This is a genomic window from Desulfobacula sp., assembly GCF_030145145.1.
GTDB lineage: Bacteria > Desulfobacterota > Desulfobacteria > Desulfobacterales > Desulfobacteraceae > Desulfobacula.
Map to the genome: position 1 here is coordinate 1 of NZ_JAQYWD010000038.1, position 57671 is coordinate 57671.

Annotated in this window: 49 protein-coding genes (1 of these 49 running past the window's edge); 24 read left to right on the forward strand and 25 right to left on the reverse strand. The window is 44.8% G+C overall.

What is annotated here, in order from left to right:
• Nucleotides 1-475: hypothetical protein (locus Q1Q15_RS19495; RefSeq protein ID WP_300463816.1), on the forward strand; the 475-nt coding region annotated here is incomplete at its 5' end.
• 199 nt (nucleotides 476-674) lie between these two features.
• Here Q1Q15_RS19495 and Q1Q15_RS19500 read toward each other — a convergent pair.
• Nucleotides 675-1343 (reverse strand): PEP-CTERM sorting domain-containing protein, encoded by a 669-nt coding sequence (locus Q1Q15_RS19500; protein WP_300463819.1) that lies wholly within the window; start codon nucleotides 1341-1343, stop codon nucleotides 675-677.
• Between the two features lie 571 nt (nucleotides 1344-1914).
• Between Q1Q15_RS19500 and Q1Q15_RS19505 the strand changes: the two genes are divergently transcribed.
• The 5 genes from Q1Q15_RS19505 (at nucleotide 1915) to Q1Q15_RS19525 (ending at nucleotide 6651) form a co-directional block, all read left to right on the forward strand.
• A complete protein-coding gene (locus Q1Q15_RS19505) occupies nucleotides 1915-2520 on the forward strand; it encodes a tyrosine-type recombinase/integrase (protein ID WP_300463820.1) in 606 nt (201 codons plus the stop codon).
• 327 nt (nucleotides 2521-2847) lie between these two features.
• Nucleotides 2848-3399 carry a YfbU family protein gene (locus Q1Q15_RS19510; RefSeq protein WP_300463822.1) on the forward strand — a complete coding sequence of 184 codons (552 nt, stop codon included), beginning with the start codon at nucleotides 2848-2850 and terminating at the stop codon, nucleotides 3397-3399.
• 735 nt (nucleotides 3400-4134) lie between these two features.
• The gene (locus tag Q1Q15_RS19515) at nucleotides 4135-4494 is read left to right on the forward strand and encodes a hypothetical protein (RefSeq protein ID WP_300463825.1); all 360 of its coding nucleotides are present in this window, start codon (nucleotides 4135-4137) and stop codon (nucleotides 4492-4494) included.
• A gap of 33 nt (nucleotides 4495-4527) precedes the next feature.
• Nucleotides 4528-5331, forward strand: coding sequence for a DUF2145 domain-containing protein (locus Q1Q15_RS19520; RefSeq protein WP_300463828.1), 804 nt, complete (start codon nucleotides 4528-4530; stop codon nucleotides 5329-5331).
• A gap of 636 nt (nucleotides 5332-5967) precedes the next feature.
• Nucleotides 5968-6651 carry a GAF domain-containing protein gene (locus Q1Q15_RS19525; RefSeq protein ID WP_300463831.1) on the forward strand — a complete coding sequence of 228 codons (684 nt, stop codon included), beginning with the start codon at nucleotides 5968-5970 and terminating at the stop codon, nucleotides 6649-6651.
• Nucleotides 6652-6826: 175 nt separating this feature from the next.
• Here the strand turns inward: Q1Q15_RS19525 and Q1Q15_RS19530 are convergent, their stop codons facing one another.
• The 5 genes from Q1Q15_RS19530 to Q1Q15_RS19550 all read right to left on the reverse strand — a co-directional run bounded on the left by Q1Q15_RS19530 (nucleotide 6827) and on the right by Q1Q15_RS19550 (nucleotide 11431).
• On the reverse strand, nucleotides 6827-7087 hold the full coding sequence (locus Q1Q15_RS19530; RefSeq protein ID WP_300463834.1) for a hypothetical protein: 261 nt from the start codon (nucleotides 7085-7087) through the stop codon (nucleotides 6827-6829).
• Between the two features lie 583 nt (nucleotides 7088-7670).
• The gene (locus Q1Q15_RS19535) at nucleotides 7671-8924 is read right to left on the reverse strand and encodes an outer membrane protein transport protein (RefSeq protein ID WP_300463836.1); all 1254 of its coding nucleotides are present in this window, start codon (nucleotides 8922-8924) and stop codon (nucleotides 7671-7673) included.
• 19 nt (nucleotides 8925-8943) lie between these two features.
• Nucleotides 8944-10188: an adenylate/guanylate cyclase domain-containing protein gene (locus Q1Q15_RS19540; RefSeq protein WP_300463838.1), complete on the reverse strand. Its 1245-nt coding sequence runs from the start codon at nucleotides 10186-10188 to the stop codon at nucleotides 8944-8946.
• Nucleotides 10185-10784, reverse strand: coding sequence for an adenylate/guanylate cyclase domain-containing protein (locus tag Q1Q15_RS19545; protein WP_300463841.1), 600 nt, complete (start codon nucleotides 10782-10784; stop codon nucleotides 10185-10187). The genes Q1Q15_RS19540 and Q1Q15_RS19545 overlap by 4 nt, the downstream gene beginning before the upstream one ends.
• On the reverse strand, nucleotides 10721-11431 hold the full coding sequence (locus Q1Q15_RS19550; RefSeq protein WP_300463843.1) for a hypothetical protein: 711 nt from the start codon (nucleotides 11429-11431) through the stop codon (nucleotides 10721-10723). Before Q1Q15_RS19550 ends, Q1Q15_RS19545 begins: the two co-directional genes overlap by 64 nt.
• Before the next feature lie 334 nt (nucleotides 11432-11765).
• On the opposite strand from Q1Q15_RS19550, the gene Q1Q15_RS19555 reads away from it, so the two are divergent.
• On the forward strand, nucleotides 11766-12554 hold the full coding sequence (locus Q1Q15_RS19555; protein WP_300463845.1) for an MBL fold metallo-hydrolase: 789 nt from the start codon (nucleotides 11766-11768) through the stop codon (nucleotides 12552-12554).
• A gap of 84 nt (nucleotides 12555-12638) precedes the next feature.
• Here the strand turns inward: Q1Q15_RS19555 and Q1Q15_RS19560 are convergent, their stop codons facing one another.
• Nucleotides 12639-14054, reverse strand: a complete 1416-nt coding sequence (locus Q1Q15_RS19560) for a S8 family serine peptidase (RefSeq protein WP_300463847.1) — start codon at nucleotides 14052-14054, stop codon at nucleotides 12639-12641.
• Nucleotides 14055-14267: 213 nt separating this feature from the next.
• On the opposite strand from Q1Q15_RS19560, the gene Q1Q15_RS19565 reads away from it, so the two are divergent.
• Both Q1Q15_RS19565 and Q1Q15_RS19570 read left to right on the forward strand, forming a co-directional pair.
• Entirely contained in the window at nucleotides 14268-15014 is a 747-nt protein-coding gene (locus Q1Q15_RS19565; RefSeq protein WP_300463849.1) for a Mut7-C RNAse domain-containing protein, read from the forward strand.
• A gap of 53 nt (nucleotides 15015-15067) precedes the next feature.
• Nucleotides 15068-16366 (forward strand): CBS domain-containing protein, encoded by a 1299-nt coding sequence (locus Q1Q15_RS19570; RefSeq protein ID WP_300463851.1) that lies wholly within the window; start codon nucleotides 15068-15070, stop codon nucleotides 16364-16366.
• A 111-nt stretch (nucleotides 16367-16477) separates the two neighbouring features.
• Here the strand turns inward: Q1Q15_RS19570 and Q1Q15_RS19575 are convergent, their stop codons facing one another.
• The 6 genes from Q1Q15_RS19575 to Q1Q15_RS19600 form a co-directional block, all read right to left on the reverse strand.
• Entirely contained in the window at nucleotides 16478-18127 is a 1650-nt protein-coding gene (locus Q1Q15_RS19575) for a fatty acid CoA ligase family protein (RefSeq protein ID WP_300463852.1), read from the reverse strand.
• Nucleotides 18124-18861: a hypothetical protein gene (locus Q1Q15_RS19580; RefSeq protein WP_300463854.1), complete on the reverse strand. Its 738-nt coding sequence runs from the start codon at nucleotides 18859-18861 to the stop codon at nucleotides 18124-18126. Before Q1Q15_RS19580 ends, Q1Q15_RS19575 begins: the two co-directional genes overlap by 4 nt.
• Before the next feature lie 63 nt (nucleotides 18862-18924).
• On the reverse strand, nucleotides 18925-19839 hold the full coding sequence (locus Q1Q15_RS19585; RefSeq protein ID WP_300463855.1) for an alpha/beta fold hydrolase: 915 nt from the start codon (nucleotides 19837-19839) through the stop codon (nucleotides 18925-18927).
• On the reverse strand, nucleotides 19833-20885 hold the full coding sequence (locus Q1Q15_RS19590; protein WP_300463856.1) for a 3-oxoacyl-ACP synthase III: 1053 nt from the start codon (nucleotides 20883-20885) through the stop codon (nucleotides 19833-19835). Before Q1Q15_RS19590 ends, Q1Q15_RS19585 begins: the two co-directional genes overlap by 7 nt.
• Nucleotides 20882-25261, reverse strand: coding sequence for a beta-ketoacyl synthase N-terminal-like domain-containing protein (locus Q1Q15_RS19595; RefSeq protein ID WP_300463857.1), 4380 nt, complete (start codon nucleotides 25259-25261; stop codon nucleotides 20882-20884). The genes Q1Q15_RS19590 and Q1Q15_RS19595 overlap by 4 nt, the downstream gene beginning before the upstream one ends.
• A gap of 84 nt (nucleotides 25262-25345) precedes the next feature.
• Nucleotides 25346-26080, reverse strand: a complete 735-nt coding sequence (locus Q1Q15_RS19600) for a rhomboid family intramembrane serine protease (RefSeq protein ID WP_300463858.1) — start codon at nucleotides 26078-26080, stop codon at nucleotides 25346-25348.
• A 110-nt stretch (nucleotides 26081-26190) separates the two neighbouring features.
• Here Q1Q15_RS19600 and Q1Q15_RS19605 point away from each other — a divergent pair, with 110 nt between their 5' ends.
• The 5 genes from Q1Q15_RS19605 to Q1Q15_RS19625 all read left to right on the forward strand — a co-directional run bounded on the left by Q1Q15_RS19605 (nucleotide 26191) and on the right by Q1Q15_RS19625 (nucleotide 29872).
• Nucleotides 26191-26430 (forward strand): hypothetical protein, encoded by a 240-nt coding sequence (locus Q1Q15_RS19605; protein WP_300463859.1) that lies wholly within the window; start codon nucleotides 26191-26193, stop codon nucleotides 26428-26430.
• Nucleotides 26396-28420 carry a PAS domain S-box protein gene (locus tag Q1Q15_RS19610; protein ID WP_300463861.1) on the forward strand — a complete coding sequence of 675 codons (2025 nt, stop codon included), beginning with the start codon at nucleotides 26396-26398 and terminating at the stop codon, nucleotides 28418-28420. The genes Q1Q15_RS19605 and Q1Q15_RS19610 overlap by 35 nt, the downstream gene beginning before the upstream one ends.
• On the forward strand, nucleotides 28396-29073 hold the full coding sequence (locus Q1Q15_RS19615; protein ID WP_300463863.1) for a response regulator transcription factor: 678 nt from the start codon (nucleotides 28396-28398) through the stop codon (nucleotides 29071-29073). The genes Q1Q15_RS19610 and Q1Q15_RS19615 overlap by 25 nt, the downstream gene beginning before the upstream one ends.
• A gap of 198 nt (nucleotides 29074-29271) precedes the next feature.
• Nucleotides 29272-29508 carry a hypothetical protein gene (locus Q1Q15_RS19620; RefSeq protein ID WP_300463865.1) on the forward strand — a complete coding sequence of 79 codons (237 nt, stop codon included), beginning with the start codon at nucleotides 29272-29274 and terminating at the stop codon, nucleotides 29506-29508.
• A gap of 112 nt (nucleotides 29509-29620) precedes the next feature.
• Nucleotides 29621-29872 (forward strand): hypothetical protein, encoded by a 252-nt coding sequence (locus Q1Q15_RS19625; RefSeq protein ID WP_300463867.1) that lies wholly within the window; start codon nucleotides 29621-29623, stop codon nucleotides 29870-29872.
• A gap of 47 nt (nucleotides 29873-29919) precedes the next feature.
• Here the strand turns inward: Q1Q15_RS19625 and Q1Q15_RS19630 are convergent, their stop codons facing one another.
• Entirely contained in the window at nucleotides 29920-30462 is a 543-nt protein-coding gene (locus tag Q1Q15_RS19630) for a hypothetical protein (RefSeq protein ID WP_300463868.1), read from the reverse strand.
• Between the two features lie 103 nt (nucleotides 30463-30565).
• Here Q1Q15_RS19630 and Q1Q15_RS19635 point away from each other — a divergent pair, with 103 nt between their 5' ends.
• The 9 genes from Q1Q15_RS19635 to aroF all read left to right on the forward strand — a co-directional run bounded on the left by Q1Q15_RS19635 (nucleotide 30566) and on the right by aroF (nucleotide 45418).
• The gene (locus tag Q1Q15_RS19635) at nucleotides 30566-30796 is read left to right on the forward strand and encodes a MoaD/ThiS family protein (protein ID WP_300463870.1); all 231 of its coding nucleotides are present in this window, start codon (nucleotides 30566-30568) and stop codon (nucleotides 30794-30796) included.
• A 3-nt stretch (nucleotides 30797-30799) separates the two neighbouring features.
• The gene (locus tag Q1Q15_RS19640) at nucleotides 30800-31507 is read left to right on the forward strand and encodes a HesA/MoeB/ThiF family protein (RefSeq protein WP_300463871.1); all 708 of its coding nucleotides are present in this window, start codon (nucleotides 30800-30802) and stop codon (nucleotides 31505-31507) included.
• A 44-nt stretch (nucleotides 31508-31551) separates the two neighbouring features.
• Nucleotides 31552-32286, forward strand: a complete 735-nt coding sequence (locus tag Q1Q15_RS19645) for an NAD-dependent deacylase (protein ID WP_300463873.1) — start codon at nucleotides 31552-31554, stop codon at nucleotides 32284-32286.
• Between the two features lie 19 nt (nucleotides 32287-32305).
• The gene (locus tag Q1Q15_RS19650; protein ID WP_300463875.1) at nucleotides 32306-32638 is read left to right on the forward strand and encodes a histidine triad nucleotide-binding protein; all 333 of its coding nucleotides are present in this window, start codon (nucleotides 32306-32308) and stop codon (nucleotides 32636-32638) included.
• 2 nt (nucleotides 32639-32640) lie between these two features.
• Nucleotides 32641-36948 (forward strand): amylo-alpha-1,6-glucosidase, encoded by a 4308-nt coding sequence (locus Q1Q15_RS19655; RefSeq protein ID WP_300463876.1) that lies wholly within the window; start codon nucleotides 32641-32643, stop codon nucleotides 36946-36948.
• 175 nt (nucleotides 36949-37123) lie between these two features.
• On the forward strand, nucleotides 37124-39685 hold the full coding sequence (gene glgP / locus Q1Q15_RS19660) for an alpha-glucan family phosphorylase (RefSeq protein ID WP_300463878.1): 2562 nt from the start codon (nucleotides 37124-37126) through the stop codon (nucleotides 39683-39685).
• Nucleotides 39686-39748: 63 nt separating this feature from the next.
• On the forward strand, nucleotides 39749-41248 hold the full coding sequence (locus Q1Q15_RS19665; protein WP_300463879.1) for a glycogen/starch synthase: 1500 nt from the start codon (nucleotides 39749-39751) through the stop codon (nucleotides 41246-41248).
• Entirely contained in the window at nucleotides 41214-43250 is a 2037-nt protein-coding gene (locus tag Q1Q15_RS19670) for an alpha amylase C-terminal domain-containing protein (protein ID WP_300463882.1), read from the forward strand. Before Q1Q15_RS19665 ends, Q1Q15_RS19670 begins: the two co-directional genes overlap by 35 nt.
• 299 nt (nucleotides 43251-43549) lie before the next feature.
• On the forward strand, nucleotides 43550-45418 hold the full coding sequence (gene aroF / locus Q1Q15_RS19675; RefSeq protein WP_300463884.1) for a 3-deoxy-7-phosphoheptulonate synthase: 1869 nt from the start codon (nucleotides 43550-43552) through the stop codon (nucleotides 45416-45418).
• Here the strand turns inward: aroF and Q1Q15_RS19680 are convergent.
• From Q1Q15_RS19680 to Q1Q15_RS19700, 5 genes are all read right to left on the reverse strand, one after another.
• Nucleotides 45415-46080 carry a GntR family transcriptional regulator gene (locus Q1Q15_RS19680; protein WP_300463886.1) on the reverse strand — a complete coding sequence of 222 codons (666 nt, stop codon included), beginning with the start codon at nucleotides 46078-46080 and terminating at the stop codon, nucleotides 45415-45417. The genes aroF and Q1Q15_RS19680 overlap by 4 nt on opposite strands.
• Nucleotides 46081-46154: 74 nt before the next feature.
• Nucleotides 46155-47012, reverse strand: coding sequence for a DMT family transporter (locus tag Q1Q15_RS19685; RefSeq protein WP_300463888.1), 858 nt, complete (start codon nucleotides 47010-47012; stop codon nucleotides 46155-46157).
• A gap of 10 nt (nucleotides 47013-47022) precedes the next feature.
• Complete coding sequence (ettA, locus tag Q1Q15_RS19690; protein ID WP_300463890.1) at nucleotides 47023-48705, reverse strand: energy-dependent translational throttle protein EttA; 1683 nt, start codon at nucleotides 48703-48705, stop codon at nucleotides 47023-47025.
• A gap of 42 nt (nucleotides 48706-48747) precedes the next feature.
• Nucleotides 48748-50871: a DEAD/DEAH box helicase gene (locus Q1Q15_RS19695; RefSeq protein ID WP_300463892.1), complete on the reverse strand. Its 2124-nt coding sequence runs from the start codon at nucleotides 50869-50871 to the stop codon at nucleotides 48748-48750.
• Nucleotides 50872-50966: 95 nt separating this feature from the next.
• Nucleotides 50967-52670: an acyl-CoA dehydrogenase gene (locus Q1Q15_RS19700; protein ID WP_300463893.1), complete on the reverse strand. Its 1704-nt coding sequence runs from the start codon at nucleotides 52668-52670 to the stop codon at nucleotides 50967-50969.
• A 263-nt stretch (nucleotides 52671-52933) separates the two neighbouring features.
• Here Q1Q15_RS19700 and Q1Q15_RS19705 point away from each other — a divergent pair, with 263 nt between their 5' ends.
• Entirely contained in the window at nucleotides 52934-54163 is a 1230-nt protein-coding gene (locus Q1Q15_RS19705) for a DUF4388 domain-containing protein (RefSeq protein ID WP_300463895.1), read from the forward strand.
• Nucleotides 54164-54179: 16 nt separating this feature from the next.
• Here Q1Q15_RS19705 and Q1Q15_RS19710 read toward each other — a convergent pair whose 3' ends face one another.
• The 6 genes in view from Q1Q15_RS19710 to Q1Q15_RS19735 are tightly spaced (at most 54 nt apart) and all read right to left on the reverse strand, a layout consistent with a single transcriptional unit that may run on beyond the window.
• Entirely contained in the window at nucleotides 54180-54455 is a 276-nt protein-coding gene (locus Q1Q15_RS19710) for a hypothetical protein (RefSeq protein WP_300463896.1), read from the reverse strand.
• Between the two features lie 13 nt (nucleotides 54456-54468).
• Nucleotides 54469-54804, reverse strand: coding sequence for a roadblock/LC7 domain-containing protein (locus Q1Q15_RS19715; RefSeq protein ID WP_300463897.1), 336 nt, complete (start codon nucleotides 54802-54804; stop codon nucleotides 54469-54471).
• Entirely contained in the window at nucleotides 54801-55259 is a 459-nt protein-coding gene (locus Q1Q15_RS19720; protein WP_300463898.1) for a hypothetical protein, read from the reverse strand. Before Q1Q15_RS19720 ends, Q1Q15_RS19715 begins: the two co-directional genes overlap by 4 nt.
• 54 nt (nucleotides 55260-55313) lie before the next feature.
• Nucleotides 55314-56939, reverse strand: a complete 1626-nt coding sequence (locus tag Q1Q15_RS19725; protein ID WP_300463899.1) for a hypothetical protein — start codon at nucleotides 56937-56939, stop codon at nucleotides 55314-55316.
• A 10-nt stretch (nucleotides 56940-56949) separates the two neighbouring features.
• On the reverse strand, nucleotides 56950-57555 hold the full coding sequence (locus Q1Q15_RS19730) for a GTPase domain-containing protein (RefSeq protein WP_300463901.1): 606 nt from the start codon (nucleotides 57553-57555) through the stop codon (nucleotides 56950-56952).
• A 40-nt stretch (nucleotides 57556-57595) separates the two neighbouring features.
• Nucleotides 57596-57671 carry the 3' end of a roadblock/LC7 domain-containing protein gene (locus tag Q1Q15_RS19735; protein WP_300463902.1) on the reverse strand. The gene runs 314 nt beyond the window's last position, so 76 of the gene's 390 nt are visible here — the last part of the coding sequence; the start codon falls outside the window, past its right edge; the stop codon is at nucleotides 57596-57598.

Below are 57671 nucleotides of genomic sequence, written 5' to 3' on the forward strand. Positions count from 1 at the left end.
CAGTAATTATGCCAAGGATGAACTCATAACAGAGAATTATTCAGATGTGGTAAAGCAATGGCGGTATTTGGCCACCCTGGATGGCAGGACATGCCTTGTATGCGGTGCCGATGACCACAGACTTTTTAAACTGAATGAATATAAGCCGGTATTGCCGCAACACTTCAATTGTCGTTGCACATACATTCCAGTTGTTGAAGATTCCATTGCCACAGGGGAAAGGCCAGCAGGAACACATTCTGAAAGGTGGGTAAACCATAGAGACGGCACCAGAAGCCGGAAGTTTACCCCGGATAAAGTCACAACGGGATACACCGGATCATATCAGACATGGTTAAAAGAACAGCTTAAAACAGATCCAGCCTTTGTAAAAAAAGTTCTGGGTAAGAAACGCTTTGAATTATTTAAGGCTGGTAAATTTAATTTGCCTGCCATGGTATCCAATGGACACATAAAAAAACTGTCTGATTTATAAAGTTATCCCATACCTCAAAACCCAATGCCCATGAAGGGAGTTAACAGCTTGTAACTTTTTATATATATAAATTACTGCGGTAGAATGATTTATGATGGAGTTTTTTACTCATATTTTTTAATTAGGGGAGTTGGTATAAAAAAGGCAGGAACTAAATCAATAGACCTGCCTTTCAAGATGATTCTATGACAAACTGATATTATTTCTTTCTTCTGCTAACTCCTGCAAGTCCTAAAAGGCCAATGCCAAAGAGGAACATTGTAGCTGGTTCGGGAACATCAGAACCTGGTCCCGGGCCTGAGCCATCATCATATTCGAAAATCAAATTATCAAAACTTACTCCCCCCGGGGTAGGGCTAGAAGTACCCTTAAAAATTGCATAAGCAATCCCAGGGAAACTGAGGTTAAGAGTTGCCACATCTACATAAGGTGTTACATTTGGGGGAGTGGGATTGCCTCCAAAAGTTCCTGTCTCTGCTTTCCCTAGAAGAGAGTTACTACTATTATAAACCTCAAGGTAAAATGAATCGTCATCTCCGCCATCATCACCCCCAGTAATTTGAACATAATTGACAGGCGCATCAAAATCTACTCTAATCAGTCCTAATCCGTCATTTTGTTGGGTAGTTTGAAAGGTGTGTATTATTGAATAAGGGAAAGAAGCATAGGCGGCACCACGAGCATTTTTATCATTCACTATTATTTCACCAGATGGTGTTGAAAAATACTGTCCAGCAACATATTTTCCATTAATATCCTCCCAAGCCACAAGACCTTGATTCTCAAAGTCAATTAAGGTAGCACTTGCAAATTGAGGAGCAATTACTGTTAAAATGGCTCCTAAAAAAAATGCAATGAGTATTTTCATAATATTGTCCTCCTTTGTTAAATAACAGATTTAACATAAATATAATGCAAAAAGTGTTCCAATTTTTCAAAAAGGCAATAGCCATAATTCAATGTATTTTCAGGATTTTAGGGTAATTAAATTCCTATAAAATAAATGTTATATTATTACAAAAAGTAACTATACTATAGGTAATAAATTTCACAAATATAATGAATTGTATTCATGCTTATACATCACAGAGTTGAATGATTTGGTTGAGGGGATTCAGCTTTTATTGGAGTTATAGTAAATTTTGAAAAATTACGGCAAAGGAATCTTTATATATAATTAAATATCTTTCTACTTTTGTCTTGCCCATGCCCATGGAAAAAGCTCCAATCAAGCTCACTCCAATCTACCCTAAAACATAAACACGACAACTATTGTATAATAGTTAGCGAATTTTATATCCAAGAAAATACATCTAAAGCCTTTATTCACAATGGTTTCCAGCATTACAGAAAAATAAGCTCTTGATTTGCACAAAATATCATGCTAAGTTTTAATTTCATACCATTAAAACTTAGCATGATCCAGGGAGGGAAACCACATGACAAACCGCAACCAAAACCACCCGGTAAAAGGCAGCATTATTGCAGTTGAACCGATACGGAAAATAAAAGATGTGAATTTGATTAAGACCATGCTGAAAGATAAGCCCAGGGATTACGCTTTGTTTATTACCGGGATCAATACCAACTTGAGGGCCAGTGATATCTTGAATATCAAAGTCCATCAGGTGCATGGAGCTAAACCAGGCGATGAACTGACCCTGAATGAGATCAAGACAAAGAAGCCAAGGCGTATCACACTGAACAGGGCCACCATTGCCGCCATACAACCCCTTTTAAAACAGATGCAGGCCAATGGTGCCCTTGAACTGGAAGGGCCGCTATTCAGGGGTCAAAGAGGTAACGGCCTGACAGTGCCGTCATTGTCCAGATTGGTGAAGAAGTGGTGCCAGGATGCCAACCTGAAAGGGAATTATGCCAGTCACACATTACGTAAGACCTGGGGATATCATCAGCGGGTGACGTTTGGCGTGGGCCTGCCTGAATTGATGGTATGCTTTAATCATTCAAGCCAACGCCAGACCCTTGATTATTTATGCATTCAGCCGGAAGAGATTAAAAGCGTTTATGAAAATGAATTATAATTGTTGCCAAAGGTGCGAATATTATTCGCACCTTTCATGGAACCGTATTAAAAGTACAGTCTGCTTGCGATCGTTAAGCGGATAAGACCAACCGGTATTCCCCGGTCCTTTATTTCAACACCTTAGTTAGAATGAACCAAGTCTTTACAGAAGGTCTAAACACTGATACTGAATTCATATTCATACCTTATTGTTTCGGATCTACTATTATTTGATTCCATGGGATATCCAAAATAATAAAAGTACCTGTCCAAATACTTTATACTTTGTTCGCTTAAAAGAAGCTTATGGAGGCATAAAAAAATTAACATTTAATGAGGAGATAAAATGCAATTAAGTAATGGAGAAAAGCTCATTTTGATAATGCTTAGTGAAATTTATGAAAAAATGGGTGTTGAAGGGGAATTAGATCCGGGATTTATTCGATCGGCTATTTTTAGTAAAAACGAGTGGGGTTTAGAATGGAAATATAGCGGCATTCCATTTGAAAAAGAAGAAACACCAGCATTAGTTAAAGAAGTTGTTAATATCTTGGACATGTGGTCATTTATTGAAGACTCATACAAGAAAACGTCGAACGATGAGAAAAAGCAAATTAAAGAAGAGGCAGAACCTTTTGGAGAGCATGTAAAGTTCAGTGGTTTTGATGGAAATAATGAATCTGAGTATCTCAATGTAGCTCATTTTTTCATTAATGACTTAAAAAGTTTTCTTTGTTTTGAAGGGAGGGGCCTTAACTCACATTGCCCATCTATTGAAGTTCACAGAAGAATGTATGATGTATTTGAGCCAATGAGAGCAGAAGCGGGTTCTGGACTGCTAAGCTCAAATCAGATAATAGAGATATTAAAGGCAAAGATTCACCCCGACCGACGATAGATTGAATATTGAAATCCAGGGAGTCTTAAAAGGCTCCCATTATATTGTAAAACAAAAATGTATATTAAAATCTGTAATCCTTCTAATTAATACGAATCTATTACTTTTAGCTTTCATTACTTATCGTAACGCTTGATTTAAAGTGGTACATATCGATTTTTAGTCTGATATATATACAAACCACATCAAAGAGAAGCCTATAGCTCTTAAACGGGCTAAAAATGGCCTTGATTTGGATATGATTTTGAATTGGGTTATATCTTGTGGACAAAAAACTTGACTTCTTGTCCACAACGGTGGTACATAGAATTTTAGACATTAACGGAAACAAGCGTCAAACGGGTGTTTCAGGCTTTTGAAATAAGCGGGTGGGACAAATCCTTCCCCCGCTACCAAAACAATTACAAGGGTCTCGGAAATTTTCCAAGACCCTTTTTTTGTTTCTGGATTTAGACTTCCAACCGTACTTCCAACCTTCAGAGTATTTCCAACCAATATCTATACTGTGTGATATTTTATTTCAATTAAGTTGAATGGGTGTTGAATTTTATTGATTTTGCTTTTTCCCAATTGAATAGCTCTTTACACAAATTTGAAACATTGATACTGATTTACAGATCAAATTTTTTAATTGTTGCATGTCGGATAACATTAAAAATTATATGATATCCAGATCTGCACAATATGAAGAATAGGCTTCTAAAATACAATTTAATTCACCAAAGGAGATTCTTTATGAAAAAAATCAAGATTTTGATCATTTCTGGCGTATTGGTTTTGGCAATAAACGGTATTGCATTTTCAGGGGACACCCACAGTGGAAAAGCCATAGAACAAGCTGGCAAAGCTGGTTCTCATGGCAGTGCAAGCGCAGCACATGCAATTGTGGGTTCCGGCCAAGTCACCTCTGCTGCCTCTGCTGTACCCTTATCGGTTGCAGGTTCTGTTGGTGCTGTGAGTACAGAAGTTGCCAATGAATTGATGGATGCTGCTACTGCTCCCATTGGGACTCCTTTAGAAATTACAGATGAATCTGTTACAGCAGGACCTCCACCCAATGAAGTATTGAAGACAAACAAAAAAACTGATTTATAGGAATTATTACACCCAACCAAAACCGGAGACACCATGAAATATTTGAAAAAAAATACTATTTTTGCAATTTTTATTGCGATCCAGCTATTTTCTGTAGCCCCTCTCCATGCAGGCAGCAGCCAAGCTGGTGGTGAAATACATTTTGAACCAGAAGTTATCATCAAGTTTGCAAAAAAAGTTGAGAAGACTTTGGCCCAAAAAGGCGCAAGGATTGCTATTATTGCGAGAGTTGGTCAGTCCAGAGAAAATCTGCCAGAAGGAATAAACTTTACCCATGCTGCCTTTATAGTATATTCTCAAATAACCACGAATGACGGTAGAAAAATTCCTGGATATGCCATATATAATCTCTATCAAAGAGCTAAAGAACCGAATGTAAGTGACCTGATACAGGATTACCCGGTGGATTTCTTTGCCGGAGTTAAGACACTGGAAGCGGGGCTTATAATTCCGACACCCCTACTGCAAAAAAGATTATTGGAAGTGTTGGCATCGCCAACATACAAAGAGCTGCATAATCCCAATTATTCAGTCCTTGCCAATCCATTCACTCTAGATTTTCAAAACTGTACAGAACACACGCTTGATTTGATAATAGCAGCCATATATCAAACAAATGATATAAAAATTATCAAAGCTAATGAAAAGGCTTATTTTAAGCCGCAAGCAGTAAATGTTAATCCGCTAAAGCTCCTAATAGGTTCAATGTTCTCGGCAGATGTGACAACATCTGATCATCCTGGTTCTCCAGAAACAACGACATTTACAACGATTGGTAATTTCTTAACCCAATATGAAGCGGCATCGGAAATTTTAATTATTACACCTGATCTATAGAGATGTTCCATGTTTGATTTTTGGACTATCGTAGATATCAATGGCTAAACACATAACACCCGCTGCACCAGACCGCTTGGGGCGGCTTTGCCACCCCGAATCCCCTCGGTTGCGCTCGGCGGTCCCTGAGCTTAACCGTTACTCTATATGAACCAAAACCAGCATTCTATACTTTTCTTTACAGATTGGAATTATAAATGACTCAACTTTCGGGGTTGGTCATTTATGCCTGAACCCATCCATTAAAGCTGTGAAAACTGAAAGTTGAGTTATTCTTATTCCTTACTTCAAAATGTCTTGTAACTCGAAAATATAAAAAAATCACATTTAATTTTTTTGCAAGCAATAATAGAGCTCCGTCTGTCAGGAGTCAAATTCAACAAATTTGGGTATACCCCTATGCCACATAGCAATAAGTGGCAAATAGTTTCATAGGAGATTTATTCGATTGATTATTTTGCCATCAACTGTATCGTTGAATATATCTTTACATGCATTTTGTATATTGATAGACTCCTTTTTAAATTGTTTCATGTCGGATAATTCGCCAAATTACATGATGTTTCTGTCAGCAATAATTGGCTAAGCTCAGTATTTTAACCGCGTTATCCTATGGAAAAACCAGGGGAAGCGAACATGGAAAATATGGATACAAACCCGTTCAATCGGAAAACACTTACCGAAGACGTTTTGAAGGAATGGCAGAATCTGCTCAATGAGACGGCTGAGATCCTTGGTGTTCCTGCGGGCCTGATCACGCGCGTTGATGGCAAGGAAATTGAGATCCTCCTTTCAAGTGAGACCGATGGCAACCCGTATCTAGTACCGTGTACTTCACAGTACCCGGATTCCGGCTGGTATTGTGAGCATACCCTGCGGAGCAGGACGGTAAACCTGATTGAAAATGCATTCAATGATCCCCAGTGGAAAGACAATGCAGCCGCAGTCCAACTGCACATGATCTCCTATTTGGGCATGCCCATTGAACGTCCTAACGGAGGACAATTCGGGACGGTATGTTTCATTGACAATAAGCAGAACGCTCATAATGAAATGCATATCAGGCTGGTCAAGCAAATCAAGAGGATGATCGAACTGTCCCTTCGCATTGTTTTAGCCAAAGCGGAGATTGACCAGCGGGATCGGTTGATTAATGACTTGAGTAAGATTTATCCGATCTGCAGTTATTGCAAGAAGGTCCGCGAAGAAACCGGCAAGTGGGTCTCGGTAGAAAAATATGTCAGTGATATTTCTGGCGCCTTGCCCTCACACGGGATCTGTCCGCACTGCTATGAAAGGGAGATCAACCTACTTGACTGACCATAAGTTCTGTTTCCGAGTTATGGGGACACCTTACCTAACCCACCAAGAGTTTCGGTTATGCGTGAGTTATGGGGGTTATGGGGACACCTTACCTAACCCACCAAGAGTTTCGGTTATGGAAACACCTTACCTAACCCACCAAGAGTTTCGGACATGCTACAACCAAAGGGATTCAGCCTCTCAACCGGGTTGGCTGTTTTACAGGGATCACGGCGTGTAAATTCATCATACCGGCATGTGACAGTCGATGACTCTGATCCCCATCCATCCATTTAACACCTTCTGTTTTTTTAACCCAAATCATCAGGCAAAAGTAACCTCTATGTTCTTTACAAAAAGTTGTAAATCCTATCTTGGGGATATCGGAGCGGGAATCATGGTCTTTTGTCTGAGGTCGTTGATCAGCGGACGGTTTGATTTTTTGTTGTGACATTTTTTGTTCCTTAACCAAGCAATTTTCGTTAGGAATGCGCTTTCTGATTTCGTAAAGAGTATAAAAGCCTTTTGTTTTGGGGGGGGTGAAACATTTTGTTCTGTCTGGTCTGCTTATTGCTTAAATATCATCAGGGTCATTTTGTGTTATTTTTTTTGGTAAGACTGTTCGTTTTATTGATTCAAATTGGTGATTTGAAAAAAGGGAATACCGTATGTACATTAATAGAATTAATGATTTTATGAACCAAACCATACAAATTTTTGGTATAACATTCATCCTGTTCCTTTTCTTAGGCTTCTGTGCAGGGTTTTTTCTTGATAGTTCTATGAATGAGGAAATCGCTAAGGTTATATTTTTTATTTCATCGGTATCCTCAGTATGTGTTCTTTTATTTCGTCAAAAACGGAAAATCATAAAAAATGATTAAAATAGTGATTAGAACCCAGATCCCATAATCCGCATTACACAAATGATGGGCTTGGTGATGGACAAAGAGGCCAATTGAGAGAAAAAACGAGTAAAAACATCCTCTGGACGTAACTTGTAAAAGATATATTGTAATTACAAGCCGAAAATCTAATTAGAACATAAATTTCATGCTAATAGATACAACATTCTGGGTGCTATTTTCAAAGATTCCAGTGACTCGTCCGCCTCCTGGATTGGAAGTATCGCCCACTGGATTATTAAAAGGTTGATCGTTGGCAACAATATAACCATATGTGATCCCTATAACAAAAGATTTATAGGTGAAATCAAAACCAGTACAATAAACTTGTGAATCACCATGAAAGACCATTGCATCCAGCGTCTCTGCGGGAACGGGAGATTGATCATAAATATACCCTGCAAAAAGATGAAATTTCTCTGAGAAAGCATATTGTATCCCTAGTCCAAACGTTAAGGTGTTCTCCCAATTTTTTATAACTACAGTATCCCCTAATAAAACGTTATCGCTTCTTGCTATTAATCGGTCCTGGACTGACCATTCAGTCCAATAAGTATCGAATGAAAAATTCCACTTCCGAAATGAATATGATATTCCCATAAAAAGCATGCTGGGAGTAGTAAATTTCATATTTGCAGTGGTATCAGATATCCCCAGCAGGGGAATTTCAGGTTCTAAATTCACAGTCATAGAATTAAATTCATGTTTGATTCTGCTTTTATAAGAAACACCCAAAGAAAAATTGTCTGTAATATCAATGAGGATTCCCGTTGACCATCCTACGCCTGAATCCCTGCCGTCTAATATCGATTCAAATTCTCCAGGAAGCCAACTTTTTTGTTTTATCTCCAGTTCGACTTTTTGAAAAAAAGCGCCGAAGCTTATTGACACTCCTGGAGTGGGGGAAAATACCGCTACCGGTTCCACTCGATATGATTCTATACTGGATTCTATACCGGCAGTTGTAAATCGACCTTCCCAATTATCAGGCCACCGACTGGACTGACCAAAAGGTGAATATATACCAAGACCCATTGAGAATGTATCATTTATTTTACAGGTTGCATATGCATAAGGGATTACATGATTTTCACTATCGGTTTTTGTGATTAAGCCATTTTTGCTGCCCGGTATGTTAGACGTCCCATTACTTACAAATTCTGCGTTTCCGGAAAAAAAATAGGTGAGCCCTGTTTGAACTTGAACGTCTTTTAATTTAAGTATTCCAGATGGATTGTAAAAAATGGCCGATGGATCATCTGCTGCAGCAGTAAATGCGCCACCCAGGGCAAATGCCTTTTGACCCTGGGCATAATTAGCAAATCCATGCCCATATGCATGAATAGGAAATACAATAAAAGAAAAAATCAAGACTACCCATACCATAAGAAACTCCTTTCACAGATTAAATTTTCTGTTTATCAATGGGGTTATACCCACTGACAAAATAAGTTTTTACAAATCCTTTGCCTTTGATTCTTATAGGGCTTCTATCGTTTAAAAAGAACCGTCTTCCTATCATTTCTTTTGTTTCCTGAGAAATTTGGATTTTTCCTATTACGCCGTGTGATTCCATCCGAGAAGCGATATTAACTGTATCTCCCCAAAGGTCATAGATCAATCCGTTTTTGCCAATCAATCCTGCGACCACTGGACCGGAGTTGATACCTATTCTTAAATCTAATCCTTCATAGTTTTTGATGATTTGCATGAACTCCAATGCAATTTTGGTGATGATGACGGCATGATTTTCTGTGATTTTGGGAACCCCGGCGACTACCATATATAAATCGCGAATGGTTTTTATTCTTTCAATTTGGAAATTTTCAGTTTTTTCATCGAATTTTGAAAAAATGTCATCTAAAATAGAGATTGCCTTACCATGGTTATCATTGTCATATGATTTTTCCAACCCAACAACTTTTACAAACATAACACTACATTCACTGAAGGCTTCTGCAAACGTTTTCCCTTCTTCAGTAATTTTTTTTACAATTTCATCTGGCAGTAAATTTTTTAATAAGATATCCAATTGCTCATTGGATTTGAAAAATTGATTTTCAACTTTGTTTAATTTGTTTACAAATATACAATTTATCAAAATCAGTGAAAAAAGAATTGCCAATGGGGTAAATAAATAGGAAAAAGAATCCGCTTTTTGGCTTGTTATAATGGGTTCAAACTCAATGATTCTAAGTTCAAAAAAAATAAACATGCATAACCCAATGAAAAAATGGATAAAAACATATCGTTTTTTTTCTCCAATTAGAACAAATTGAATGCCGAAGATATACACCAGCAACCAGTGATGGACGCTAATTGGATGAATTTTATGATTTCCTTGGATAAAAATTAAAATAAACGCTATCCAGAAGAGAATAATAATTGATAAAATATGTCCTGCAAGCGTTGGCTTTCCTTTTTTTAAGAGCCATAATATAATTGCTAAAAATGCCAAAATTGCAAGGTTTATTGCTAACAGGGGAAAAACACTATGAAGGATAGCGATGCTTATCCATACGCAGGAAATGAGAAATAAAATAACGACGAATGAATAGAAAAAGAGAGTTAATTTTTCCTTTTCTCTTTTTTTATATAAAAAATCATGAAAGATAAAATTTGATTCAAACTTGGTTTTTTTAATAGTCATTTTAAATTATTAGACAAATCAAACAAATATGTAACAAAATGATTATTATGATTTAAATGCACTTTTTTTTCTAAAAAATTATATTTGGTTTTAAGCAGTTTATATGTATCTTTTGTTATCTGTATTGATCCCGGTATTCCAGTAGACTCCATTTTTGATGCGATATCCACCGCTCCTCCCCAAAGGTCGTACGTAAATTTTTTTTTCCCAATAACCCCTTCGATAAGAGATCCTGAATTAATTCCAATTCTTATAGAAATATTATCGTAGGAATTTATCACAGTTAAAAATTCCAGCGCTAATTGAATGATTACGTCTGCGTGTTTACTATTTGAATTTGGTGAACAGGAAGCGACCATATAGGCGTCTCCTATGGTTTTGATTTTTTGCAAACCAAATTTTTCAGTTAGATCATCAAAGCGACCAAATATTTCATTTAAAAAAGAGATAAGATCACTCGGTGCCATGCTTTCGGATAATTTTGTAAAACAGACAATATCAGCAAATAAGACCGAACAACTTTCATGTTTGTTTATAAAACCTTTTCCTTCATGCCTGATTCGTTCAGCAATGCCTTTTGGGAATATTTTTTCCAATATTTTTTTTGTAAATCATTGGCTTTGGATAACACTATCTCTGTTTCGGTGATACTTTCGACAAATAAACGCGTTATCCCTGCTAAAATTATATATGCAGAAATCAAAACGAAATGCCTTCCTAATAGATGGGTTTCATCGCTTATGGAAAAATAGGGGCGGTGAAATATTATTTGATACTGAACAATAATAAACATAACTGCAACAACAGTCATTAAAAAATATTTCACAAAATAATTTGAATCGGAAAATAAAAAAAAGGACACTGAAATCATGACTAAAAAATAAAACTGGTTGGCATTAACTTCTCTTACGCCAACGCCTTCAACAAATAAAAACATTTGCCACAAAAGAATTAATACCGATATGAATAATAAATATTTTGATAAGATTATGAGATTTTTTTGTAGAAAGTAGAGAACCAAAACGACAAAAGATAAAAGGAAAAGAAGGGAAAAGCCTTGAAAAACAAATCCTTTAATGAGAAAGAAAACTGACCAGTAGAATGTAACCAAGAAGACCATTGCACAAGAAAACAAAATCAGGTGCAGACTTCTTTTCTGTCTATTTATTCTTGGATTAGATATTTTAAGATTATCACCGAAGAACAATTCTATCAGGTTGTTTTTTTTTATAAAGGTTTTCATCTATCTGGCCATGTTGAATATTATACTACTATTTTTTTACCCCTTTTAGATCTTGATTCGTGAGCTGGCTCAAATTTGATAAGTTAACAACTGTGATTGATACGTTAATCATCTTTCTATTAGGCCCCTTTTGATGATAACTAATTGATCCGCAGTGTGATTTATTCTATACTGGAATCCATTTGAAAGTAAAGAACTATTAAAGTTGCAAAACACGGCACAGTCGATTGAGGAAGATGCCTCCAATATCGAAAATATTATGGGAATATTAATTGTCGAAAAAAATTAATATTCCCAACTTATAATGATGCGAAATCGATTCGAAATTTATTAAATGAAAATACAATATTTTGGTTACAACTCTTTTCTAATAAAATCCGGGAAGAGCAAAATTGCAGTTGATCCGGGCCAAAATATGTGGGTTTTTAAATTCAATAGCCTCATACCAAAAGCAGAATGGAATGATATTACACATATTGCTATTACACATGGAGATCCTGACCACTACTGGCAAGCTGATAGGATAACTCTTGCTTCAAATGCAACTTTAATCTTGAACAAAACAATGATCAAACAGTCTGAAAAGTCTCTTAAGCTTTTGAGACCGCGGTCGCATTATCTTAAATTTGATGCCTTTAATGGAACAGTCTTTCCATTGGGAATCGGGGAAACAATAGATTTTAATGATTTCACAGTTCGTGGGATTCCCACTTTGCATGGCACAATAAACATGTCTATTTGGGCCATGAAACTGCAGATTTCACCCGGACCGGGGAAGCGTTTCGGATTCGGTTCAATCGGTTTTGAGATTAGGATTGAAAACAAAATCATTGTTAATTTGGGAGATAGCTTATTCTTAAACGAATGGAAGAATTTAAATCCAGATATTTTAATGATCCCAATAGGGGGTCTGGGGAACAATACCCTTGTTATGGATGCGAATGAGGCTTTAACCGCAATCAAGATAATTGCGCCGAAGATTGTTATTCCCTGCCATTATAATATTCCGTTTTTTTTTAACAAAAGAATGCTCTCTGTTGACGAAGAATTTTTCAAGCTCAAAGTAGAAAGGTTAGGTATTAAATGTAATATTATGCAATCTGGTGATGAATTCGAAATCTAAATGTATTCCCCAATATTCGGGAATATTCGGGGACACTAATATTCGGGAACATCTTACTGAATTCTACCAAAAACTTCGGACAGATTATAAATGCCCCAAGCTTGACCGCATAAACTCGAGGATTTCTTTTTTGCCTGCCTGCGGGTTTTTGGACAGGAAGGCCGCGGTCTGGTTAGCAGCAAATGCCGCTGAAATGGACGTGCCCGCATAAATACCCGGATCGGCTTTGTATCCCACCGGCATGTCGGCAAACCCGGGAAGATAAACGTCCACAAAATCACCATAATTTGTATTTTTCCAGTTTCGGCCGGACGGTGCCAGGGCACCAATGCCGATGACGGATGCATATGCAGCCGGATATACCGGTTTTCCCGTGGGCTCATTGCCGGCCGATGCCACAATGATCAGGCCTTTGGATGCACTATATTCGAGTGTGTCGTTAATAAAATTGCTAGGGGTAGGTGACCCCCAGCTCAGGCTCATCACCCGGGCACCATTTGCTAAAGCAAACTTAATGCCGTTCATCAATGCAACGCTGGAAGTGAACCCGTTATCATCAAATGCCCGGATGGCAATCACCGGATTGTTGCTGTCGTTGGTTTTTGTAACCCCGAACGGTGTGACAGCACCTGCAGCAATAAGGGCCATCTGTGTCCCATGTCCCAATGTATCTGAAATTATAGCGTCCGGGTTTAAGGCATCCTGGCTTGCAAGCAACTGCCCGTCGGGCATGGCACCCGGGGCAAGGCCGGAATCAAGTACGGCAATGGGGACAGCGCCTTCAGCCGGTGGATTGAAATCAAGCTGGGGTGTGGTTTCTGTGTCCGGCACATATCGATGGGGCAGGGCAATGGGATATGCATAATTGGGTTCTGCTGTCTCAATACCGGGGAGGCCTTTGATTTGCCTGACCAATGCGGGAATTTTTGCCTGGTCAGATACTTTTATTCTGTAAATGCCCAGTGTCCGGTTTTCTGAGATCAGGGTTCCCCCCAGTTGTTTTAAAATCTTATTCACCTGTTCGGGGTCTATGTCCGGCTTGAGGCGGATCAGGATTTCTCCTTGGACATACAGGGAACCATCTTCCGGATTACGGGCAATATCCAGGTTTGAAGTTTTTCCAGGGGGTGTGATGGTATCGGTATTGCCGGATTTGAAGATATGGATTGCTGTCAGACGGACACGGGTGCCGCTGGATGTCGGCGCTGATTCCCATTTCAGAACATGATTCAATGGATTTAAAATGGATTCCAGCCCCCGTTGAAGGTCATGGTTCTCAAAATGAGCCGAGATATCCGGATTCAGGTCCGGGTCAATGTAAACCTTAATGTCTGTTTTCTTCGCCAGATCATTCATCAGGACATGAAGTTTTACCTGATCTGCGTGGATGGTGATGCGATTCTGATTCAGGGTCAGTTCATACGCTGAGGCATGGGAGTAGAACACCACCCATAACAGACAGAGAATACTTTTGATGTTGAAGGGCCATTTCATGATCATATTATATCATCAGTTTGTGCCTAAAGGGAACAGGCAATTGATCAGCAATTCTTATTATGGTGACAATCAAACTTCCTTTACTTGTGATCAAAAACAAGGTATTGAAAAACAGGGTCCAGGCAAAAAAAATCTTTGTTTCTAATGGTCACAGATCATCGAATAAAACGGGAATTAAGACTTTCGGGGTGTGTAAGTCGGTGAAAGTTTACTGCTATGAAGATTCTCATCCACTTTGGAAAAGAATTTGATTTTTTCCAGACAAAGGGCAGACAAGACCGGCGACTGGTATATGACGTAAATCGAAATGCCTCTGTCAAGGATATCATTGAGTCCCTTGGGGTGCCCCATACGGAAGTGGGGCATCTTTATTTTAATTACCAGGTGATTGATTTTTCATACATTCCATTTTCTCCGGGAAGAGTGGACGTCAAGGGCATACCGTCACCTTTTGATGTTCGGTCACCATCGGTACTGAGGCCGAAACCGCTCGACAGGTTCCGATTTATTGCAGATGTGAACGTGATCCGGTTAGGACGTCTTTTGATCCTGCTGGGATTTGATGTCCACTATTCTTCCTCCTGTTTGGATCATGAAATTGCCGATATTGCCGAAGCAGAACATCGAATTATCCTGACCCGGGATACCGATCTGCTAAAGCGAAAAAAAATTGATTTTGCCCGGAGAATCATGGCTGATTTACCCTATGAACAGCTGGTTGAAACGGTTTGTTTCTTTGGCTTGGAGCCCATGATTCATTTCTTTTCACGCTGCACAGCGTGTAATGTCCCCCTTGTAACCGTGGCCAAAAGCGAAGTGATGCCCCTTCTGGAACCCAAAACCAAACTATATTTTAATACGTTTTTTCGATGCCCGCAGTGCAAAAACGTCTTTTGGAGAGGGTCTCATTATGATAGTATTCGAAAAAGAATGTCTTCCCTTGGGATTTCAATCAAATCTTGAATACAGATCTGCAAGGATTATATTCAACTTAAGCGTAACGAAAAGAGGGACCTATGAAGATTATCACCACCCATAAAGGATCGGATTTTGATGCATTGGCATCTCTGGTGGCGGCGACCTTGCTTTATCCCGGGGCAAAACCGGTTTTGCCCACATCCATTAATGCAAATTTAAAGGCATTTTTATCCATTCATAAAGATCTTTTTGACCTCTACTCCCCCAATGATATTACACTGGCCCATGTCAAAACCCTGGTGGTGGTGGATACCCATTCCTGGGACCGACTGGAAGGAATGGATTCCTTGAAGGCAAGAAAGGATCTGGAGATTATCATATGGGACCACCATAGTGAAGGGGATATTGAAACCGACCGGAAAACCATCAGAGAAACAGGGGCTACGGTTACCCTGCTGGTGAAAGAAATTGAAAAAAAAAGAAAGCTGATTACCCCGATTCAAGCCACGCTTTTTTTGATGGGATTGTATGAAGATACCGGTAACCTGACATTTCCCTCAACCTTATCCGAGGATGCCCATGCTGCCGGGTTTCTCCTGGACAGAAAAGCAGACCTGAATATCCTGACCACCTTTTTACGGCAGGCTTACGGAAAAAAACAAAAAGATATTCTTTTTGAAATGATACAGAAGGCAGAAAGAAAGGAAGTGTCCGGGTTTTCCATCAGTATTTCCAAAATGGAGATATACGGACGAATCCAGAATCTTGCCATGGTCCTTCAGATGTACAGGGAAATTGTCAATGTGGATGCTGCATTTGGTATTTTCAGGGATGTTGAACGGAACAAATGCATGATCATCGGCCGGAGTAATATCGATGAAATCAATGTCGGCCTGTTAATGCGAAGCATAGGTGGCGGTGGCCATCCGGGTGCGGGATCCGCACTTTTAAAGGCAGCAAACCCGGACGCAATTGAAGATATCCTGATTGAACTCATCTCCGGGAACCAGCATTCGTCGGTCCTGCTGGTAGACATCATGTCCTATCCCGTCGTTACGGTGAATGAGGACACAAAGGTAGAAGAGGTGGCCATGATTTTAAGGGACATGGGGTGCACGGGGATGCCGGTTGTGGATGACGAAGACCATATCGTGGGTGTCGTTTCTCGACGGGATTTCAAGAAAGTGAGAAAATCAAATCATATGCTGTCGCCCATAAAAGCATTTATGAGCCGGAATGTCATCAGTATCCCCCATGATAAAAGCGCCATGGAAGCTGCCCGATTGATGATAAAACATGACGTCGGACGTCTGCCGGTCATGAAAGAGGATAAAATTATCGGGATTATTACCCGGTCAGATGCCATGACGTATTTTTATGATTTGCTGCCGGATTAATCCTTAGGACCGCAAATTTTATAAATTGAACGAAATAGCTTGCCTTTTGGCCCATCTACTGCGTTGCATCAAAGGCCAAATAGTTGCCGGCATTGGCAATGATCAGACCTGTCACCGATTCAGTTTTTTTTGTGCTTTAACGGCCAGTTTTTCCCGGAATATTTTCGAGTTGTGCCGGATATCCACAGGGAACGACTTTTCAATAAAAATATGATCAATTTTTGCGGTTAACGGGTTTGATTTTGCCAGTTCAAGCAGTTCATTGATCAATTCTTTCAGGTTGTTTACGGTTGAAAAAGGTTCGATGAACACAACCGGTGTCTGCATGTTTTTGGGGCCTACGCCGGTAAGGGCGCTTCTGAAAACATGTTTATGATTGTTGAAGATGGCTTCCACGGGAATCGTGAACAGGGTTTCCTCTTTGGTGATGACCCGGTGGCCTTTTCTGCCACAAAACCATATCCTTCCCTTTGAATCCCGCCATCCAAGGTCCCCCATCCGATGCCAGGCCGTGCCGTCTGAATCAGGAATTTTAGCCAGCAGGTCTGCTTCAGGGTCGTTGAAATAGTGTTGGGTCACAAGGTCCGCTTTTACGGTTATTTCTCCCACCTGATTTTCAGGGACCTCAAGGTCGTCATGGAGCTGGGTGATGGGGGCATCACTGATGGTGATGATTTTTACCTGGGTGTCGCAGATGGGCCTGCCGATGCACATGCCAAATCCCTGTTCGGAAAGCGTCTTGGTTTCTGCCAGGATTTCATTGGATCCGATGGAGATCACCGGAACAGACTCTGTTGCCCCATAGGGGGTATGGATCTGGGCAGCGCCAGACAGCAGGGTTGAAAATTGTTCAATGTTGGCAGGTGTCACGGGTGCACCCGCTGATACCACCCGCCGCAGGGAGGGCAGTTTGATATTGTTTTCCTTGCCGTATTTGCCCACCCGATTCAGCAGGGCAGGGGAGGCAAACATATTGGTGATACCGTGGTTTTCAATGGCCTCAATGATTTTTTGGGGATTCACAAGGGCAGGTTTGGTTGGATCCATATCCGGAATAACGGCGGTCATGCCCAGAATCGGATCAAAAAGTGCAAACAGGGGAAAGGTGGGCAGATCAATCTCATCCGGATCAATCTGAAAGTGTTCCTGGATCTGTTTGATCTGGGCGTCAAAGTTTCCATGGGTATACACCACCCCCTTGGCAGGGCCGGTTGATCCCGTGGTGAAAACAATGGCAGCGGTTTCATCCCGGCGGGTGTGGGCCCTTGGATAGGGATCATCTGTTGGTAGGATCAGCTGGTCAAGGGTATATCCCCCCCAGAACCATCGTTTGCCCACCGTAACCCATCGGTTGACCGATGTAAAAAAACCGGGTTTGAGTTTTCTTAGCAGATGGGCTTTTTCAATGCCGATAAAGGCTTTGGGTTTTCCCTGCTGCAGGCATTGCAGCATTCTGTCGATCCCCATTCCGGGATCCACCACAACCGGTATGGCCCCCACTTTAAACATGGCAAAGATGAGGATAAAAAATTCCATCCCCGGCGGCACCATTAAAATGGTTCGGGTCCCCCGGAGAATACCGATGCGCTCCAGGCCGAAGGCCAGCTGATCCGATTGCTTTTCCAGCTGGGCGAATGTCATCTGGCTGTAGAGAACCCTGCCGTTTTTATCCCTGCCGGCAGGATAAACCAGTGCACGTTTATAGGGATGGGTTTCCTGTGTTTTTTTTAGACCAAGTGAAATATTTGTATAGGCTGTCATAAAAATTTCTTTTTGAGTTTATAAAGGGTCCCTTTGATAAAGCCCTGGGGAACCGTTTCAATGGGTTTTAAGTTTTGGGTCAGTTCCTGGGCAGGGGCTAACGCACCATGGGCAAGGTCTGTTAACTCCTTTTTTATAACATTTATCTGAACCAGACCCTGTTCTTTGTTGACCCGAAATAAAACATAGGTTTCTTTAACCGGGTTTTCAATTTTTATAAAGGCTTTTTCCAGGGCCTTTTTTTCTTTTTCCCAAATCTTTTTTTCTTTGTCTGCTATCTTTTTTTGATCCGGATATTGATGGGCAATGGCATCAATTCGGGCAATCTCGTTGTCAATGAGGGTCATTACAGTGTTAAAAGAAATCATTGTGTCATAGAGATCCGGAAAATATTTAAAGCTGAACCGGACCATCTCTTCGGGAAGATTGAGATGGCGCAATTCAATGGGTGAATAGATGGCTTTTCCGGCATCAGGGTCTTTGGCGGCAACATACAGGGCATAGCCATAATATGAGGCCATGCCAAGGGTGCCAAGCGCCACAAGAGCCAAAAGGACAAAAAAAATGCGTTTCTTTGACCGCCAGGAAGATTTTTTCCCCCCCGGTATGGTATTGACAGATGCCGTCTGGGTACTGGAATCGTCTTGCCTGGTTTTTTTCTCCTGGATTTCCGGTACCGTCTTTTCCGGTGATGCGGGTGTGTCTTTTTTTTTCTTTTTCCCAAATCCAAGCATGATGGTGTTTTACCCCAGGCATTAGCTAAATGTCAAAACAAAGAATCCTTTTCTGTGGTTGTCTCATTTGTTCAAAAAGGCCTTGATCAGGTGGGTCGTTTCTTCGGGCTTGTCCTCAAACAGGTAATGGCCGGCATCATGAAAAACATGGGTGACAGCTCTGGGAAACCGTGTTTTAAATTCATTTAAAAAGGTCAGGTCAAACACAAAATCCCTGGCGCCCCATAAAAACATCAGATCCGCTTCCTTCAGATGTTTTAACTGCTGATCCACATGATCGACAATGGCGTAGCTCTCATCGGTTTTGCTGAGGGGAATGTCCTGGACAAATCTTAAGGTCGCGATGCGATTTTTCCAGGAATTATAGGGTTCAACAAGGCCTTTTTTGACGGTTTTGGACAAACGGGTGTGACTGCCCAGATACAACGCCCCTTTTGCAAACACGTTAAGACCAAGGACAGCCGGGACCGCAAAAATCCGGATATATTTGATGAGCCACAACAGGAATGGAAATCGTTTCTCCTTTGGCAGGAAAAACCCGGCAGTGTTGGTGATAACGATTTTATCGATTCTATCCAGGTGGTCGACGGCCCAGGCCAGACCAATCATGCCGCCCCAGTCATGGAGAACCAGACTGATTTTTTCATGGATATTTAATTGACGGATCAGGGTATCCAAATCCTTTACCCGGGATTCAAGGGTGTAATTGTAGCTCTTTCCATCGGGTTTGTCGGAAAAGCCGCATCCGATATGATCGGGTACAATGGTACGGAATTCTTTTGAAAGATGACCGATAAGGTGTCGGAAGTAGAACGACCAGGTCGGATTGCCGTGCACCATGAGCACGGGTGCTCCTTTTCCCTGGTCAATATAGTGAAGTTCATGCCCATTAAGGGAGATGAAGTTGGAATCAAAGGGATAGAGCGCTTCAAAGGCGCGTGTGGAGGTCCGTGTGCCATTAATCTGTTTTTCTACCATTCAACACCTAAAATATAACAGTTCAGTCCTGATCCAACCCCAATAAAGGCAACAAAATCTCCGGGCTGCAAAAATCCCCTCTCATCAGCGATGGCAGCTGTCATGGGAAGGGATACCGACCCCATATTACCCAGAAACGGAAAGGTTGCAAAGTCTTTTTTTATATCCTCGTTCAACGCCTCGTAGAATTTCTGGTGGTGCAGGGCCCCGACCTGGTGTCCAATAAATTTATCGGGTTTGCCCGGGGCAAGATCAAATTCCTGTTTAAAGGTCTCAAATGTTTTACCGGCAAGGTCAAGGCCGTGTTCAAGAACACGCTGGGCCTGGGTACGCATGATGACCTTTGAATCCGTTGGCATCCCTTTTTGCTCAAATCCCCAGTGGCAGAGCCGGTGATGTTCAATGGTGTTTTTTACAACCCCCCCTTTAAGGGTATGCTTTCGATTGTCCGGGTTGCCGATGGTGCCGTCTGTTAACAGCACGGCAGCCGCGCCTGATCCACCGGTCAGTGTGGCAATGGCCTCTTTATAAAACGCCAGTGTTTTATGGGTATTGATGTCATCTATGGTTGCATCCACAATTTGCCGGGCGGTTTCACAGGAGACCACAAGACCCGCCTTGATATGGCCCAGTTCTATTTCATTGGCCACATGGACCATGCCGGTTATCATGCCCAGGCAGGCGCTTTTCACATCATAAATATGGGCGTCGCGACCCATGTTCAATCGGTGGGCAACGGAACAGGAGGTGGCGGGTTCAAATCCATCCTGGCCCACCCCGCAATAGGCAAGGGCGCCGATCTGATCCGGGGAGACCCCGGCTTCATCCAGGGCTTTTTGTCCGGCAATGGCGGCATGGTCGGAAAGGGTGTGGTCTTCATCCCAGTATCGTCTTTCTTTGATGCCGGTAAGGGTTGTCAGCTGACCGATATCAAATCCCATTGTCTTGTAAAAAGGGGCCAGTTTTTCTTCCAGCGCTTCCGTGGTCACCACATGGGGGGCAAGCTCATAGCCGAATGATTCTATAAATACCTTTGAATATTTCATTGCTTTCTCCAGAAAGATTCCAGTTCTATTTTTGTCAGACCCACCAGTTTCATTCCCATATTTTTGTACAGGACAATTCTCAAATCATCGGAAAACATGTGGGCATCGGCGATGACATAAGGGTCCGGGGCATACCCCATCTCTTTTATTTCCAGTTCATACCTTACTTTTTTTGTGTCAGGTGTTACCGGTCCCCGGCATTTTAAATCACTTTCATTATGGGGCACAACATCATAAAAGACATCCTTCCGGTCACTGATCCAGCCTATTCTCTGGGTAAAAATCCTTAAGGTATGGGCACAGCATTCATACATCAGGGTGCCCGGCATGACCCGGTCGTCAATAAAATGGCAGGTGAGAAACCAGGCATCCGGGTGGATGTCTGCCTGGGCAATGATGGACCCCATCCCGAACCGGCCGCCTGCCGGATCAAACTCAAGAACCCTGTCAATGAGATGCATCCTTTTGCCGGGAAGCTTTAAGGGGTCTCCCAGTTGCCTGTTAACAAAGTTTTTTCCAAAGGCTGCAGCCAGGTTGCCGTTTCTCAAAGCCTCTACCTGTTCATCGGAATAGCTTTCTTTTTTTACCGGCACCAGGGGGATAAAGTCACAGGGGGAATCGATTTTTTGTACATCCTCGGTCTTTAGAATAATGCCGCCTGAATGTTCAACCTCCTGTTCTGTAAAAAATCCGGCACACCCGTCCCGCATGGAAATGAACAATTGGTCGCGAATATATCCCTTATAATGGAAAAAGAACAGGTATACCTTTCCCTGTTTCAAGAAACGGTCAATTTCAATGTGGTACTCAATGGTTTCTCCGGGTTCGGGCAACGTCCGGTGAAAGGTTACCCTGGCATCCAGCAGCCGGTATTTCCGGGTACCCTTGACCACATGATCAATGCCCAGCCAGGCGCATAAAAACAGATCTGCCTGGCCCGCTTCAATGGAAATGGAAACCGGTGTTTTCCCGCCATCCAGATACCAGGCATCCTCCTTGACATCATGCTGGGTAATGATTTTTCCCGATGTCAGGGAGAGCCTTTCGCCTTGGATTTCCATGATCCTGTCCACCAGCATCAACGGCTCATCCGGCAACCTCACCCGGGCAGGATAGGTATCGATAATCTCAAAGTCTTTTCCCAGCACATTGCCGGCTTTTCCCACGGCATACTCAAGGCATTGCGCCCGATCCAGGAAGGGGCGCTGTGTGGATGTGTCCTGTTGTTGAACCATTGCAGGGAGTGGTTCTAATGGGTTGTCAGGACGGTTCCCGTCAGGCAGCAGGCGCGCCTCGGTCTGGTTCTCTGTCTGGTGGTTAACCCCGCCGGCCAGGCGGGTCAGTGCCGCAAACTGTTTTTCAAGCAGCCCCATGGTTTCATTTGAAAATTCAAGGAATTTTTCATGGGCCTGGGATGTGGCAAGGGTACCCTTGGTTATCAGGGCCGGATCAAATACCGGGTCATGTTGCAATGCGGTTTTTCCAGAATCAGGGGTATTGGATAGCGGGGGGATATCCTCCCGGGGCTTCGTCGGTGCCAAATCCGGGGGCTTGATGGCCTTCCCCGCCAGATGGTCCTGGAGTTTCCGGATGGTTGCTTCTGAAATCTGTCGGGGATTGGTTTTCAGGATAAACGCATCTGTTGATGGGGTGAAAGACCCCGGGACATGTTCATCAAAAAAGGAGACTGCCGGAGAAAGGGTGTCGTTGGATCTGTACTCTTCAAGGATGGCATGGGCGCAGGCGCCATCCAGGGTGATGGATGCCGCACAGGCCGTCAGGATCGTGTCTTTGTCCTGACGGTTCAAAACAACCGGCGTGTCTGTGAAGTGATATTGGTTTCTGTCCAGATTTTTAAAACAGGCGGCCATGGCTTTATTGGACGGCATCACCCGGTAATAGAGGCACAACGCTGTTTTAATAACCGAGAATAAGGCAGATGCCGCCCGGGTGTTTCCGATACGGCTGGCGGCTGAAGTGACATGGCAGGCGGGGGTGCCCGGGGCTTTTGAATAAAGCGTGTTTAACACCCGGGTCTCCGTGGCATCATGTTCCATTATCCCGGAGGCACAGGCCTCATAAAGACAAAGGTCCTTAAAATGGGTTCCTGCGTCGTTGAGAGCGGTTTCAAGGGATCGGGTATACAGGGCCGCTGATCGTTCCGGGTCAGGGGCTGTTTCCCCGGGGATCAGGTCCCCGCCGGCACCGCCCACACCCGTGATTACCCCATAAATCCGGTCATTGTCTTCAATGGCCTGGTCCAGTGGTTTTAAAACCATGGCGGCCGCCCCTTCCGACGGCAGGATCATTTCGGTATGGGGTTTGGCCATGTCATTGAGGCCTGCTTGGCGGATATCCCCTGCAAGGTCTACACAGCCGCAGATAAACAGATCTGTTTCCCCGGCACTTAAAGAATGAATTCCCGCTTCAATGGCTTTGATACCGGAAGCCGCGCCGGCAGACAGGGTGAAACAGGGGCCCCCAAGTTTGAATTCCCTTGCCACCCGGGAGGCCACAATTCCGCCAAGGGCTCCCAGGGTCCGGTTAAAGGTCAAGGGAGGTGAAATTCGGTTTTTCAATGTCTCTTCAAGAGAGTTGATTTTCCATCGAAGATGAAAGTCTGTGGCACCATAATCAAATTCAATGCCGATGGCACAACCGATATGATGCCGTGGCGCTTCATCCGGGGCGGGTCTTGGATTGATTCGGGCATCTTCCAAAGCCCCTTTGGCGGCTTTAAGCAGGAGGATGTGCTGGGGCAGGATATCGTGCATCTGATTGGGGGGGATATGGAATTCGCCCAGCCGGGTTGACACATGATCCATATAAAATCCCGGCATTTCTCCGGCAGCCTCAGGCTGGGGCCTTCTCCACCTTAATCCGGGCGGTTCGGGCTTTAAACGGGTTTTATCAAACATCAGATCTTTAAATTGGGACAGGCAAAGACACTCTTTTGTAATGGTTTCCATGCCAATGATGGCGCAGGGGATCGTTTTGAAGACCGCTTTTTTTTTCCTGGCGCTTACCCGATGGGGGGCGGCACCAGGGTTAAATTCTTCAATCAGCAGATGGGCATTGATTCCGCCAAATCCAAAAGCGCTGATACCGGCTTTCCGTGTCGCATGGGGGGCGCCGGGTATCCACGGTTCAGCTTGGGTTTGAACCGTGACTGCACTGTCGTTTAAAAGGCTGGTGGAAGATGGGGCGGAATAATTTAAAGACGGTGGTAAGAGTCCTTCATTCATGGACAAAACGGTTTTAATGAATCCGGCTGCACCGGCGGCCGTCAACAGATGGCCGATCATTGATTTGACAGATCCAATGGAAAGGGGCGTCTCCTGACAGTTGAAGAGACTGCGTAACGTATGAATGCTGGACAATTCCACCTGATCCCCCACAGGGGTACCTGACCCATGACATTCCATGTACTGGATATCGCCAGGCGACCAGGCGGCCTGCTCATAGGCCTGGATCATGGCGCGTACCTGTCCTTCCGAGGCCGGTCCCACAAGGGTTCCCTCAATATCATTGGATACCCCGGCCCCGGAAATGACCGCATGGATCGTATCGCCGCAGTCAATGGCATCTTCCAGTCGTTTCAGCACGATGATGCCGGTGCCTTCTCCCACCACCAGTCCGTCCGCTGACCGGTCAAAGGGAGAGCACCTGCCCGAGGGGGACAAGGCTTGAAGTTGGGAAAATCCGATCTGGGTATACAATGAATCCGGCCGGGAAACCCCACCGGCCACCATGATATCCGCTTTTTTTAACTGCAGGTGTTCACAGGCCAGTTTGATGGCATATAAGGAGGATGCACACGCAGCATCAAGGGTATGGCTCCCCCCTTCAAATCCCATGGCCCGTGCCAGGATTGCGGCAGGAAGTGAGACCACGGCTGTCCGGGAAAAATCCTTTGGACCGGGGCGTTTTATGGTTCCATCGCAAAGGACCTGCCAGGAGAACAAAGAAGATGTGTCCGTGGGAAGGGCAATGGCGGCAAGGATAACGCCGGTTCGTTTTTTATCCTCCCGGGTATGCGAGCAGTTTAAAAAAGCATCTCTGCCCGCCTGCAGCACCAGTTGGTGTACCGGGTCGAGCGCCGTTAACAGGGTTTTGTCCACCAGAAAACCGTTGGGATCAAATTGAAAATTTTCAATGAGGCCGGCTTTGCTGGAAATGGCTTTGTCCGGAAGGGTCTGCCGGGAGATAAAATCATTAACAGGCCCGACCCATCGATGGTCCGGTACCTGAATCACCGCATCTCTTTTATGGAGGATATTGTCAAGGAAATGGCGGGTATCCCGGGCCTGGGGAAATATCCCGGCCATTGCCACAACGGCAATTTTACCGAATTTTTGTCTTGTGTGCAGTTTCATATGGGCTCATATAATTGAGAACCCAATGGATTTCAAGGCAGCAGTGTAAAATTTGTGTAAAAATGGCCGCCTCCGAAAGTTGAGTCAGGTGAAAATAAGAAAAAAGCCCGTGATAACTGATCTTGCCAAAAGCCACACGGTTATCCCCACAAAGAAAAGGGCTAAGCCATGATCCAGAATCGTTTCTTTTCGTTTCTCATTGTATCCCAGTACCCATCCAAAAACAATGCCGGCCAGTAATCCTCCGGCATGACCCCAGTTATTGATGTTGGGCATTAGAAAACCGATGAGAACCAGGCTGACCACCCAGCCGGAGGTCTGTTTGTACACCAGTTGTCCCCATTGCCCTCCCCTGGACTTGCCGAAATAGAGGGCTGCGCCAATGAGTCCGCAAAGCCCGGATGAAGCGCCTATGGTCAGATAAACATTGCCGACATAGGACAATAAAAATCCAGCTATCCCGGCCAGGGTATAGATGGAAAACATTCGTGCCAGGCCGAATTCCTGCATCACCAGCGGGGCAACCGTTCTCAGGGCCATCATGTTGAACAGGATATGGAGTAGACCACCGTGGAGCCAGTTGGCGGTAATCAAAGACCACCAGGCTTCAAATTTAACAATGGGCAGACGGCCCGATGCCCCCAAAAAATTTAATACGTCCAGGGACGGGGTTAACATGTAAAACGGGTTCAGGGACAGGATCATGTTGTTGCCGCTGTAGACCAGGCTGACCACAAACATGATGACATTGGTATAAATAATTGCCTTCAGGACAATGGCGGCGGTGAAAAACGGTTTATGTCGTTTATAGTGTGTCATGCTGATTCGGCGTTATAAAGATTATCCTTGATAAAGTCAATAAGACTGATTTTAAACAGCAATTCTCATTATGGTGATAACAAGCCTGACCCGGTTTGGTTATAGTCATAATGAGACTTGCTGGTTTTAAAAATTATAGTTTGAAAATAAGCAATAATGGGGTAAAATCAATCCATTTTCCAATTTTTCATGGTGGGGGCAAGCGATCCTGCATCCTTAAAACAGCAAGACCCGGTCTGAAAGAGATGTCAACCGCAGCGCTGAGGGATGAAAAAGAAGAAATGCATGGTATCCTAGCGATGAAAGGGTGTTTGGATGAAACAAAACAAATCAATCCGGGAAAAGTTTGATCAATTACGCAGCCAGGCCAGAACACGGATAAAAGATAAGAATTTTATCCGACCACCGGTCGATTTAGAAGATCCGCTTAAAATAATTCATGAACTCCAGACATTTCAGATTGAGCTGGAATTGCAAAATGACGAACTCCGCCGCTCCCAGCAGGCCCTCATGGAATCCCAAAATAGCTATACGGAACTCTACGATTTTGCACCGATAGGCTATGTCACGCTCAATTCAAAAGGAGTGATCTTAAATGCCAACCTGACCTTTGCCCATATGCTGTCCATTGAAAGAAATGACCTGATAAACCAGTCGTTGACAGACCATATTGTGTTTAAAGACCAGGATATCTATTACCGGCATATGCGACATCTTTTTGATTCAAAAATACGACAGATTTGTGAACTGCAACTGCAAAAAAAAGGGGGTCCACCATTTCATGTGCACCTGGAAAGCACGGTTGTTTCGGATAAATTCGGTGATTCAACACAATGCCTGATGGTGGTCATGGATATCACCCAGCGATTCGAAACAGAGAAGCGCTTGAAAGCGGCTTATGATATTATTCAGCAAAGCCCGGCCGTGGTTTTTCTTTGGAAAAATACAAAAGGATGGCCGGTTGAATTTGTGTCGGAAAATGTGATGGATTTACTGGGGTATTCTGCGGACGATTTTATGCTGGGAAACCTGCTCTATACAACCGTTGTTCACCCCGATGACTTGGTGCTTGTAGCAGGAGAGGTGGCCCATTTCAGTCGTGACAAAGACCGGAAAAGATTTATTCACTCCCCCTATCGTATTGTTACCAGAAACGGCAAAATAAAATGGATTAGTGATCGTACAGACATCTGCAGAGACGAAAAAGGCAATATCACCCATTACCAGGGCATTGTATTAGATATTACCATACGGAATAAGGCTGAAAAAGCACTCAAGGAACAAACGGATTTTTTGAATGCCCTGCTGGAGACAATTTCCAGTCCAATTTTTTATAAAGATACAAAGGGGCGGTACACGGGATGTAACAGGGCCTTTGAGAATTTAACCGGCCGGTTGCGGTCTCACATCATTGGCAAGACAGTCTATGATATGGAGCCTAAGAAGATTGCTGACCGTTACCATCAAAAGGATGTGGCGCTCTTTAAAAAAAAGGACAAGCAGCGCTATGAGGGGAAACTGAAAAGAACCAGTGGAGAGGTGAGAGATGTTATTTTTGATAAAGCCTGTCTTCATGATACCACCGGTAAGGTTAGTGGCCTGGTGGGGGTTATCTCGGATATTACGGAGCGGAAGCATGCAGAAGATCTTGTGCGGGATCTTTCCCAACGGTTGATGCAGGCCCAGGAGAGCGAGCGGCAGATGATTTCCTGTGAACTGCACGACAGCATCGCCCAGAATCTTTCCACATTAAAACTATATTCCAGCCGGCTGTTTAACGCCCTGTCATCTTCTGAATCAGACATCAAGGCGTTATCAGCAGATGCGGCCAGGCTCCTGGATCAAACCATTACCGCGGTCAGGGATCTTGCTTATGATTTGAGGCCACCCAGCCTGGAACATATGGGGCTTGTTGCTGCCCTTGATGCCTTTTGCGAAGAGTTTGCGGAAAAAAATGATATCCGGGTTGATTTTCAGGCTGCGGGTATCCATGAATCAAAACTGACCCCTGATGCTCAAATTAATTTATACCGCCTGGTGATGGAAGGGTTGAACAATATCCGGAAGCATGCTGCTGCAGATAAAGCGACCATACGGCTTGTGGGGGCATACCCGAATGTTATCCTTCGAATTGAAGATAACGGCAAAGGGTTTGATGTAAAAGAACGGGAACGCTCCATTGTCAATGAAAAACGAATGGGTCTGCGAAGCATGAGAGAAAGGGCGAATTTGCTTAAAGGTCAAATGTCAATTCATTCCCAGTTGAATAAGGGGACGCAAATCGTCATTAAACTGCCATTAAAGGATAAACCAAAATGGATCAAAAAAAGCGAATTTTAATTATTGATGATCACCCCCTTTTCCGGGAAGGCATTAAAACCATCATACAGAGCGACAGCCGGTATGAGGTGGTTGGTGAAGCGGGGAATGCAAGCCAGGGTCTCAATTTGGCCAGAAATCTCAGGCCGGATCTGGCCGTAGTGGATATCTCCCTTCCGGATATCAGCGGGTTTGACCTTATCCGGGATATACGGAAAGATTCCCCGGATATCCTCATCCTGGTGTTGAGTATGCATTCCAAGGTAGACTATATCGTCAAAGCCTTCCAGGCCGGTGCCAGTGGCTACCTCACCAAAGAGTCCGCTGCAGATATGCTCATCACCGGCATTGAGCAAACCTTAAAAGGGGATTATTTTATGGATACGTCGGTATCCCAGCAGGTGGTAAAAAAACTGGCTGAGCTGCCGGGTAAAAAGCCTGTTGACATGGTTAAAGGCTATGATGCATTAACCGCCAGAGAGCAGGAAGTCATGGCCCTGGTGGCCAATGGGATGTCCTCCCAAAACATTGCAGACAAATTGTTTATCAGCCCTAAAACAGTGGACAATCACCGTTCCAACATCCTTAAAAAACTCAATATCAGCACTGTGATAGAACTGGCTCGGTATGCTGCCAGGCTCGGCTTGATTGATCTGGATCTCTGGAAAGAATAACATCCTGTCCGCTATCCATCTTTCGGGAAATACCCCTTCATCGGTTTTGGGAAACGGTTCCAACCAGGATTTTTTCCCGATAAAAATGAGTCCTTTCCCCTATTTACAATAAAAATAAAATCCAGTACTAATTTGTGTATTGTGATCGTCCAGACTGTCAATGGCATGTTTTTTTATTCAGCATAAAGGATCTATCAGATGCCAACCAACGCTTCAACTATGTCCGTTTGTTATAATGAACTGTATGACAATATGGTTTTAAAAAAAGAATATGTAAAACGATCGGTAATCGATAGACGGTCATTTCTGGATAGGCGTTCGTTAGGCGTTGGTACTGAATATGCCGGTAAAGAGCGAAGAAAGAAAAAAGACAGGAGAAACGGCTGGGAAGACAGATGTGAATGGAAATCCATGGACCGGTGGAACCGCTTTTGACGGTCTTTATTTCCATCAGCCGTTATCCTAGAGAGGCTCAATGCTCTCCAACGGATGATGTGCGGTCTGTTTTGTTCGGAAACGATATTTTCCATAATTTCGGGAGACGGATATGAAAGGCTATTTGCCAACTAAAAACCTCATTTTTTTTAACCCGGGAAAGTCAGGCATGGTATTGATCCATCCTGCAAATCACTATATCAGTGTGGAACGACTTTTGAAAACCCAGGAATCCCTGGTGCAAAAAACGGATCATCCCGTCGTGTATATTGAAGACCGAAGGGGTAAGCCCCGACAGAAACGGGAGATGCTGACAGGAGATCTGTCAATGGGCAGGGTGACGGATTTTGATTTGGTCATGTAATGGGACCTGTGGTTTCACGCGGCATGCACACGAAAAATACCCCAACATCAATTCAGTTTGATATCATCAATTTCCACCGCGTTTAAATATGATTTAACGGCGCCCAAGGTCAGGGTAAACATTTTGGTCCCGGTTAAAATGGCCATGGGATCGTTTTTACACTTACAGGTAAATGCAAAGGCCGGTCCCATTATATTGGCTGGATTCTGGGCTTCTTCAGGGTTTTCCTGCATCATTTTCAAGTAGGTATTTAATCGGTCTTTTAAGATTTCAAAGTAATCAATGTTTTGGCCGGTGGTGGTTTGGGTAAGGGTTGAGATGTTGCGGGATATTTCCCTGATATATTCCCAGAAGGCTTCTGCTAAAGGCCCTTTGTGTTTGTCTGTCGGTGACATGAAAAAGGAAATTGACCAGCCAACACTCAAGATTTTCAACAGCTGAAGTTCATATTCCAGAGTTGTCAGGTTTAAATCGCTGGTTTCAGGTATGGCAGCGATGAGTTCTTTCATATCGGTCCTGTCAATGGCAAAGGTTGCCAGGTTCTGGGACAATTTGTCCAAGGTAAGGGTTTCTTTTTTTTTCGGGTCCATAATTCTTTGTTTTTTTATTAAATTGATGTACAAAATAATTCACTTATGCCATATAATGTGTCATCTTAAATAACAGCAGAAGCAAAAAGTGTAAACACATATAATGATAAAGATAGATCTCAGGCTGTTTGTCACCTTGGCAAAATATCTTCCTAAAAATAGTGGTAGTTTTGAAATCCCGGAACAAACTACTGTTGAGATGCTGATTCTGGATCTGGGTATCCCGCTGGAGCTGGTGAAACTGATTTTTGTCAACGGGAAGCGGCAGGATCGCAATTATCCATTAAAACACAATGACCGGTTGGGTCTTTTTCCACCGGTTGGAGGCGGATAGATCATGGGAACTTCACCGCTTGACGGACGGTATGCCAGAAATTTTAATACCCTTACCCCGGAGGAACAAAAAAAGCTGGGGGCATCCAAAGTGGTTGTCATCGGATTAGGGGGACTTGGCGGCGGTGTCTGTGAGATGCTGGCAAGGGTCGGAGTGGGCCATCTAAGCCTGATCGACGGAGATTCATTTGAGGTCAGCAATTTAAACCGCCAGCTGTTAAGCCAGGAACATCTTATAGGGGTTCCCAAGGCCGAAGCAGCCAAAAACCGTGTGGCCGCTATTAATTCCGAGGTGAATGTAACACACCAGGTGGCGTATCTGGATGAATCCAACCTGTATGAACAGATCAAGGATGCAGATGTGGTCATGGACTGCCTGGATTCCATTGATACAAGATTCAAACTGCAGGATGCGGCAAAAAAAGCCGTCATTCCCATTGTGTCCGGCGCGATTGCAGGGGTGACCGGTCAGGTGACCAGTATTTTTCCGGAAGATCTCGGGTATGAATTGATCTATGGCAAAAAAAGCCGGGAACAATCAAAAGGGGTTGAAACACGGACGGGTAATATCGCTTATTGCGCAATGTTTGTGGCAGCAATCCAGTCATCTGAGTGCGTTAAAATACTCTTGAACCGCGGGGATATCCTTCACAATAAACTGCTGATTGCGGAATTATGGACCAATACCTTTGAGGTCGTGGCGTTGACCTGAATTATGGGTCCCTATATGTGTTGACCATAAAGGAGAGATCTTTTATGTATGCCAGAGCGGCACAAATGATTATGTCCGCCAAACGGTGTACCGCTTTTACAGGGGCAGGCATTTCTGTGGAGAGTGGTATTCCGCCGTTCCGGGGGAAAAATGGGCTTTGGAACAAATATGATCCTGAAACCTTTGATATCCGGTATTTTTACACCCATACCCGGCAGTCCTGGGAAATTATCCGGGAAATTTTTTATACCCTTTTTGGACGGGTTCAACCCAATGCAGCTCATTATGCTCTGGCGGAACTTGAGGCCAACAACCGATTACAGTCCGTGATTACCCAGAATGTGGATAACCTTCACCATGACGCCGGCAGTCGGCGCGTCCATGAATTTCATGGCTCGTTAAAGCGCCTGGTTTGCCTTGATTGCCAGGCAAAGTATCCCATTTCTGAAATTGACCTGGCAATTCTGCCCCCAAGGTGTATAACATGCGACGGGATTTTAAAACCGGATGTGATTTTTTTTGGAGAGGCCATTCCCGAACCTGCCGGAACCCATTCGTTTAATGAAACAAAAAAGGCGGACTGCTTTCTTTTGATTGGTACGACAGGGTCTGTGGCACCGGCAAATATGATTCCGTCGGCTGCAAAATCAAATGGTGCCGTCATCATTGAGATCAATCCCCACAGGTCTGAGTATACGGCTTCTGTTACGGATATTTTCCTCAAGGAAAAGGCCACTGTTGCCATGGAACGATTGATGGAAGAAATCGATAAATTATGATTGGTTAAAGGAGCTTTCAATGACCACTGACTGCCTGTTCTGTAAAATTGTCCACCGGGAAGTCCCTACTGAATTTTTATATGAAGATAATGATTTTGTTGTGTTTAAAGATATTCATCCGGCAGCACCGGTTCATCTGCTGGTCGTTCCCAAAAAACATATCAGAAGTATCAATGATCTGCACGAGGAAGATGAAACCATTGTCTCTGGTCTTTTCATGCTTGCCAGAGACATGGCAAAAGATCAGGGCATCCATACGTCCGGATATAAATTGTTATTCAATGTTGAAAAAGGGGGGGGGCAGGTTATTTTTCATCTGCATCTTCATTTGATTGGCGGATGGAAAAGATAGCCATGGAATCAAAGCTCAGCATCGCACAGACCCCGCCACCAGGGGAATCCCGGGTCATGTATTGCGGGGATTGTGTTGTCTTTAATCTGACGTTGTCAACCCGGGTCAAAGGGACCGCATGGGTGAGAACCAACCTGGGATCGGCGGCCATTGCCAGAAAAGAAATCATCAACCGGGTGGAAAAAAATGAAATCAAACTGGATGAAGCCTGGTATGATATCCAGATGGAGGCGGAAAACGATCTGGCGTATACCATTGTCCTGCCATTGCACCAGACCGGATTTTTTCAGGCAAAATGTTTTTTTCGACCGGAGAAAAGCGCAAAACCGGTCTGGCCGCCGGGGGAGAATTGTGTCTTTAGTGTAGCACCTGCCGGCACCTGTTGTGCCAATATTATCTATAATGCCTTTGTCAGGCAGTTCGGCAGAACCAAATCCCGTGTGACTGAAGATACGGATCTGTCATCCATCATTAAACGGCTGGATGCAAACGGGTATACCGTCATCCCGGAATCCGGAAAATTCAGGGATCTTATAAAGGAAGTGGACTTTATTTTTTCCCGTCTCGGATGTCGGGTTCTCCATCTGCTGCCCATCCACCCCACTCCCACTACCTACGCCCGGATGGGTCGTTTCGGCAGTCCGTATGCTGCCTTGAATTTTACAGAGGTTGATCCGGCCCTGGCAGAGTTTGATTCTTCCGCGACTCCCCTTGAACAGTTTATGGAACTGGTGGACAGGGTTCATTTTTATAATGGGTACCTGTTCATGGATATTGCCATTAATCATACCGGATGGGCTGCGTCCATCCATGAGTCTCACCCGGAATGGCTGGTCAGGGGAGACGATGGGAGAATAGAGGCCCCGGGTGCCTGGGGCGTTGTATGGGCGGATTTAACAAAACTGGATTATTCAAACATTGATCTGTGGACATATATGGCAGATGTCTTTTTGCTGTGGTGTCATCGAGGGGTGGACGGATTCAGGTGTGATGCCGGCTATATGATTCCGGTGAAGGCCTGGGAATATATTGTTGCCAAAGTCCGGGGGGAATATCCGGAAACGCTTTTTTTTCTGGAGGGACTTGGGGGGCCCATTGCCACCACCCGGGGAATTTTGGGCCGGGCGAATTTTAATTTTGCATATTCTGAGTTGTTCCAGAATTATACACGGCAGGAAATCTCCGATTACCTGCCAATGGCTTATGAGATATCAAACACCTGCGGCCATATGATTCATTTTGCAGAAACCCATGACAACAACCGCCTGGCATCTGTTTCAACGCGGTATGCACGAATGAGAACCTCTCTGTGCGCGCTTTTTTCAGTGTGCGGGGGATTCGGCTTTGTCAATGGCGTCGAATGGTTTGCCACGCAAAAAATTGATGTTCATGAATCAAACAGTCTTAACTGGGGAAATAAAACCAACCAGGTGGATCATATTGCAACATTGAACCGGATATTAACCCATCATCCAACTTATTTTGGACAGACCCGGCTGTCGCTGATTCAGCAAAATCCATCCGAATGCCTGGTACTGCTGCGGCACAATGAACAGCAGGATAAAAAACTGCTGGTTTTAATTAACCTGGATTGTGAAACCCCCAATGAGGCATCCTGGCCGGGAGCAGATGCAGATATGCCGGGAACGGTATTGTATGACCTGATTACCGGTGCAACGGTGAAAATCGATAGTGTCGACGGGTATAGTGTCATGCGACTTTCACCGGGAGAGGCATTGGCACTGTCACCTGATCCCGATGATATCCTCCGCCCGGACCGGAACCCGCGTCGGCAACCCCGGATTCCTGACAGGGTCTATTTGCAGAAACTAAAGACAAAAGTGCTGGCGATTCATACCGCGTTCAACGGATACCGAAATATAAACCGCCTTGATAGTGAACAGGCGGCCTGGGATTTTGCCCTTGATCCGGTTGAATTTATTCGTTCGTTTAACACCGTGTCAAAAGAGAGCCGGGTGATTGTTTTTGATTGGGAAAAAGATTTGAAACGGCAATTGATGATCCCGCCGGGGTTCTTTTTATTGGTGAAATGCCCGAGTGGGTTCCGGGCAGAAATTTTTGATGAAAAAACACCGGTTAAAACATCCCTGGGATATGAAGAAGGGATTCCAACCCGGGACCGAAAGGGGTTTTTCGCCCTGTTCTTCCCAAAGGTCATAAAACGACAACATAAAGAATACACCTTACGTCTGCGGGTATTTGAAATTACCGGCACACGGATTGAAAAAATATCTTTGCTATACCTTGCTCCTTTTGAGACCTTATATATGAGTTCTTCCTTTACGCGAAAGGAGATCGTCAAAACCCCTTTTTTAAAACTATTGGCCACAACCAAAAAAGGGGGCATGCTCAGAGCTGCTGCCTGGTGGGGCCGGCTTGACAGCCGGTATGATGCCCTTTTGGGGGCCAATATGGACAATACCACCCCGGAGAACCGGTGGATGGTGCTGTCAAGATGCAGAATATGGGCGGTTTTCCAGGGATATTCCAGGGAACTGGCACCGGATTGCCTTGAAAAGGTCACATTTTCCTATGATCATGGCGGGAAATGGCGGTTTCATGTGCCCACCTCGGAAGGGAAATATTATGCTTTGGAGCTGTATCTTGCCATTGATTCCCAGGAAAATCATGTCCGCCTGACGCTTTTGAGGGTTGCAGCACCGGATAATAATCCTGCCTTTCTGGAGGATGATAAAGGGGTGACCCTGATTATCCGGCCGGATATTGAAGACAGAAGCTTTCATGAAACCGTTAAAGCGTTCAAGGGACCCGAAACAGAATGGCCAAAGGCCATCACACTGGTTAACAATGGATTCGTTTTTTCCCTTTCCCGGGGGAACAACCTGCGAATGGTCCTCTCCCGGGGGGACTTTGTTCATGAGCCTGAATGGCACTACATGACCCACCGTTCTCTGGAGGTCCAAAGAGGGCTTGATCCGGAATCGGATCTTTTCAGCCCGGGGTATTTTACGGTTTCCTGCCTGGGGGGGGATACGGTGGCCATTGATGCAGCGGTCCTGGAGACCATGGATTCAACCATCGACTTGACCAACCAGGCCCTGCAGTCTGAATCAAAACCCTTTGTAACGGGGATGGCATTTTCAGAGGCCGTATACAAAAGTCTTGATGCCTTTCTCGTGGATCGCGGCACGGATAAAAGTGTCATCGCCGGATACCCCTGGTTTCTTGACTGGGGAAGAGACAGCCTGATATTCTGTCGAAGCCTGATTGAGCTGGGTCGGTTTTCCGATGCAAAATCCATATTGCGATTGTTTGGCAGATTTGAAAGCAATGGCACCCTGCCCAATATGATCTGCGGTGAGGATGCACAAAATAGAGAGACATCAGATGCCCCATTATGGTTCTTTGCCTGCTGCAAGGACCTCATTGAACAAGAGAAAAGCAAAGATTTTTTAAACGAGGTGCTGGATCATCGGACGGTTAAAGATATTCTTTTGTCCATTGCCCATTCCCTGATAAAAGGCACCCCAACAGGGGTGATTGTCGATCCTGAAACCCAGTTGCTGTATTCCCCTTCTCATTTTACGTGGATGGATACCAACTTTCCGGCAGGGTCTCCCCGTCAGGGGTATCCTGTTGAGATTCAGGCTTTATGGTATAATGCACTGGTCCTGCTGGCCGCCATTGATGGTGACCATGCATCAGACTGGCTCACAAAAGCCCGGCAGGTTCAAACGTCTGTCCTGGATCTTTTTTACCTTGACACGGCTGGTTTTTTTTCAGATTGTCTCCATTCAGATGGTCCCGGGGGGGCAAAAACTGCCGCGCCAGACGATGCCTTAAGGCCCAATCAGTTGTTTTTATTTACCCTTGGTGTGATAGAAAACAAACAGGTTGTCCGAAAATGTGTTGAAACATGCCAGGAATTGCTGGTGCCCGGTGCCATCAGGAGCCTGGCCAAAAGAAAGCTTGAATCACCCCTTCATATTTTTTATCATGGAAAACGGTTAAAGGATCCCCATTTCCCCTATTCCGGGGAATACAAAGGGGACGAAGATACCGCACGAAAACCAGCCTATCATAATGGCACCGCCTGGACCTGGCAGTTTCCAGTATTTTGTGAAGCCTGGACAGCTGCATTCGGTAAAAAGAGTCGTCCCACGGGCCTGGCATGGCTGGGCAGTGTGATGGCGTTAATGAGAAAAGGGGCTGCTGGACATATTCCTGAAATCCTTGACGGCGATTTTCCGCATACGCCAAGGGGGTGTGATGCCCAGGCCTGGGGATCAAGCGAGGTTGCCAGGGTCATGCACAAGTTATTAAATTAAGGACTCAACTTTTGGAGTCGTCTATTTTTATATGGGGTCAGGCTTTCTTTATGGCACTTTTTACCCGTCTGGTCATGAAATAGTGATACAAAGCACCATAAAAAAAGCCTGACCCCGTTCATTATAGATAAAGATCGAAAGTTGAGTTAAGATGTTCTAGGAGCGTTGTTTGTATATGGAAAAGATGCAGATTTATAAAGTATATCCTGCCATACCCGAATCATTGGCCTTTCTGGATTATCTGGCCAGGAACCTGTGGTGGTGCTGGAATCATGAAGCCATTGAATTGTTCCGGAGAATCCATCCCGGACAATGGGAAAAAGTTGGGAAAAATCCTGTGGCGTTCCTGTCTAGTATATCCCAGAGACGATTTGAAGAACTGGCAACAGACGAGAGTTTTTTAGGGCATCTTGGACGGGTAAAGGCCAAATTTGAAAGAATGTTTTCCTATGTGTCCCCGGTCAAAGAATTTGATCTGGGGTCTAAAGAGACCATTGCCTATTTTTCCATGGAATTCGGCCTTCATGAATCGCTGCCTATTTTTGCCGGTGGATTGGGGGTTCTGGCGGGGGATCATCTGAAAGCCTCGTCTACCCAAGGCGTCCCTTTGACCGGTATCGGCCTGTTGTTCCGGGAAGGATATTTCCGGCAGTTCCTGGATCATAATGGGTGGCAGCAGGAAACCTATCCCATCAATGATGTGTTTGACCTCCCGCTTCAAAAGGTAACCGATACCTCGGGGTTTGATATAAAAATAGAGATCCCGGGACCCCAGGGGCTGATCAAGGCCTGGGTATGGCAATTAAAGGTGGGCAAAATCAAGCTGTTCCTGCTGGATACAAATTTACCGGAAAATTCAAAAACCATCAGGGACATTACATCACGGCTCTATGCCAGCCATGGGGAGACAAGGGTTGCCCAGGAGATATTATTGGGGATTGGTGGTGTCAAAGCCTTGAAAATGATGGATATATTTCCCAAGGTCTGTCACATGAATGAAGGGCATTGTTCCTTTGCCAGCCTGGAACGCGTTTCTATTTTAATGGACAAGTATACCCTGGATTTTCAAAGCGCCTTTCAAATTGGTCAGAGAACCTGCGTGTTTACCACCCATACCCCTGTGGCAGCCGGTCATGATGAATTCCCAAAAGAATTGGTCCGTCCCTATATCAAATCTTATGCGGATAAATTTGCTGTTTCCAAAGAGGAACTGCTCTCCTGGGGAGAGCCCAGGGATATGGTGAATGCAGACAAATTCTCCATGTTTATTTTCGGGGCTCATTTTTCAGGTTATATTAATGGTGTCAGCCGTCTTCACGGCCAGGTGTCCCGGAGGATGTGGCAGAGTTTATGGCCAGGGCGACAGGTAGAAGAAATCCCGATTTCCCATATCACAAATGGGGTCCACATCTGTTCTTATCTGTCCCAGCATAAAAGTGCCTTACTTGAACGGTATCTGTCCGCAGACTGGTCCAACAGACTGTCCAACGCCACCATGATTTCGAGAATAGACAATATTGAAGATGCCGATCTATGGCATGTCCATGAACTGGACCGGTCTAATTTGACAAGAAAATGCCGGCAGTTGTTACTGGCCCAGTATGAAAGGCGGAATGCCCCCCGGCATGAGCTGGATGACATTGCCAGTGCAATGGATCACCGGGTGCTGACCATCTGTTTTGCCCGGCGGTTTGCCACGTACAAACGGGCGGGTCTCCTGTTGAAAAATATTCCCCGGTTGACAAGACTCATCACCGATGAGGACAGGCCCATCCAGCTGGTGTTTGCCGGAAAAGCCCATCCCAATGACGGCGATGGTAAAGATATCATTAAACAGATAGTTGAATTTGCCAGGATACCTGAGGTCAGACGTCGGGTGGTCTTTCTGGAAAATTATGATATCAATATAGCAAGGTATATGGTCCAGGGATGTGATGTATGGCTCAATACCCCCCGAAGACCCAATGAGGCCTGCGGTACGTCAGGTATGAAGGCATCTGCCAATGGCGGATTAAATCTGTCCATCCTGGATGGATGGTGGTGCGAAGGCTTCCGGGAGGATAGGGGATGGCGCATTGGAAACGGAGATCTTTATGATAATCATGATTATCAGGATGAAGTTGAAAGCCAGGCCTTGTTCAATGTCCTTGAAAATGAAGTCATTCCTCTGTTTTATGACCGGCAGAGAGGCAACCCACCGTTAAAATGGATAACAATGATGAAGAATGCCATGAAAATGGCGATCCATGATTTTTCCAGTGACCGGATGGTCCGGGAGTATTCGGAAAGATTTTATATGCCGGCAGCCAGAAATTTTAAGACATTAACCGATGATGGGGCCGGGAAAGCCAAAGCACTTGCCGTGAAACAGTCCCGATTGATAGCCTTGTGGAGCAGTATTCGATTATCAAAACCGAAATTGACCAAAGGGATTGATTTTACGGTGGGGGATACCTTCCGGATTACCCTTGAGGTCTTTCTGGGTGAACTGACCCCGGAAGAAGTTGAGGTTCAGGTGTATCACGGCAAACTAAGATCAACAGAACTCCTTGAGGGAAGCCGGTCGGAAATCATGTGGCTGCAGGAAACCACGGCACCGGGTACGCACATTTATGCCTGTACGATCACCTGCTCGGATTCAGGTCGGTTCGGGGTGACAGCCCGGGTGATTCCCAAGGGAGATGAGGTCTTGAGTAATACCCCTCACCTTATTACCTGGGCCCAGGAAGCGTATTGAACATCACGCTTCCATTTTGTTGTTGTTCCATTGTAATCGCGGATCGATCCTATGAAAAAGAAAATGATAAAAAAACCAAGAATACTGATTGTGACACCGGAAGTGACCTATCTTCCAGAGGATATGGGGAAGCAGTCCCACTATTCTGCCAAGGCCGGCGGCCTTGCCGATGTGTCGGCTGCCCTGATCAGTGCATTGTTTGATTTTGGCTGTGATGTCCATGTGGCCCTGCCGGATTATCGCTCCCTTTTTAATGGGTACACCACAAGTACCCACAACAGGGAACTTGAAAAAATTCGAAAACGATTGGATGAGGAACGGATCCACCTGGCTGCGGACCGGGCGTTTTATTACCTGGATAATGTCTATTCAGGGTATTCGGACAAAGACCTCAAGGTTTCCCTGGCCTTTCAACGGGAAGTCATTAACAATATCATCCCCCGGGTGAATCCGGACATCATTCACTGCAATGACTGGATGACCGGTTTAATACCGGCCATGGCCAGACAGATGGAAATCCCCTGCCTGTTTACGATTCACAATATCCATACCATGACCTCCACCATGGCGGAAATTGAGGACCGGGGCATTGATGCCGCATCCTTCTGGCAATGGCTGTTTTTGAAAATCCCCCCCCAGAATTATGAAGAAAGCCGGGACTGGAACCGGGTGGATTTTCTAACCTCCGGCGTATTTTCCGCCCATTATGTGAATACAGTGAGTCCGACGTTTTTAACGGAGATTGTGGAAAACCGTCATCCGTTTGTTGAAAATTGTTTGAAAAATGAATTGACCCATAAATATCATGCCGGTTGTGCCACGGGGATCTTGAATGCCCCGGAGCCGGAATTCAATCCGGCTGTGGATGAGATGATCCGGTATAACTATGGGCCCAAGAATCACCGGCGACTGAAAACTGAAAATAAAGCATATCTCCAGGAGTTACTGGATCTTGAGCCTGACGAAAATGCCGCCCTGTTTTTCTGGCCGTCCCGGCTTGACCCGGTGCAGAAAGGGTGTCAGCTTCTGGCAGAGATCCTGTACGATCTGGTATCCCAATACTGGGCTGCCAATCTCCAGGTTGTCTTTGTGGCCAGCGGCGAATTCCAGAAACATTTTCATGATATTGTCCGGTTTCACGGTCTTGGGAAACGGGTTGCCGTTTGCGGATTTAATGAAGAATTGTCACACCAGGCCTTTGCTGCCAGTGATTTTTTGATGATGCCGTCATCCTTTGAACCCTGCGGTCTTCCCCAGATGGTGGGTGGCATCTACGGCACCTTACCTATTGTTCATGATACCGGGGGATTGCATGATACCATCCGCCAACTAAACCCTGAAAATAATACCGGGAACGGGTTTTTATTCAATGTCCATGATGCCAATGGGTTCAAATGGGCCCTGGACAGGGCCATGGAGTTTCATTTCCTTGACCCGGATATCAAGGAAATTCAAATTAAACGGATTATGATTGAGAGTGTTCTGGAATTTAACCATAGCAGATGTGCACAAGCGTATATAAATTTATATGAAAAAATGCTTAAACGACCCTTTATTGTCTGATCCGGGAATCTTCAATGATCCCGGTCTGCTGCCCTATGCAGAGGTTATTGCAAAAAGGCGATGCCGTGCCATTGCCCTTGAAGAAAAACTGAAACAGGGCGACAGGGGCACATTATCGTCTTTTGCGAATTATCATGAGCGGTTCGGTCTCCATTTTGAAGCAGATTCCTGGGTGTTCAGGGAATGGGCCCCCAACGCCAGTGAGATGTTTATCCTGTGTGACAGAACCGCCTGGCAGAAACAGGACGCATTTGCCCTTGAAAGAAAAGTGAATCATGTGTTTGAAGGCCGGTTTCCCAAAGAGACCTTTGCGCATAAAGATCTTTTTAAACTGAGGCTTGCCTGGCCGGGGGGGGAAGGGGATCGTATTCCAACCGCTGCCACCCGGGTGGTTCAAGATCCCCATACCCTCATTTTCAGCGCCCAGGTCTGGCACCCGGAAAAGCCCTATGAATGGGAAATTGAACGATTTTCGCCGCCTAAAGAGCCGTTGTTGATCTATGAAACCCACGTGGGGATGGCATTGGAGGAGGGCAGGGTCGGAACCTATAAAGAGTTTGAACGTCATATCCTGCCGAAAATAATCCATGCCGGGTATAATACGATTCAACTGATGGCCATACAGGAACATCCCTATTATGCGTCCTTTGGGTATCATGTGTCTAATTTTTTTGCACCTTCTTCCCGTTTTGGAACCCCGGAAGATCTGAAAAGTTTGATTGATACGGCCCACAAAAGTGGCATACGGGTATTGATGGATATCATTCATTCCCATGCCGTCACCAATGAAACGGAAGGGATTTCAAAATTTGACGGGACACACTACCAGTTTTTCCATGACGGTCCCAAAGGGTATCACCGGCAATGGGATTCAAGATGTTTTAATTATCATCGGCCCGAGGTTCTGAATTTTCTTTTGTCTAACCTGAAATACTGGCTCTGGGAATTTAAGGTTGACGGATTCAGGTTTGACGGGATCACCAGCATGCTTTTTGCGGATCATGGGCTGGGACGGTCTTTTACCTGCTATGCCGATTATTATGGCGATGATGTGGATGGGGACGCCCTGTCATATTTATACCTTGCCAATCGTCTGATCCATGACATCCGACCGGGGGGGCTTACCATTGCCGAAGATGTCAGCGGATATCCCGGGCTTGCTGCATCCGCGTCAAAAGGCGGTATTGGGTTTGATTACCGGTATGCCATGGGGATTGCCGATTTCTGGATCAAATTGCTAAAAGATGTTCAAGATGAACACTGGCATCTTGGCACCCTCTGGCATGAGCTGACAACAAAGCGGCGTGAAGAAAAGACCATCAGCTATGCTGAATCCCATGACCAGGCCCTGGTGGGGGATAAAACCTTGATGATGCACCTCATGGGCCACACCATTTATACGGCCATGAAAAAAGACCATGCCGGTATGATCACCGACCGGGGCGTGGCCCTGCATAAGATGATCCGGTTGATTACCATTGCCACGGCAGACTCGGGCTACCTGAATTTCATGGGCAATGAATTCGGGCACCCGGAATGGGTGGATTTCCCGTCCAAGAGAAACCAGTTTTCCTATCACTATGCCCGGCGGCAGTGGTCGTTAAAATATGATCCGGATCTATATTTTTCTGCATTGGATGAATTTGATCAACGAATGATTCTCCTGGTTAAAACCCGGGACCTGTTTGCCTGCTCCCAGATCACACTCTTGTATGTCCATGAGGATGACAAAGTGATCGCCTTTGAAAGAAATGCCATGATTTTTGTGTTTAATTTTCATCCCTCCCAGTCGTTTACAGATTATATGTTTGAAGCGCCTCCGGGTGAGTACCGCATGGTTTTCAATTCAGATGACCCTATTGTGGGGGGGAAGGGCAGGCTCAAGGAGGATCAGGTTCATTTTACCTTTTTTGATTCAAAAAAATCCGACAAAAAAAACCTGTTAAGTCTTTACCTGCCCACAAGAACCGCAATGGTACTGGAACTGAACAGGACAAAATAGTTTTATTTATTTTTTTTAGTATTGACACGCGTGGAAAGGATCTATAGAGTACAAAAATATTTCAGATTAATAATGGATAAAAAAATGAATAAAATGACACACATTAACATATTTACTTTTGGACGTTTCTTTTTTAGGAGCGTTCATCCGGTGTGACGCTTTATTTTTTAGTTAAATAGAGCCCCGGGTGGACATTGAGCCACCCGGGGCTTTTTTAGTTTTCAGGCCCTGGGAAAATTTTTCCAGGGCCTTTTTTATTTTAAACCGAATGGTTCAATTATTTAACAGGGAGAAAATCAATGATTCTTGTACTTGACAACAAAATTAGTCAGCCCCAGAAGAACACCATTTTAAACCGGCTGTCGGATGAACAGTGTATCACCCGGGAAATCATGGATGCCGGCAGAAATGTCATCGGCATTATCGGTAAAACCAGGACAAGCCTGGAGGCGTTCAAACAAATGGAGGGGGTGGTGGATGCTGTTCCCATTAAGACAGCCTATAAACTGGCCAGCCGGGAGTTCAAATCTGAAGATACCCGGGTGAAGATCGGCAATGTCGTGGTGGGGGGAGATCGGATTGTCATTGTGGCCGGGCCGTGCGCCGTGGAAAGTCATGACCAGGCCATGACCATTGCCCGGGAGGTGAAAAAATACGGGGCGGTTCTGTTCCGTGGGGGTGCCTATAAACCCCGGTCTTCACCATACTCTTTCCAGGGGCTGGAGGAAGAAGGGCTCAAGATCCTGGCCGATGTCAGGGAAAAAACCGGACTGGGTGTGGTCACAGAAATGACATCCGTGTCCCAGGCAGACCTGATGCTGCAGTATGTGGATGTGGTCCAGATCGGCGCCCGGAACATGCAGAATTTTGAACTGTTAAAATGTGTGGGCCGCATGGACATACCGGTTGTGTTGAAGCGGGGACTGGCTGCCACCATCGAGGAATGGCTGATGTCTGCGGAATATATTATGGCCGGCGGAAACAGCAATGTTATTTTGTGTGAAAGGGGCATCCGAACCTTTGAACCCTATACGAGAAATACCCTGGACTTATCCGCTATCCCGGTTCTTAAAAAATTAACCCATCTGCCCATTATCATTGATCCCAGCCATGCCACCGGCATCCGGGAAAAAGTCAGCCCCATGGCAAGGGCTGCCGTGGCAGCAGGAGCGGATGCCCTCATGATCGAGGTCCACAACAACCCGGACCAGGCCCTTTCCGACGGACCTCAGAGTCTGTACCCTGAACAATTTGGTCAACTGACCCGGGATATTTATGTGATTGCCCCGGTTGTGGGCAAACAGCTGGATTTTGATTATTTGAAAAAATCAGAGCTGATCAATAACCTGGCAGCGGAAGACTCTAAAACCGCAGCATTTATAGGGGAATACGGGGCTTACAGCCACAAGGCCAGCCTGGGGTATTTCGGAGAAGAGATTACACCGGTTCCCATGAAAACCTTTAAGGATATATTCCATGCCGTGCAGAGCGGCAATTGCCAGTATGGTGTTATCCCCTTGGAAAACTCGCTGTCCGGGTCCATTCATGAGAATTTTGATTTGCTCCAGGAATATAATTTGAAAATCATCGGGGAGATTACCATACGGGTGCAGCATGCCTTGATTGCCCATGGCGGTGTTTCAAAGACGGACATCAAAAGAATCCTTGCACCGCCCCCGGCATTTTCCCAATGCAAAAACTACCTGGATCAATATCCGGATATTGAACTGGTCCCGGTAACCGCCACATCCAGTGCGGTAAGGCAGGTCAAAGACTCAGAAGACAAATACGCTGCTGCCATCGGATCCGCCATGGCCGCCAGTATTTTTGAAATGACCATCCTTGAGGAGTCCATTGAAGACAATCCACGGAATTACACCCGGTTTGCCATTATTGCCAAAGAGGTCAAAGGGCATAAAAAAGTGGATAAAACCTCCATTATTTTTTCCACGGGCAACAAACCCGGTGCGTTGTTTGAAGTAATGAAAGTGTTTTCAGAATATCAGATCAACCTAGTCAAACTGGAATCCCGGCCCATGTTGGGAAAACCCTGGGAATACATGTTTTACGCAGACCTTGAAGCGGATATCGAAAGCCCGGAGCTGGCCCCGGTCATGGAACGACTCCAGGAGAAATCAGAGAATTTGAGAATCCTGGGACGGTATTAAAGGGAGGCAGTGCCGGGCCGCAGCTTTTTCATAACCGCCATCAGTTGGAATTTTGTATATTGGGCATGTTGTTCCATGGCCTGGGTGGTTTTTTCCCTGTCTTTGGACAGAAGGGCCTGATAGATGATCGTATGCTGATCAATCAGCTCATCCATTAAGTGTGGAACAAAATTCAAACCATGTCGGTATTTAATGATTAAATCACTTAGATTATTGCATACCTGAAAAAGGGCCTCGCTCCTTGTGGCTCGATAGATAATGGAATGAAACGCAATGTCAAGGTCGGTTGTTTTAGACGGTTCCCCGGACTTGATGGCGGCTTTTGTTTCCTCTATATTGTCACGCAAGTTCTGTAACTCTTCAACGGTGATATGTTCAATTGCCCGTTGAATGGCAATCTGTTCAATTTCCGACCGTGTGGTAAACAGATCCTGGATTTCATTATCGGATAGATCTTCCACCCTGTACCCGACCTGGGGGATTGAGCGTAACAGTCTTTCCTGGGAAAGTTTCTGCAATGCGTATCTTACCGGTTCGCAGCTGACATTGAGCGTGTCGGCAATCGTTGTTTCTGTTATGTTTGTCCCGGCTGGCAGTTTGCCTGATACAATGTCAAGGCGAAGGGAGTTATAAACTTTTTTCTTTAATTCGTTGTCCGTCATGATACCCGCTTTTAATAGTTTTTTAGATACCTATTGTATACGGGTGGTGATTGTCAAGTGCAAAATATTTGATTTTATTTGCGGCTGGCCACAAGGGTCGTACCAATGATGATCACCCCGCCGACAAGGGTTCTGATGCCCGGCATTTCATTGAGGCAGATAAAGGCCAGAAGAATCCCGTAAACCGGTTCAAGCCCGGCAATGACGGCGGCGGTCTGGGCCCGTATAGCGGTCAGGGAAGAAATGAACAGCGTATGGGCAAGGGCTGTGCAGAATACGCCTAAAAAGAGGAGATAGGGCAGGTCGGTCAGTTGCGGGGAGGTCATGGGCAGGGTCAGGATGGGCAACACTAAAAAGAGGGCTGCAAAAAGGTTCTGATAAAATGCCACGGCAATGGCATCGGAAATCCTTGCGTTTCTCCTGTTGACAAGGGTCAAAAGAGCAAAGGTGAATCCTGACAGGATGCCGGAAAATGCCCCTTTGGTGATGGTGTTTGACAGATCAAACTCCGGGATCACCAGCAGAATACCGATAAACACGGCACCGGCCATAAAGATGTCCTTGGCTTTCAATTCTTCTTTGAACACCAGGGGTTCTAAAAAAGTTACAAACAACGGAAAGGTGGAAAAGGTGACCAGGCCCACGGCCGCACTCGACATCTGAATGGAAAGAAAAAAACTCCACCAGTGAACGGCCAGAAGGATGCCCTGGAGGATAAACAGCAAATATTCTTTTTTCCCGAAGGCAAACAATACGGTTTTTGAAAACCATCGTGCATACACAAACAAAGCAATGGACCCAAAAAAGGTCCTGCCCAGGACAATATAAAACGGACTGCACGATAAAACCTTTCCGAACAGACCGGCACACCCGAACAGGAGAACAGCCATATGGATGTGTGCAATCCCTTTGTTCTTGGAGACCGATTTCAAATGAAACCCATTACCGGGTGAGCTGGCGGTATTTTATCCGGGTGGGCTGATCTGCTTTTATGCCCAGTCGTTTTTTCCGATCTCGTTCATAATCGGAATAAGACCCTTCAAAAAACAGGACTTGGCTATCGCCTTCAAAGGCCAGGATATGGGTGGCAATCCGGTCTAAAAACCACCGGTCATGGCTGATAATGACAGCACAGCCGGCAAAGTTTTCCAGGGCTTCTTCCAAAGCCCGAAGTGTGTTGACATCCAGATCATTGGTGGGCTCATCCAACAATAGAACATTGGCTTCCAGCTTTAGCAAGGTGGCCAGATGCACCCGGTTTCTTTCTCCACCGGAGATATTTTTGACCTTTTTTTGCTGGTCAGAACCGGAGAAATTAAATTTTGCCACATAGGCCCGGGCGTTGATTTCCCTGCCACCAATGAACAGCTTCTCGTTTCCATCGGAGATTACTTCAAAAATGGTTCGTTCAGGATCAAGGGTATCCCGTTCCTGATCTACATAGGCCAGTTTGACGCTCTGGCCCAGTTCAATGGTGCCGGAGTCGGGTGTTTCCCGGGCTGTGATCATGTTGAAAAGCGTTGTTTTGCCGGCCCCATTGGGTCCGACAACCCCGATGATAGCGCCGGGAGGGATGACAAAGGTCATGTTTTCCACCAGGAGCTTGTTGTCAAAGGCTTTGGAAACATCGTTGGCCACAATGACTTTTTCGCCAAGTCTTGGCCCGGGTGGAATAAAGATTTCCAGATCCGCTTCCTGTTGTTTGACATCTTTTTTCAAAAGGTCTTCATAGGCTTTGATCCTGGCCTTTGACTTGGACCGTTTGCCTTTGGGGGACATGCGGATCCATTCCAACTCCCGTTGAAGGGTCTGCTGACGTTTGGATTCTGTTTTCTGTTCATAGGCCAGGCGGTTTTGTTTCTGTTCCAGCCAGGAAGAGTAATTGCCTTTCCAGGGAATCCCTTCCCCCCGGTCCAGCTCAAGAATCCATCCCGCCACATTGTCCAGGAAATACCGGTCATGGGTGACGGCAATAACGGTTCCTTCATACCGGCTTAAATGCTCTTCCAGCCAGCCGACAGACTCTGCATCCAGATGGTTGGTGGGCTCATCCAGCAATAGAATATCCGGTTTCTGCAGTAAAAGTCGGCAAAGGGCTACCCGTCTTTTTTCACCCCCCGAGATCACATTGACCACTGTATCTCCCGGCGGACACCGCAGGGCATCCATGGCCATTTTTAGTTTGGAATCCAGATCCCAGGCATTCAAGTGATCCAGCTGTTCCTGGATTCTACCCTGTTTTTCAATCAGCTTGTCCATTTCATCGTCTGACATGGGCGTGGCAAAGTCTTCTGAAATTTTTTCATACGCAGCTAACAACTCAACCGTCTCTTTAACGCCTTCTTCAACAATTTCCCGGACGGTTTTCTGGCTGTCCATAAGGGGTTCCTGTTCTAGAAACCCGATGGTCAATCCTTTGGCAAGGGTGGTTTCACCTGAAAACTCTGGATCAACACCGGCCATGATTCTTAATAATGAGCTTTTACCGGAACCGTTTAGCCCAAGGACACCGATCTTTGCACCATAAAAATAAGACAGGGAAATATCTTTGAGTACCTGTTTTTGACCATGGAATTTACTCAATCTGTCCATGGAATAGATTATTTTTTTTGTATCTTCTGACATAAGACATTCTCCTATCCTATCTATTAAGTTGTTGAATGGGTTCTATTTGTAAAAGGTGACCACCGGTTCCTTTAATATGAGATCTATGGCCTCTTTTGCCGTTTTGGCAATGCCCGGAAACGTGTCTTCCAATTTTGATATCTGTCGTAAGTTTTCACCGGTTCTCAGGATCAATCGGGCAAGATCGCCTTCTGCAAAATCTGACTGGCTGACCAGTTCTTCCCAGGGTTTATCATGGGCCCATAAATAGAGCAGCAGGCTGGGTTGAATAAATAGATTGGGGGCATCAAATCCATCCTCCAGCAGTTTTATGGCAAAGGGTTTTAAGTCTTCTCTGGCACCTAAAAATGCCTCTTTCAGGCGTTGGGGAAGGGCCTTATGGTATAACGGGTCATCCGTGAATTCTTTTTCATTGACAAAGGCGCTGATAATGGCGGCCAATAAAGCCGGGTCGGTCTGGGGCAGGCATTTTTTCCGTATGCCCTGGGCCACCAGCAGGGGGGCATCCATTCTCAATTTAGACGCCCAGAGACCATCCTGGGTAAGTTTTCCCTCCTTGGTAACAAAATTTTCAGCGGTCAGGAACGCCATGTGGTCTAAAAAATCCAGCCAGAGCAGTTCCAGGTCCTTGCCAAATTTTTTCCGGGCGGTTTTGCCTCTTTTCTTTCCGGACAGGATCAAATGGGAGGCAAAGGATTTTTCCAGCACTATTTTTATCTGATCCGGTGTATGGGAGAGCAACAGGTTTAATACCATGGAAAAATTGATGGTGATCTGGCTTTCTATGTCTAAGGGGGGAGAGTTGATCAATTCTGAGACATACGCTAAGTCCATGAATTTACCCGGCAACAGAATGGCGAATCCAATGTTATCCATGCCCCGTCGCCCGGCCCTGCCGGACATTTGTTGAAATTCACTGGGGGTCAGCGACATGAATTCAACCCCGTTAAACCGGTCAGAGTTCAGGATGACCACGGACCGTGCCGGGAAATTAACCCCTGCCGCCACAGTGGAGGTTGCAAACATGGCATCCAGCAATCCTTCTGCCATAAGGGTTTCAACCACCACCTTCCATGCCGGCAGATGACCGCTGTGGTGGGCTGCCGTGGCGGTCTGTTCAAGAAAGGGGCGCTGTCTGTGGTGTTCCAGATGAGGATTGCCGGATACCAGCTCATCAAGTCTGTGGCGCAATGCGTCTTCTCGTTCAGGGTGTTTGGATAATAGGTCTGAATTACACAGCTTAATGGCCTGATCACATTCTGCCCTTGATTTCAAAAAAAAGATGGCCGGCAACAAATGGTATCGATCCAGAATATGCAGGATATCTCCAAATGGGGGAAGTTTCCCGGCAGGCGCCATCTGGGGTCTTCGTTTAGCTGTATTAAATTTAAACACTTTTTTATGAAGGGTTTGCTGCTGGCCCGGACCCTGGGATTGCATCAAGGGGAAAAGGGTTCCGGACGGGTGTAAAAAAAGAGGAAAAAGGGGCACCGGCCGGTCATTTTTCTGGATGACATGGCATCGTTTGCCCCGGATGGATTCCAGCCATTTTGCGATTTGAAAAGGGTTTCCAATGGTTGCGGAGAGTAATAACAAAGGGATTCGAACCGGCAGGTAAATCATGATTTCTTCCCAGACCACCCCTCGCTGTTCATCGCCTAAAAAGTGGGCTTCATCCAGAATAATCAGTTCACAGGTTAAATTTTCTCCGGTATCCATGGCATCATAGAGTTGATTCCTCAGGATTTCCGTTGTACCGATAACAATTGCGGCGTCTGGATTTTCTTTAATATCACCGGTGAGAATGCCGACATTTTCTTTGCCGAAAAGCGTTGAAAACTGGGCATGGATGGAATTGGTCAACGCCTTTAAAGGCGTGGCATACCACACTTTCCCTTTCCGTTGTATGACTTTTTGCGCCACCTGTTCAGCGATCCAGGTTTTCCCGGCACCGGTGGGCGCTGTGACCAGACAATCGGATGTTTCTATGGCTTCAATGGCTTGAACTTGAAACGGGTCAGGGGTAAACTGCTTTTGATCCGGCACCCCTATCTTTCCGAACACATGCCGCAGGGATCTTTCAGATCCCGGCTGCATCGGTTTTATGTCCGGTTTTTTTCCTGATGCTTTATAGGGTCTTTTGGAAGGGTAGAGCCTTTTTTTCATGATAGAGATAAACCTTAAAAATCAATATGGTGCAATTTTTTACGCAATGCCTGACGGACAGAAAACCCGTGATCATCATTTCGGATACCCAACGATCACGGGTTCATTTCATACGTATCCTTCAGTGCCAATACATGGGTTTCCCAGATCCTTGAGAATCTTTCTTTATTGGTGATCGGTTTTTTAATGATCTTCCGGCAATAGGCCATCTGGATATCAGATGTGTCTGTTTTTGAATAGAGATTCAGGGCATACGCTGAAAAGTCCCGGATCATAAAGTCAAAGATTTGTTCCAGCAGATCCTCATCAAAATGATCCATGGTGTATTTTTCAATGATCAGCTGGCCATAGGCGACAAGGGTGAACATTTCACCCAGGTACAGCAAAAAGTCCATGTTCCCGGCCTGGTGTTTGTCCGGGGTGGCTTTAAGCAGCATCTCCTGTAACAGTTTTATCTGCTCTTTAAACAGGGTGACATTTGGCAGGTCTACACTGTTGTAAGCGATGTTAAAATCATGAAACTGGATTTTCCCAAGGCCTTTTGTGGGGCCCTGATGGAATAAAAATTCATCACAGGCCGCATCATCTCTTCGGGGAATTTCGGCAAACTTTCCTGGATTGAAAAAATAATTGGCCATGAATTTAATAATCAGTGCCATGTTCACATGAACGGTTCCCTCCAGTTTTGGCAGTGCCCGGATATCGGTTGCCGCCATTTCAAAATAGACGTCTTTTTCAAACCCCCTTGCGGCGATGACATCCCATAGCAGGTTAATGACGGTCTCTCCCTGGCTGGGCACCTTCATCTTGACCATGGGATTATATAAAAGATATCGTCGGTCATCTTTGGAAGCACTTCTAAAATAGTCGGCAGCCCGCTGGGAAAACAGTCGCATGGCGGTAAGCCGTGTGTAGGCATCGACGAACATCTGCTGGATGTGGGGAAACTCCGTGACCCACTTGCCATAGAGATTCCGGTTGGCGGCATGGTTCAGTCCTTCGTAAAAAGCGTGGGTGCAGATGCCGATGGCGGCCCATCCAAGATTGAACTTTCCCACGTTAATGGTATTCAATGCTGAATCCCAGGCATCCTGCCCGGTTGACAGGATGTCCGCATCGGTCACCGGGTATCCGCTTAACGCGTATTCAGCCACGTATCCTTCCCAGTCCACCACATTCTGGACAAGGTCATAGTTTTCATGTTCCGGATTCACTGCAAAAAAGACATACGCATCGGTTTCAGAGTTTTTTCCAAATGTTGATACAATACCGGCTTTATTGGCGTTGCCGATATAATATTTTCCGCCATCGGCCACATAATGGCCATCGCCCAGCGGGGTTAGCGACATATCCGAGGCGTAAAGGTCAGCACCATGGGTTTTCTCCGACAGGCCAAACGCAAAGATATGGCCGTCTTTTAACAATTGTGCAGTGGTATGTTTGATGGGTTCATTGGAACTCATCCAGATGGGGCCCAACCCCAGAATAGAGACCTGCCAGGTATACCAGTGGGAGAGATTATAAAACCCCAGGATTTCATTGAAATCACAGATTCTTCTGGTATCCCACCGGGCATTTTTATTGCCGGATGCATATTTTGATGGTGTGAGCAGGGTGGCAAAGATCTGGTTCTGTTTCAGGAATTCAATGAAATCATCATACCAGATGCGGTTGTGATAATCTGATTTTAATTTTTTTTTCCCCCGATTTTCAAAAAATGCAATGGTTTTTGTCATGATTTCTTTGGATTCGGGATCCAGGTGGTCAAAATTTTCATTTTTTGGGTTGAATAATGTCATGATTTTTATCCGGTCGCCTGCCCGTTGAAACGTGGGGATGGACAGCCGCCGATTATCCTTTTGGTTGGAGGTTTTTTTGATCTTTAATATAATGATGGGGGTTGTTTTGTCAATTTAATCTGTTATTTTCTCCGGGGTAACCCCGGCAGGATAATATTGTATTCGCCAACAGAGTATGGCATAGTATCAGATGAATGGTCTTTCAAAAGGGTTGAATGGCTTTAGTGCAGATCAAAGAGGGTGATTGAACGAAAAGGGATAGTATGAATCTTCAGGGTGATTTTGAAGGGTTAACTCTGGCAAGTATTCTTCAGCTTTTGTGCAATGATCAAAAGACAGGGGTGCTGACGGTAACCTGTGATGATGAGGAAAGCCGGGTTTTTTTTGACCAGGGAACCATTGTTTATGCGTCGGCTTCGTTAAAGGAAGCAAGATTGGGATTTTTGATGCGAAATGATGGTATTATTTCCGTAAAGCAGCTTCAGAAATGTCTGGCCCTTGCCCGACAGGAAAAAATGCACCTGGGCAAAATCCTGGTGGAAAAAGGATACGTTTCCGTTGATACGTTGAAAAAGTATAATACCAAACAGGTTGAAACGATTTTATATAATCTGCTTTTCTGGAAAAAGGGCCGGTTTGAATATAAAGATGCCCGATTGAACTTAAAGGGCATGATCATCACCCAGCTCAATCCCATGAAGTTGATCCTTGAAGCGTCCCGACGGATTGATGAATTGTCCGTTCTCAAGCAATTTATCCCCAATGATAAACTGGTCTTTAAAATGTCGGGAAAGGTACAAAGCAAGGAAGAAATTAAACTCAATGCCAATGAATGGCGGATTCTTTCTTTGATTGACGGTACCCGTACGGTCCGGCAAATTATCAATGAAAGCGGGTATGATGAATTTGCAGTGTTTAAGATTTTTTTCTCTGTTATTTCCTCTGGTTTGATTGAGCAGAAAGATGAGGTGCAATTGGATGATCAGGAAGGGGGAAATGATTATTCTGCCATCCTGACGGTGTTTAATGACATTTTGAAAACCATTAAAAAAAATGTTGCGGATGAGCTTGGGGACAGAAGCTATTTTTTGTTTGAAGAAAGTAAATTCGGTCTTGTCATTGATGTTAAAGACGTGCTCAAGGAATATCACCCGGATAATCATAAAAATTCAAACCTTCAGGCCATTAGCAGTGCCTTGGATCAAATGGAATCCATCGAAGATCCCAAGGAATTTTTAATTGCCGGATTTACCGAATATTGTGTGCAGGTTTTGAAAAAAGTAGGAGAAATTCTGGGCTCCCACCCATTGATCAAAATCCTGAAGGATATTGAAAAAGTGTTGGGGTATGTTAAAAAATATCAGGCCGGTTCCAAAGAAAAGAGTAAAATCGTCAATGACATGAAACATGCCATTGCAAACATTCATTCGGAATTTAAAATCGATAAAAACAACGGTTCCAAAGGCGGCATTTTTTCCTTTTTTTCTCGATAACAGACAATGGATGGGCTCAGGAACCTGCCACTTTTGTCCCGCCATAGGCTAAAAAGGAAAGTGCAGCGGTTCTGACCAATGCCTTTATAATTTCCAGGACATCTGTATCCACAAATTGATCAAAAATGATCACGTAATCGGCAAAAAACAAGAGACAGACCGTTATCAGAATCAGGTTGATGACCTTCCCGACTTTTCCACCGGCATACTTGATCCGGGCTTTGTTGAAAACAAATATGATAATGAGATATATTACCAGTGTAAAAATCAGGATGATGGTTTGTGCTGTCATGAATATCCACCTCTTATTGAGGCCTTACTTTAAGAAGACCGGTTAGAAAAGTCATTATATTGTCCGTCAGAACCGAATTGTCAATACTGTGTTCTTTTACCACTCCAAGATAATAATTGCCAACAGGAAAAATAAAAAAATTTTTTTGATTTTCCCGGGGAAAAAGAACATACTTCAATCGCGTCTTGCCAATGGCGTAGGCGTTTCGACCACAGGCGAACACCATGCCGGCAGATCTTTCAGGATCTTTAATGTCATGGGCAATAATCTGTCCCATATGATCTACAACGATATATTGATCCACACCGGTTACGGTGGCAATCTGCATGAACGCTTTCCGGGGTATCATTTGAGGTGTCCATTTTGTGCGGTGTCGATTGATCCTATCCGGTCCAATTGATCCCTGAGGGGTTTGGATAGAGGAAATGTTTTCCCAACAATAATGACCGCTAAATCTTTATTGATCATTTTTACGGTGATATTTTTGCTGGACAGGATTAAGGATATTTCTTTCACATCCGGGTATTGAGACCGACCGATAGAAACCGTTTTTATCAGAAGGTTTCCCAACACTTCCAAGTCGCTGTTGTTTAACATATCGGGCATATTATTCGTTAATACACCGGTTGCTGTGTGGAAGAGAAAAAACCCGATAATTTCCGGGAAATGTAGACGTGTTTTTAAAAAGGCATCTGCGCGTTTCAGATCCGGTGCTTTAACCGTTTTGACGGAATATGAATTCCAGTAGTTGCAGGTGCTGCATCGGAACACAACTTTCCCGTCTTTCAGTTGTTCTGACGACAAAACATTTTTTTTCCCACAATCTTCGCAAAAAAAAATCATTTTATGTGTGACGCGTTATGAAGCGGTGAACATTTTTTTAATTCTTCCCCAAAGTCCCGGTGGGTTCCCCCCGGAGGTATCAGTAGCATCTGTTTCTGATTCCCTGGCGGCCATATCTGCATTTATCTGTTGAATTGTTTCAGATTGGGCTTTCAACAGATGGATGTTGGAAGCAATGATCTCAAGCAGGCAGGTTTTGTCCGGATCTGTTTGCCAGCGGGTTTCAAGATAGGCCATGTCTTCGGTGACAGATAACATGGATGCTTCGTACTGGAGCCATTCTAAATCTTCAATGGTGGATTTTAACCGGTTTAAGATGTCGAAATCCGGGTTGCTGGACTCGGGTTTATACTCATCGTTTGGCAGCGGGGGGGCTTCAAAGGCTTCATCTTCATATTGGAATGGCACTATCCCGTCTGCCGACTCATCCGCAGTATCTGTTCTGATCTCCACCGCTGGTTCCTTGTGGTCATCCGGTTCACCGCCATTTGTTTCCGGGTCATCCAGGTTGAAAAATTCATCCAGCCGACTTCCGATTTCCGGTATGGGATCATTATCCCGTCGCAGGGGGGTGAAATCTTTAATCCCATCGGATTGTGGCGTGCTTGTCCGGTTATCCTTGTTATTGTCCTGATACGGGTTCTGGCCCTGAACATCCAGCAGATGGATGGCATCTAATAATTCATCTGCCGGAGACTCTTTTAAACTGAAAAGATCGTCCATGACATCTCTTGGACCTGGTGGTGAGGGCCTTTTGTCTGTCAAGGCCGGCACCAGGACGTCAGGGTCAGTTTCCTTTTCAGTATCCAGAAGTTCTTCCGGCTCAGGCAGCGGGGTTAAAAGGGTGCTATCATTTTTTGAAGGAAGATGGGGTTGTCTAATGTGAGAAAGTGCCGGTTGCATTGCATCTTCTTCGGAGGAATCGGGTGTCAGGTCAACCCCTTTTTTTCGGGAGATGGTCTGTTTAAAATCATGAAATCGTTGAATATCGTTTTCCAGGACTTTTTTTTTGTCCTTTAAAGCCATGCCGGGCGTATGAACGATTTGTTCAAAATTTTCAAAAACTGATCGTAAAAAAGAGATGGAATCGGTGGGGGCATTTGCTTTTTGGATCCCAATATATCGCCCGGTGGTGTGAATGATTTTTAAAAAAGTATGCTGGAGGTTATTGCCTTTTAACTTAGTCAATAATGGTGTGACAATGGCCTCAAAATTTTGCAGGGTGGTATCGGAAATTTCCCAGTCGATGGCTAAAATAACCGCTTTCAGATCGTTCAAATCAGTATTCGTAATCGAAGGCCTGGACGTAATTTTATGTTTTAAAGATTTATATTTTTCAAGTTCGTCAAACAGGATCCGGCTGGTTTCGTCTTTTTTAAGATCCGGTTGCGTGATAATTTTCTCCAGCTGATTTGCCATTGAGGTCAAGACCGGTATTGAATCCGTATGCGCCTTATCTTTTTTGGAGCCCAGATATTTTCCTAAAGATTGCATCATTTTTAAAAACGAAGGTACTGCCGGAGTATTTTTGTGTTCTTGTCCAAGTTGTGACAGCTGTCGTTGAAACGCTGCCATGGTATCGTCTGTAATGGTCTCGCTCATGGACTGTATGATTATTTTAAGCTCAGTTAGCGAATTCAAAAAAACCTCCTTAAAAAAGCTGGTCTTGAATGGATGCCAATGTTATGGATATGATTTTTTTCAAGGTCGGGATAACATTGCCCCCCCTTAAAGCGGTGGCCTCAAATGCCGGAGCCCGCAGAAGGCCGTTCAGATCTTTTTGCAGGGTTTGGGAAGATACAATGGGGATGGCAGACTGTTTTAAATCTATTTTATTATATTGCATGACAAACGGTATGTTGAACAAATCAAGGTTGTAAGTTTCAAGATTTTCATATAATTGGTTGAGAGATTCAATATTTTTTTTCCGCTGTTCTTTCTGGACGTCTGCAACGAAAACAATCCCATCAACGCCCCTTAACACCAGTCTCCGGGTAGCATTATATTTTACCTGTCCGGGAACAGTGTACAATTGAATGGTGACATCAAATCCTTTTATCTGACCCACATCAAAGGGTAAAAAATCAAAAAAAAGGGTTCGATCATCCTGGGTTTTCAAACTGACCATTTCTGTTTTTATTCGATCCCGGTATGTTTTATTGATATATTCAAGGTTTGTTGTCTTCCCGCCGCGCCCCGGGCCGTAGTAAACAATCTTGACCTGAACTTCCTTGGTTTTTACATTGATCAGCGCCACGTCCCATTCCCTTCAAACAAACCTGAACACGGCAAAGTGATCATTTGTCACTGGCCAATATGGAATTGATTCTTTGGATGGTTTCAGCCACTTTTAACCTTACCAGTCCCAGGGAG

Bases quoted from the DNA above. Each gene is read 5' to 3' on its own strand.
- aroF (WP_300463884.1), top strand. From the start codon at position 43,550: ATGATTCTTGTACTTGACAACAAAATTAGTCAGCCCCAGAAGAACACC.
- Q1Q15_RS19625 (WP_300463867.1), top strand. From the start codon at position 29,621: ATGAAAGGCTATTTGCCAACTAAAAACCTCATTTTTTTTAACCCGGGA.
- Q1Q15_RS19555 (WP_300463845.1), top strand. From the start codon at position 11,766: ATGAAAATACAATATTTTGGTTACAACTCTTTTCTAATAAAATCCGGG.
- Q1Q15_RS19550 (WP_300463843.1), bottom strand. From the start codon at position 11,431: ATGAAAACCTTTATAAAAAAAAACAACCTGATAGAATTGTTCTTCGGT.
- Q1Q15_RS19700 (WP_300463893.1), bottom strand. From the start codon at position 52,670: ATGACATTATTCAACCCAAAAAATGAAAATTTTGACCACCTGGATCCC.
- Q1Q15_RS19580 (WP_300463854.1), bottom strand. From the start codon at position 18,861: ATGCTTGGATTTGGGAAAAAGAAAAAAAAAGACACACCCGCATCACCG.
- Q1Q15_RS19575 (WP_300463852.1), bottom strand. From the start codon at position 18,127: ATGACAGCCTATACAAATATTTCACTTGGTCTAAAAAAAACACAGGAA.
- Q1Q15_RS19670 (WP_300463882.1), top strand. From the start codon at position 41,214: ATGAAAAAATGCTTAAACGACCCTTTATTGTCTGATCCGGGAATCTTC.
- Q1Q15_RS19665 (WP_300463879.1), top strand. From the start codon at position 39,749: ATGATAAAAAAACCAAGAATACTGATTGTGACACCGGAAGTGACCTAT.
- Q1Q15_RS19630 (WP_300463868.1), bottom strand. From the start codon at position 30,462: ATGGACCCGAAAAAAAAAGAAACCCTTACCTTGGACAAATTGTCCCAG.
- Q1Q15_RS19680 (WP_300463886.1), bottom strand. From the start codon at position 46,080: ATGACGGACAACGAATTAAAGAAAAAAGTTTATAACTCCCTTCGCCTT.
- Q1Q15_RS19590 (WP_300463856.1), bottom strand. From the start codon at position 20,885: ATGAAATATTCAAAGGTATTTATAGAATCATTCGGCTATGAGCTTGCC.
- Q1Q15_RS19705 (WP_300463895.1), top strand. From the start codon at position 52,934: ATGAATCTTCAGGGTGATTTTGAAGGGTTAACTCTGGCAAGTATTCTT.
- Q1Q15_RS19560 (WP_300463847.1), bottom strand. From the start codon at position 14,054: ATGATCATGAAATGGCCCTTCAACATCAAAAGTATTCTCTGTCTGTTA.
- Q1Q15_RS19565 (WP_300463849.1), top strand. From the start codon at position 14,268: ATGAAGATTCTCATCCACTTTGGAAAAGAATTTGATTTTTTCCAGACA.
- Q1Q15_RS19650 (WP_300463875.1), top strand. From the start codon at position 32,306: ATGACCACTGACTGCCTGTTCTGTAAAATTGTCCACCGGGAAGTCCCT.
- Q1Q15_RS19570 (WP_300463851.1), top strand. From the start codon at position 15,068: ATGAAGATTATCACCACCCATAAAGGATCGGATTTTGATGCATTGGCA.
- glgP (WP_300463878.1), top strand. From the start codon at position 37,124: ATGGAAAAGATGCAGATTTATAAAGTATATCCTGCCATACCCGAATCA.
- Q1Q15_RS19535 (WP_300463836.1), bottom strand. From the start codon at position 8,924: ATGGTATGGGTAGTCTTGATTTTTTCTTTTATTGTATTTCCTATTCAT.
- Q1Q15_RS19585 (WP_300463855.1), bottom strand. From the start codon at position 19,839: ATGGTAGAAAAACAGATTAATGGCACACGGACCTCCACACGCGCCTTT.
- Q1Q15_RS19510 (WP_300463822.1), top strand. From the start codon at position 2,848: ATGCAATTAAGTAATGGAGAAAAGCTCATTTTGATAATGCTTAGTGAA.
- Q1Q15_RS19640 (WP_300463871.1), top strand. From the start codon at position 30,800: ATGGGAACTTCACCGCTTGACGGACGGTATGCCAGAAATTTTAATACC.
- Q1Q15_RS19540 (WP_300463838.1), bottom strand. From the start codon at position 10,188: ATGACTATTAAAAAAACCAAGTTTGAATCAAATTTTATCTTTCATGAT.
- Q1Q15_RS19710 (WP_300463896.1), bottom strand. From the start codon at position 54,455: ATGACAGCACAAACCATCATCCTGATTTTTACACTGGTAATATATCTC.
- Q1Q15_RS19715 (WP_300463897.1), bottom strand. From the start codon at position 54,804: ATGATACCCCGGAAAGCGTTCATGCAGATTGCCACCGTAACCGGTGTG.
- Q1Q15_RS19515 (WP_300463825.1), top strand. From the start codon at position 4,135: ATGAAAAAAATCAAGATTTTGATCATTTCTGGCGTATTGGTTTTGGCA.
- Q1Q15_RS19520 (WP_300463828.1), top strand. From the start codon at position 4,528: ATGAAATATTTGAAAAAAAATACTATTTTTGCAATTTTTATTGCGATC.
- Q1Q15_RS19500 (WP_300463819.1), bottom strand. From the start codon at position 1,343: ATGAAAATACTCATTGCATTTTTTTTAGGAGCCATTTTAACAGTAATT.
- Q1Q15_RS19530 (WP_300463834.1), bottom strand. From the start codon at position 7,087: ATGTCACAACAAAAAATCAAACCGTCCGCTGATCAACGACCTCAGACA.
- Q1Q15_RS19635 (WP_300463870.1), top strand. From the start codon at position 30,566: ATGATAAAGATAGATCTCAGGCTGTTTGTCACCTTGGCAAAATATCTT.
- Q1Q15_RS19595 (WP_300463857.1), bottom strand. From the start codon at position 25,261: ATGAAACTGCACACAAGACAAAAATTCGGTAAAATTGCCGTTGTGGCA.
- Q1Q15_RS19600 (WP_300463858.1), bottom strand. From the start codon at position 26,080: ATGACACACTATAAACGACATAAACCGTTTTTCACCGCCGCCATTGTC.
- Q1Q15_RS19605 (WP_300463859.1), top strand. From the start codon at position 26,191: ATGAGACTTGCTGGTTTTAAAAATTATAGTTTGAAAATAAGCAATAAT.
- Q1Q15_RS19695 (WP_300463892.1), bottom strand. From the start codon at position 50,871: ATGAAAAAAAGGCTCTACCCTTCCAAAAGACCCTATAAAGCATCAGGA.
- Q1Q15_RS19655 (WP_300463876.1), top strand. From the start codon at position 32,641: ATGGAATCAAAGCTCAGCATCGCACAGACCCCGCCACCAGGGGAATCC.
- Q1Q15_RS19620 (WP_300463865.1), top strand. From the start codon at position 29,272: ATGCCAACCAACGCTTCAACTATGTCCGTTTGTTATAATGAACTGTAT.
- Q1Q15_RS19525 (WP_300463831.1), top strand. From the start codon at position 5,968: ATGGAAAATATGGATACAAACCCGTTCAATCGGAAAACACTTACCGAA.
- Q1Q15_RS19505 (WP_300463820.1), top strand. From the start codon at position 1,915: ATGACAAACCGCAACCAAAACCACCCGGTAAAAGGCAGCATTATTGCA.
- Q1Q15_RS19615 (WP_300463863.1), top strand. From the start codon at position 28,396: ATGGATCAAAAAAAGCGAATTTTAATTATTGATGATCACCCCCTTTTC.
- ettA (WP_300463890.1), bottom strand. From the start codon at position 48,705: ATGTCAGAAGATACAAAAAAAATAATCTATTCCATGGACAGATTGAGT.
- Q1Q15_RS19645 (WP_300463873.1), top strand. From the start codon at position 31,552: ATGTATGCCAGAGCGGCACAAATGATTATGTCCGCCAAACGGTGTACC.
- Q1Q15_RS19610 (WP_300463861.1), top strand. From the start codon at position 26,396: ATGAAACAAAACAAATCAATCCGGGAAAAGTTTGATCAATTACGCAGC.